General features: G+C 34.0%; 40 protein-coding genes. 14 read left to right on the top strand and 26 right to left on the bottom strand.

Annotated features, from left to right (window positions below):
- Nucleotides 1-948 (bottom strand): hypothetical protein (locus EIG86_RS07490; RefSeq protein WP_127845551.1); only part of this gene is annotated, 948 nt, incomplete at its 3' end.
- Nucleotides 949-1246: 298 nt separating this feature from the next.
- Here EIG86_RS07490 and EIG86_RS07485 point away from each other — a divergent pair.
- From EIG86_RS07485 to EIG86_RS07460, 6 genes are all read left to right on the top strand, one after another.
- Nucleotides 1247-2857, top strand: coding sequence for a T9SS type A sorting domain-containing protein (locus EIG86_RS07485; protein WP_127845550.1), 1611 nt, complete (start codon nt 1247-1249; stop codon nt 2855-2857).
- 85 nt (nt 2858-2942) lie between these two features.
- On the top strand, nt 2943-3920 hold the full coding sequence (locus tag EIG86_RS07480; protein WP_127845549.1) for a LuxE/PaaK family acyltransferase: 978 nt from the start codon (nt 2943-2945) through the stop codon (nt 3918-3920).
- A 137-nt stretch (nt 3921-4057) separates the two neighbouring features.
- Nucleotides 4058-5197 (top strand): Mrp/NBP35 family ATP-binding protein, encoded by a 1140-nt coding sequence (locus EIG86_RS07475; protein WP_127845548.1) that lies wholly within the window; start codon nt 4058-4060, stop codon nt 5195-5197.
- Nucleotide 5198: 1 nt separating this feature from the next.
- Nucleotides 5199-5459: a NifU family protein gene (locus EIG86_RS07470; protein WP_127845547.1), complete on the top strand. Its 261-nt coding sequence runs from the start codon at nt 5199-5201 to the stop codon at nt 5457-5459.
- Nucleotides 5460-5528: 69 nt separating this feature from the next.
- Nucleotides 5529-6590: an NAD(P)/FAD-dependent oxidoreductase gene (locus EIG86_RS07465; protein WP_127845546.1), complete on the top strand. Its 1062-nt coding sequence runs from the start codon at nt 5529-5531 to the stop codon at nt 6588-6590.
- 4 nt (nt 6591-6594) lie between these two features.
- Entirely contained in the window at nt 6595-6927 is a 333-nt protein-coding gene (locus tag EIG86_RS07460; protein ID WP_127845545.1) for a 2Fe-2S iron-sulfur cluster-binding protein, read from the top strand.
- Between the two features lie 29 nt (nt 6928-6956).
- Here EIG86_RS07460 and EIG86_RS07455 read toward each other — a convergent pair whose 3' ends face one another.
- From EIG86_RS07455 to EIG86_RS07445, 3 genes are all read right to left on the bottom strand, one after another.
- A complete protein-coding gene (locus EIG86_RS07455) occupies nt 6957-7943 on the bottom strand; it encodes a DUF3667 domain-containing protein (RefSeq protein ID WP_127845544.1) in 987 nt (328 codons plus the stop codon).
- Nucleotides 7944-8010: 67 nt separating this feature from the next.
- Nucleotides 8011-9282 carry a serine--tRNA ligase gene (gene serS, locus EIG86_RS07450; RefSeq protein ID WP_127845543.1) on the bottom strand — a complete coding sequence of 424 codons (1272 nt, stop codon included), beginning with the start codon at nt 9280-9282 and terminating at the stop codon, nt 8011-8013.
- Between the two features lie 319 nt (nt 9283-9601).
- Entirely contained in the window at nt 9602-10627 is a 1026-nt protein-coding gene (locus tag EIG86_RS07445; protein WP_127845542.1) for an OmpA family protein, read from the bottom strand.
- 186 nt (nt 10628-10813) lie between these two features.
- Here EIG86_RS07445 and EIG86_RS07440 point away from each other — a divergent pair, with 186 nt between their 5' ends.
- The 4 genes from EIG86_RS07440 to EIG86_RS07425 all read left to right on the top strand — a co-directional run bounded on the left by EIG86_RS07440 (nt 10814) and on the right by EIG86_RS07425 (nt 16076).
- Nucleotides 10814-13309, top strand: a complete 2496-nt coding sequence (locus tag EIG86_RS07440) for a hypothetical protein (RefSeq protein WP_127845541.1) — start codon at nt 10814-10816, stop codon at nt 13307-13309.
- Between the two features lie 21 nt (nt 13310-13330).
- Nucleotides 13331-13771 carry a lipocalin family protein gene (locus EIG86_RS07435; RefSeq protein ID WP_127845540.1) on the top strand — a complete coding sequence of 147 codons (441 nt, stop codon included), beginning with the start codon at nt 13331-13333 and terminating at the stop codon, nt 13769-13771.
- Nucleotides 13772-13959: 188 nt separating this feature from the next.
- On the top strand, nt 13960-14697 hold the full coding sequence (locus EIG86_RS07430; RefSeq protein WP_127845539.1) for a phenylalanine-4-hydroxylase: 738 nt from the start codon (nt 13960-13962) through the stop codon (nt 14695-14697).
- A 170-nt stretch (nt 14698-14867) separates the two neighbouring features.
- The gene (locus tag EIG86_RS07425; protein WP_127845538.1) at nt 14868-16076 is read left to right on the top strand and encodes a serine hydrolase domain-containing protein; all 1209 of its coding nucleotides are present in this window, start codon (nt 14868-14870) and stop codon (nt 16074-16076) included.
- Between the two features lie 91 nt (nt 16077-16167).
- Here the strand turns inward: EIG86_RS07425 and EIG86_RS07420 are convergent, their stop codons facing one another.
- The 11 genes from EIG86_RS07420 to EIG86_RS07370 form a co-directional block, all read right to left on the bottom strand.
- Nucleotides 16168-16890, bottom strand: a complete 723-nt coding sequence (locus EIG86_RS07420; protein ID WP_127845537.1) for a hypothetical protein — start codon at nt 16888-16890, stop codon at nt 16168-16170.
- A 51-nt stretch (nt 16891-16941) separates the two neighbouring features.
- Nucleotides 16942-17469 (bottom strand): hypothetical protein, encoded by a 528-nt coding sequence (locus EIG86_RS07415; RefSeq protein WP_127845536.1) that lies wholly within the window; start codon nt 17467-17469, stop codon nt 16942-16944.
- A gap of 414 nt (nt 17470-17883) precedes the next feature.
- Entirely contained in the window at nt 17884-19071 is a 1188-nt protein-coding gene (locus EIG86_RS07410) for a T9SS type B sorting domain-containing protein (RefSeq protein WP_192901719.1), read from the bottom strand.
- A gap of 165 nt (nt 19072-19236) precedes the next feature.
- Nucleotides 19237-20304 (bottom strand): PKD-like domain-containing protein, encoded by a 1068-nt coding sequence (locus EIG86_RS07405; RefSeq protein ID WP_127845534.1) that lies wholly within the window; start codon nt 20302-20304, stop codon nt 19237-19239.
- A 32-nt stretch (nt 20305-20336) separates the two neighbouring features.
- The gene (locus EIG86_RS07400; RefSeq protein ID WP_127845533.1) at nt 20337-21203 is read right to left on the bottom strand and encodes a hypothetical protein; all 867 of its coding nucleotides are present in this window, start codon (nt 21201-21203) and stop codon (nt 20337-20339) included.
- Nucleotides 21204-21521: 318 nt separating this feature from the next.
- A complete protein-coding gene (locus tag EIG86_RS07395) occupies nt 21522-24011 on the bottom strand; it encodes a zinc-dependent metalloprotease (protein WP_127845532.1) in 2490 nt (829 codons plus the stop codon).
- A 172-nt stretch (nt 24012-24183) separates the two neighbouring features.
- On the bottom strand, nt 24184-24807 hold the full coding sequence (locus tag EIG86_RS07390) for a response regulator (protein WP_127845531.1): 624 nt from the start codon (nt 24805-24807) through the stop codon (nt 24184-24186).
- Between the two features lies 1 nt (nt 24808).
- On the bottom strand, nt 24809-26665 hold the full coding sequence (locus EIG86_RS07385) for an ATP-binding protein (protein WP_127845530.1): 1857 nt from the start codon (nt 26663-26665) through the stop codon (nt 24809-24811).
- Nucleotides 26665-27351 (bottom strand): hypothetical protein, encoded by a 687-nt coding sequence (locus tag EIG86_RS07380; RefSeq protein WP_127845529.1) that lies wholly within the window; start codon nt 27349-27351, stop codon nt 26665-26667. The genes EIG86_RS07385 and EIG86_RS07380 overlap by 1 nt, the downstream gene beginning before the upstream one ends.
- Nucleotides 27352-27936: 585 nt before the next feature.
- Nucleotides 27937-28350 carry a DUF6691 family protein gene (locus tag EIG86_RS07375; protein WP_127845528.1) on the bottom strand — a complete coding sequence of 138 codons (414 nt, stop codon included), beginning with the start codon at nt 28348-28350 and terminating at the stop codon, nt 27937-27939.
- Nucleotides 28351-28353: 3 nt separating this feature from the next.
- Nucleotides 28354-28908: a YeeE/YedE family protein gene (locus tag EIG86_RS07370; RefSeq protein WP_127845527.1), complete on the bottom strand. Its 555-nt coding sequence runs from the start codon at nt 28906-28908 to the stop codon at nt 28354-28356.
- Between the two features lie 187 nt (nt 28909-29095).
- On the opposite strand from EIG86_RS07370, the gene EIG86_RS07365 reads away from it, so the two are divergent.
- Entirely contained in the window at nt 29096-29734 is a 639-nt protein-coding gene (locus tag EIG86_RS07365) for a porin family protein (RefSeq protein ID WP_127845526.1), read from the top strand.
- On the opposite strand, the gene bioA is transcribed toward EIG86_RS07365, so the two are convergent.
- From bioA to EIG86_RS07315, 10 genes are all read right to left on the bottom strand, one after another.
- The gene (gene bioA / locus EIG86_RS07360; RefSeq protein WP_127845525.1) at nt 29735-31042 is read right to left on the bottom strand and encodes an adenosylmethionine--8-amino-7-oxononanoate transaminase; all 1308 of its coding nucleotides are present in this window, start codon (nt 31040-31042) and stop codon (nt 29735-29737) included. It lies immediately after the preceding gene.
- A gap of 66 nt (nt 31043-31108) precedes the next feature.
- Nucleotides 31109-31735 (bottom strand): dethiobiotin synthase, encoded by a 627-nt coding sequence (gene bioD, locus EIG86_RS07355; protein WP_127845524.1) that lies wholly within the window; start codon nt 31733-31735, stop codon nt 31109-31111.
- Nucleotides 31736-31963: 228 nt separating this feature from the next.
- Nucleotides 31964-33136: an aminotransferase class I/II-fold pyridoxal phosphate-dependent enzyme gene (locus EIG86_RS07350; RefSeq protein WP_127845523.1), complete on the bottom strand. Its 1173-nt coding sequence runs from the start codon at nt 33134-33136 to the stop codon at nt 31964-31966.
- Nucleotides 33093-33485 (bottom strand): monovalent cation/H(+) antiporter subunit G, encoded by a 393-nt coding sequence (gene mnhG / locus EIG86_RS07345; RefSeq protein WP_127845522.1) that lies wholly within the window; start codon nt 33483-33485, stop codon nt 33093-33095. The genes EIG86_RS07350 and mnhG overlap by 44 nt, the downstream gene beginning before the upstream one ends.
- Nucleotides 33478-33753, bottom strand: coding sequence for a cation:proton antiporter (locus EIG86_RS07340; protein ID WP_127845521.1), 276 nt, complete (start codon nt 33751-33753; stop codon nt 33478-33480). The genes mnhG and EIG86_RS07340 overlap by 8 nt, the downstream gene beginning before the upstream one ends.
- A complete protein-coding gene (locus tag EIG86_RS07335; protein WP_127845520.1) occupies nt 33750-34232 on the bottom strand; it encodes a Na+/H+ antiporter subunit E in 483 nt (160 codons plus the stop codon). The genes EIG86_RS07340 and EIG86_RS07335 overlap by 4 nt, the downstream gene beginning before the upstream one ends.
- A gap of 6 nt (nt 34233-34238) precedes the next feature.
- A complete protein-coding gene (locus EIG86_RS07330; RefSeq protein ID WP_127845519.1) occupies nt 34239-35747 on the bottom strand; it encodes a proton-conducting transporter transmembrane domain-containing protein in 1509 nt (502 codons plus the stop codon).
- Nucleotides 35744-36097, bottom strand: a complete 354-nt coding sequence (locus tag EIG86_RS07325) for a Na+/H+ antiporter subunit C (protein ID WP_127845518.1) — start codon at nt 36095-36097, stop codon at nt 35744-35746. The genes EIG86_RS07330 and EIG86_RS07325 overlap by 4 nt, the downstream gene beginning before the upstream one ends.
- A complete protein-coding gene (locus tag EIG86_RS07320; RefSeq protein WP_127845517.1) occupies nt 36098-36511 on the bottom strand; it encodes a Na+/H+ antiporter subunit B in 414 nt (137 codons plus the stop codon).
- Nucleotides 36512-38818: a putative monovalent cation/H+ antiporter subunit A gene (locus tag EIG86_RS07315; RefSeq protein ID WP_127845516.1), complete on the bottom strand. Its 2307-nt coding sequence runs from the start codon at nt 38816-38818 to the stop codon at nt 36512-36514.
- 259 nt (nt 38819-39077) lie between these two features.
- Here EIG86_RS07315 and EIG86_RS07310 point away from each other — a divergent pair, with 259 nt between their 5' ends.
- From EIG86_RS07310 to EIG86_RS07300, 3 genes are read left to right on the top strand one after another with little or no spacing between them, the layout of a single operon-like run.
- Entirely contained in the window at nt 39078-39575 is a 498-nt protein-coding gene (locus EIG86_RS07310) for a DUF2975 domain-containing protein (protein ID WP_127845515.1), read from the top strand.
- 10 nt (nt 39576-39585) lie between these two features.
- On the top strand, nt 39586-40086 hold the full coding sequence (locus EIG86_RS07305; RefSeq protein WP_127845514.1) for a hypothetical protein: 501 nt from the start codon (nt 39586-39588) through the stop codon (nt 40084-40086).
- A gap of 1 nt (nt 40087) precedes the next feature.
- Entirely contained in the window at nt 40088-40294 is a 207-nt protein-coding gene (locus tag EIG86_RS07300) for a helix-turn-helix domain-containing protein (protein WP_127845513.1), read from the top strand.
- Here EIG86_RS07300 and thiL read toward each other — a convergent pair.
- A complete protein-coding gene (thiL, locus tag EIG86_RS07295) occupies nt 40291-41340 on the bottom strand; it encodes a thiamine-phosphate kinase (protein WP_127845512.1) in 1050 nt (349 codons plus the stop codon). The two genes, EIG86_RS07300 and thiL, sit on opposite strands and share 4 nt — an antisense overlap.
- Nucleotides 41341-41607: the final 267 nt, after the last annotated feature.

The raw sequence follows: 41607 nt of genomic DNA, 5'->3' as shown, positions 1-41607 counted from the left end.
ACTTGAACGGAATTGAGCAAATTCTCTGTTTCCAGAGTTTGACCCAGTTTCAGAATCATCTGAAAAAATAGTTACGTCTTGCAAAGTATACATACCAGTTGCTGAACCTTCTGGACCATCGATTTCCAAACCGTGATCTGAAACATTGTTCATCACAATTGCAACATTTGACACTGTACCACTATAAGCTTGGTCAATATCTACAGCGTCATCTCCAACTCCCCAAACTACAATATTTGAAGCATCAACAGTTCCACCAAAAAACTCAACACCATCATCAAGATTAGCAATAACTTCGATGTGATTGATTGTAGTACCATTTCCAACTCCACCAAGTGTCAAACCGTTGATTTCGTTTCCTTCACCAATGTTAGCTCCACCGTGACGGATCGAAATATATTCAATGTTACCTGAACTATCTGCAGGGTCATTTCCACCATACAATCCGTAACCAGAACCCGCAGGAATACCTTCTATCAATTCTTCTGTAGCATCACCTTCAAATGAACATGGCGCATTACCCAAGACAATAACACCACCCCAAAGCGCTCTATCATTAACACTTAAGTTTGGACTTGTCTTCTGACCAGGTTCAATATCATCTAATACTGAAGTGAAAATAATTGGCTCGCCAGCAGTTCCATTAGCATTTAAAGTTGCATCTCTGTCGATTACCAAAGCTGAAGCCTGAGTTTGCACACCTTCTTCACCTTTAATAACTGTTCCGGCTTCAATGGTTAACGTAGCTCCACCATCAACAACAACTTTACCATTTAAGATGTAAATGTTGTCTTTTGTCCAAGTCACGTCCTCTTCAATAGAACCTGAGACAACAATCTCTCCTGCTGGATCGTCGTTACCTCCTCCACCTACATTGTCATCGTCGTCCGAACAAGACACCAAAAACAACGTGGCTAAAATCGTTACTGATAAAAATAATTTTTTCATTTTAATTTGATTTAATTTGATTTTTTGTTTCGACAAATCTACTCGCTAAGCATGCCGATGATGTTACCCGATTGTTAACAAAGTATTTTATGCAGATTAAGAAGAAACCTATGACTTAATGTTAATTTAATTTGCGTGAAGCTATTTCTCTAAATAAAATTTCAAAATCACTTAAGCCCTAGCATTTTAAAAGGCTTCTCCATATTAACTAATGGTTAAATACGCTAATATTCAGATGGTAAAGCCTAAACTTTCTATATTTTGATTATTTTTGCAGTAAATCTTAAAACCTATACAAATGAAAAAAATTACAATGATGATGTTGATGGTCTTTGCTTCAACATTAATGTTTGGACAAGGACTTGAAACTTTCGACAATGTTGACTTGTCTGGTAGTGCTTATTCTGATGGAAGCTTTACTGGCCAAGACGGGTCTACTTGGACTTTTTTACAATCTCGAGGAGATATCGGTGTTGTAGATGGTGATCAAGCAATCATGCTAGGACGCAATAGAACACCCGATGCTGAAGTAGAATCAGGAACTATAGCTAATGGTATTGGAACATTAAACTTTGACTATTTACAGGCTTTCTCAACTGACGTTGAATTAGAAGTTTACGTAAATAATAGTTTAATCACAACCGTTACTTCTTCAGAAGAACAAGGAGTTGCCTTGAATTCTGGAGATATTAATGTCAATGTAGGCGGTGATATTGTTATCAGATTTTTCAATCCGAATGGAGGTCAAGTTGCTATCGATAATGTGAGTTGGACAAGCTTTACTGGAACTGGCACTCCAACAATTTCTATTGATTCTCCACAAAACCAAGCCGTCCTTTCTCCTACATTAAGTGAAGTCGATATTCAGTTTTCAACTCTAAATTTGCCAGACAACGCCACAATCGATATTACTGTAAATGGCACAACTTCAAATGATGTTAGTTCCCCTTTTACTCAATCAGTATCTATGGGAAGTTCTTACGATGTTACTGTAGATGTAATTTCTGGTGGAAATTCAGTTGCTTCAGATCAAGTTACTTTTGAAATAGCTTCTGCAACCGAAGTTGCTAATATTACTGCTTTAAGAGCCGATGTTGAAGTAAATGGAACTGGTGCTTACTATATCATTACAGGAGCATCAGTGATGACTCATGCTGATGGTTTTAACAACAGAAAATGGTTCCAAGACAACACACCTTCTGGAATCATGATTTATGATGAAGATGGCGTTATTGCAGATGATGCATATATGGTAGGCGACAATGTTGAAGGCTTAACTGGCTATACTGCTGAATTCAATGGTGTTTTACAATTCATCCCAACAGCAGATGCTGGTACAATCGCAGGAAATTCAACGGTTTTACCACAAAACGTTACTTTATCAGATTTCATCGCTAACTTCAATGATTACGAATCTGAATTAATCGGTTTTGAAAACGTCTCTATCGCTGAAGCTGATGGAACCGTAGTTTTTGAAACAGGCACAAACTATAGCCTTACTAATGGTTCAGAAACAATCACTACGAGAACAGATTTTTTCAGTGCAGATTATATTGGAGAAATCATTCCTACTGCAACTTCAAATATTGCTGGTGTTGCAAGCGAATTCGATGACGCTGGGCAACTTTTTATCAGAAACTCCGAAGACCTAAACGCCACTTTGAACAACAGAAATTTTGAAAATTCTGAATTTGCTTTGTATCCAAACCCAGTTAAAAACGGTTTGGTCAATATTGAAACAAAATCTGGCGAAAGCTTAAATGTTGAATTTTTCAACTTACTTGGCCAATCAGTTTTAAAAGCTGAAACCAATCAAGAAATCAATGTTACTAATTTGAAAACTGGTGTTTACTTGGTCAAAATTGAACAAAATAACAATACAGTTACTAAAAAACTGATTATCAAATAATTTTTATTTTACAAAGTTTTTTAAATTCTCTAAAGCGTCCCAAATCGGGACGCTTTTTTTATTTTTGACACAGAAGAAGACAACAATGGATTTCAACCAGATTTTCAAGATCAATTCAGATGAAAAATTTGAAGCCTTAGCTTTGGAAGTTTTCAAATTTCAATATGCTGAAAACAAAGTTTATCAAGAATTTTGCGATTTGATTCAAACTGATGTTGAAAACGTCAAAACACTACAAGACATTCCATTTTTGCCTGTAGAATTTTTCAAATCTCACAATGTTGTTTCCGGTGAATTCAATCCTGAAATCACTTTCCTAAGCAGTGGAACCACAGGTCAGCAACAAAGCAAACATCATGTGAAAAATTTAGAAATCTACAAAAAGAGTTTTCAAACAACTTTTGAAGATTTCTATGGTGATATTCAAGATTATATTATCATCGGATTATTACCTTCATATTTGGAAAGAAAAGGCTCCTCATTAATATATATGGTAGATGATTTCATCAAAACCAGTTTATTTTCAGAAAGTGGATTTTACCTTGACGAACTCGATTCTTTATCCGAAAAACTTATTGAAATAGACCAGAGAAATAAAAAAATACTTCTCATTGGCGTTTCATTTGCACTGTTAGATTTAGTTGAAACACACCAATTTCAATTAAAAAATACCATTGTAATGGAAACAGGTGGCATGAAAGGTCGACGAAAAGAAATGATCAGAAAAGAGCTGCATGAGCATCTTTCCAAAGGATTTGGTGTCGAGAATATTCACAGTGAATACGGTATGACAGAACTACTTTCACAGGCATATTCCAAAGGCAAAAGCTTATTTTCTTGTCCTAATCACATGAAAATTATGATTCGTGACCCAGAAGATCCATTTCATTATTTAGACAAACATAAAACTGGGGGCATCAATGTTATCGATTTAGCAAATATTCACTCTTGTTCTTTTATAGCTACTCAAGATTTAGGAAAAAAAGTAAATACTCAGGAATTTGAAATTTTAGGTCGCTTTGACCACAGCGACATTCGTGGTTGTAATCTTATGGTTCTTTAGAATGTAGTTCTAAAATTACAACTCACGTTAATTTATTTCTAACAAGCGCCTTAAATCACACAAAATCATAAAATAATACATTCTTAACTTGTATATTTGCATTTAGAATAAATCTTAATTAGAATTATTTATTGTATATGAAAATCAATAAAGATGATATCAAAAAAGCACTAGAAACTATTACCGTTGCTGGCGAAGGTCAAAATATGGTCGAAAGTGGTGCAGTTCAAAATATTGTCACATTTGGTGATGAAGTCATAGTTGATTTGAAACTTTCAACGCCAGCACTTCACATCAAAAAACGTGCGGAAGTAGATGTTATGAAAGCCATCCACAAACACGTTTACGAAAAAGCAAAAGTTGAAGTGAAAGTCGGCGTTGAAGCACCTGAAAAAAAACAAGTCAACGAAATTAAAGGAAAACCTATTCCTGGTATCCAAAACATCATCGCTGTAGCTTCTGGTAAAGGCGGTGTTGGAAAATCTACAGTTACGGCAAATTTAGCTGTAAGTTTATCAAAATTAGGCTTCAAAGTTGGCTTACTAGATGCAGATATTTACGGCCCGTCTGGCCCTATAATGTTTGATGTAGCCAACGAAAAACCACTTTCAGTAAAGGTGGACGGCAAATCCAAAATGAAACCTATAGAAAATCATGGCGTCAAAATGCTGTCTATTGGTTTTTTCACCAAACCAGACCAAGCCGTGATATGGCGAGGACCGATGGCTGCTAAAGCCTTGAATCAAATGATTTTTGATGCAGATTGGGGTGAACTAGACTTTCTATTAGTTGATCTTCCTCCAGGAACTGGTGATATTCACTTATCCATAATGCAATCTATGCCAATTACTGGTGCTGTTGTAGTCAGTACGCCGCAAAATGTAGCCTTAGCAGATGCTAAAAAAGCCGTTGCGATGTTCCAACAAGAAAGTATCAATGTACCAGTTTTAGGAATTGTTGAAAATATGGCTTACTTTACACCTGCTGAATTACCAGAGAATAAATATTATATTTTTGGTGAAAAAGGCGCCAGTTATCTTGCTCAAGATTTGGATGTTCCATTTCTAGGTGAGATTCCACTCGTGCAAAGCCTTAGAGAATCTGGTGATGTCGGACGCCCAGCAACTTTGCAGGACGGTACACCTTTAAGTGAAGCTTTCGGAGAAATTACTAGAAATACGGTACAGCAAGTTGTGAACAGAAATAAAAATTTGCCACCAACCGAAGCGATCAAAATTACCACGATGGCAGGTTGCAGTGCAGTAAATAAAAAATGATATGACAGGTCAAGAATTACGAGATAAAGTAGAACAAGCGCTTGAAGAAATCCGTCCTTTTTTAAAAAATGATGGCGGAGATATTGCGCTTTTAGGCATCGAGGATGATAAACGCGTGAGAGTGAAATTATTAGGCACTTGCGTTGACTGCTCTGTCAACCAAATGACACTGAAGTCTGGTGTGGAAATGACAATTAAAAAGCATGCACCACAAATCGAAGAAGTCATTAACGTAAAAGCTAGTTCTGCTTTTGCTCAATAACGCATAACTTGATTTTTATCATTAGTAATTTTCAAAATTTTAATGAATTTTGACCTTTAATTTTTGATTATGATTAAAACTGATATATTGATTATAGGTGCTGGTCCAACAGGATTATTTGCCGTTTTTGAGGCCGGACTTTTAAAATTGAAATGTCACTTAATTGACGCATTACCGCAACCAGGCGGTCAACTTTCAGAATTATATCCCAAAAAACCAATCTACGATATTCCTGGTTTTCCTGAAGTAAAAGCTGGTGAATTGGTAGATAATTTAATGGAGCAAATCAAATCTTTTCAACCTGGATTCACACTCGGTGAGAAAGCCCAAGATATCGAAAAGCAAGACGATGGCAGCTTTATAGTAACCACTGATAAAGGCACCAAACATCACGCGCCAATTATTGCAATTGCTGGTGGTTTAGGAAGTTTTGTGCCACGAAAACCACCTATAAAAAGTTTAGAAGATTTTGAAGATCGTGGTGTTCAGTACATGATTAAAGACCCAGAACAGTTCAGAAATAAGTCTGTCGTTATCGCTGGTGGCGGGGATTCGGCCTTGGACTGGAGTATCTATTTAGCCGATATTGCATCGGAAGTCATCTTGGTTCATCGTCGCAATGAATTCCGCGGTGCTTTAGAATCGGTTGATCGTGTGAAGGAGCTCAAAGACATGGGCAAAATAAAATTAATTACACCTGCCGAAGTCGTCGATGTCACAGGCGATGAACATTTAAAATCTGTTTCCATTAGAAAAAACAATAATCCTGAAGAAGATTTTGAAATCGAAACCGATTACTTCATTCCTCTTTTCGGATTGTCACCTAAATTAGGACCAATAGCAGATTGGGGGCTGGAAATTGAAAAGAATGCCATAAAAGTTGATAACACTTTAGATTATCAAACCAACATTCCAGGTATTTACGCCATTGGCGATGTAAATACTTATCCTGGCAAATTGAAATTAATTTTATGTGGCTTTCACGAAGCAACCTTAATGTGCCAAAGCGCTTTTCAAAAAATTCATCCAGACAAACGTTATGTGATGAAATACACCACAGTTGGCGGCGTGACTGGTTTCGATGGTTCTAAAAAAGAAGCGCCTAAATCTGTCGTAAAAGCAATCGATTAACTGCATGGAAGACATCAGAATTAAAATCACCGATCGTGATGGTAAAACACATGAAGTCGATGCACCAACCGATATGGCTATGAATCTTATGGAAGTTATTCGCTCCTACGAATTGGCTCCAGAAGGCACAATTGGAATCTGCGGTGGCATGGCGATGTGCGCTTCTTGCCAATGCTATGTAAAATCGAACACAGATTTACCAGATATGGAAATGGACGAAGAAGCCATGCTGGCAGAAGCTTTTTTCGTTAAAGACAATAGCCGACTCGCTTGCCAAATTCCAATCACAGAACAATTAGACGGTCTAGAAGTTGAACTCGCCCCAGAAGAGATTTAGAGTGTAGTTCAATATTTTATGGTTTCAACCTAAAAGAACACCAAACTCGCTACAATCATAGAGAAAATCACGATGGATGAACTCACAAAATAAATGAATGAGAGTAAACCTGTTTTTAAAATTGTTTTGAAACGACTTTGCTTGTAGAATCGCCGAAATGCTTTGTAGAGATAAAAAGCATAACCTAGAATTGCAAAGCTAACGATATCCAAGCCGAAGCTAAAATCAATAAGTAAAGACACAAATAAAACAATAAACATCACAGATTGCTGGTGGTAGTTGAAAATTAAATGATCCACATAATTCAACATTTTTTGAGAATACAATAACCAACTAAATAAAGTAAAAAGAGGAATAAAAAAGAAAAAGAAGAACGGCAATTTTGGAAGTATAAAGCTCAAGAATGCAGCAGGATTTTGAGTGAGTTTGTAACCTCCTAAAACAAAATTATAATACACTTTCATACCGAAAGTATCTTCAAATCCAAGTTCTTGTTTTGCGTTGGTATAGTTGTTTTTTGAGTTGTTACGCATAAAATCCAACAATCTGTCAGATTCCTTTCCAAAACTTATATTTGAATTACCAACATCTCTAGAGGCAAGATTTTTAGAAATTTCACTTTTATCATCCCCATTAATATTTAGCGGTTCAATTTCTGTAGATTCCATCCAATTGAAAACCAAAAAGAAAATAATAGAAACGCTAATAAAAAAACGAAACGGATTGACATATTTGGTTCGTTTCCCCGCAATAAATTCTTCTGTAATTTTACCTGGTGATAAGAAAATAGTCTTCAGGGAGCGTTGCAATCTGGAATCGTAAGAAAATACTGAAGCGAGTAACTCTTCAATTAAATCGCGTAGACTAATTTTTTTTGAAGAATTCACTTGGCTACATTCTGGACAAAAACGATCAGAAACATCCAACCTGTGACTACAGTTCAAGCAAAATTCTCCTCGATATTGTCTTCGCAATCTTTTGGATGCTAATTTAATATTAGAAAAACGAAAGCCCATTATGTTTTGAATAATGGGCTAAAATTATGAAAAAATTAGATAGCTTTAAATATTAAATTTTCCAAGCTTATTTGATCCACTCAAATCCAGTATAAGGCACCAAAACTTCAGGTATTCTTATCCCATCATCAGTTTGGTAATTTTCCAAAATACCAGCCAAAACGCGCGGTAAAGCCAGTGAACTTCCGTTCAATGTATGAACCAAATGTTTTTTCTTATCTGCATCTTTGTAGCGTATTTTCAAACGATTGGCTTGAAAAGTTTCAAAATTGGAGACTGAAGAAATTTCCAACCATCGATCTTGAGCTGTAGAAAAAACTTCAAAATCGAAAGTCAATGCAGACGTAAATCCTAAATCGCCACCGCAAAGTCTAAGGATGCGGTAAGGTAATTTCAACTCTTGCAAGAGTGTTTTGACGTGCGACACCATATCGTCTAAAACCTGATAAGAATCTTCCGGTTTTACAATATTAACCAATTCGACTTTATCAAATTGATGTAAGCGATTTAAACCACGAACATGCGCACCGTAACTTCCCGCTTCGCGTCTAAAACAAGGCGTAAAACCCGTCAACTGAATCGGCAAATCTTTTTCATTCAGCAAATCATCTCTATAAATATTGGTAATTGGCACTTCTGCGGTAGGAATCAAATACAAATCATCATTGCCAACATGGTACATCTGCCCTTCCTTATCTGGCAATTGCCCCGTTCCATAACCAGACGCTTCGTTGACCAAAAGTGGCACTTGCACTTCGCTGTAACCAGCCTCTGTGTTTTTATCTAGAAAATAAGCAATAAGCGCGCGCTGCAATTTTGCGCCTTTGCCTTTATATACTGGGAATCCAGCGCCTGTAATTTTATTACCAAGTTCAAAATCAATTAAATCATATTTTTTTGCCAATTCCCAATGCGGCAAAGCTTTTTCGGATAATTTTGGAATGTCGCCTTCAGCAAATATTTCCTCATTATCAGATTCATCTTGTCCCGCCAGAACAGACTCGTGCGGCACATTTGGCACTTGATAAAGCATGTTTTGTAAATCTACAGAAACCTGGTCCATACTTTCAGATAAAGCTTTAGAGTCGGACTTCAAATTAGCCGTTTTCGCTTTCATGGCATTGGCTTTTTCCACCTCACCACTTTTGAATAAAATTCCTATTTCTTTGGATAATTTGTTCGATTCTGCAAAAATCTCATCAAGCTGTTTTTGTGTAGACCTGCGTTTCTCATCAAGTTTCAAAATCTCTTCAAAAATGCTTTCTGCTTCAAAATTTCTTTTTTTTAAAGCTAAGATGTAATCTGCTTTATTTGCACTTATATTTCTGACTTCCAACATAATATCTTGTTTTAATTATTTGGGGGTTCCCTTGTTGCAAAAAGCAACAAGGGCGGGCTTTCGGCAGTCGCTTTTCAAGATTCTAAAAACCTTGAAAGAGCTCCAACAAAGCCTCAATCCCTAACCCAGTTTTCACCATCGGCAAAGTTAGCAAAACCAATGTTTCAGGCAATTTTTAAAAATGCTTATTTCTGGAAATTTTTATGAAAAGAAAATTAGATATAACGAGCAGTCATACTTTTTAAAAGTTTAAATTAAACTTTATTCAACCTCCTAAAATTCACAAAATCTTGAGAGGTTTTACTAAGTAATCACTGATTTACTTTCGATAAGAAATCTCCACACGTCTTGCGCTAGATGCTTCCAAACTAGGATCTGAGCCATGGTAATCGGACAAAATCCTGTCGGCTGAAATATCTTTAGATTTCAAATAAGATTTGACAGCTTCGGCGCGTAACATTGAAAGTTTCTTGTTGTATTCGGCGTCGCCAGTTTGACTCGCGTAGGCGTTTAGAACAACTTTTAGTTGAGCATCAGACTTCAAAAGTGCTGCAACTTTATCCAAATTACTTTTGTACTTAGAATCTAGTTGATGACTATCGTGATCAAAAAACACGCTATATGTCAGCCTTTCTAGGGTTTTTGTTTCAGAAGTATTCTGGCTCAATCGCTTCTCCATCAAGCTTTGGCGTTGAATCAAAGAATCGATTAGCTTATTTTGCAAGTCTAATTTTTCAAGAATTTTATCATCTTTTATTTTAGAATCTGCGTTATCTGAAGTTTGATTTTCAACAAGTTTATTTTGCCTAACTTCTCTAGGTTTCAAAATAGAATCTATACGCTTTAGCAAAACTTCTTGCGTATTTGATATTGAATCAGGATTTGTTTTAGAAGTTGGTGCTTTCTCTTTTTGAGAAGTTTGACTTCCTTTGGTTTCTATCGTATTATTAATAATTGTAGAATTTTGCTTTTGATCTGATTCTGTAAAACTCTGTTGTGGAGCTGGTTTATTCAATAATTCTTTAAGTTTGGCCTTAATTTCTCTTATCTCAGAGTACAAGCGTTCTTGTTCAGATGTATTCACCTGAATTTCTTTATTGTTTTTATTTTGCACTTGAACAATTCTTTTCGGCTCAAAGTCAGGTGAAGCCGATTTTTGTTCTGTATTTTTATCTTGATGAGCCTTTAGAATTTTCACCAATGAAACTAAGTCAGCTTCAGACACAATAACTTTACTTGGTTTTTGATTTTGAGCGTTGGAAATACCAAAAAGCATGAGTCCGACAATTAAGCTTAGATATAATTTATTGACTTTCATCTGTTTATTAGGTTTTAATATTTTCATAAAGCTAAAAGTATTTACGAACTTCAATGAGAGGTTTTCAAACTTAAATATAAATTTAACATAATTAAACTTTTGTAGTTATATTTTCATATTTTCGGCATTATATAAAAATATTTGTCTAATTATCTGTACGATTTATTTTTTTTAACTAAAAAAATTTATAATAAAAATTAATTTCAAACAAACATGGAACACATTTACTTAAAACGCAGTTTATTCATTTTTAGTTTTATCCTATTTTTTGGGTTTTCCAGTAGAGCACAAGTGAACGATATTAGTTTCACCTTCGCTCCAAATGCAGAATATACTTGGTGGGATGACAAAGCAGGTTTGGAAGATAACTATTTAGTCGGAGGAACATTAGGCTTTGGATTTGGCAAATATCTCGAAGTTAGGGCACTATATCAACAAAGTATAGATCTAAAAAGAGATTTTTCAAATTTCGGTTTACCCTCAAATTATGAAACTGTTTTAAATCAAAATAATGATATAGATTTAACACGTTGGGGAGGTGAATTGAAAGCTAACATCGGTACTGGACGTTTGAATCCCTTCATAACTTTAGGTAGTGGTGTTCAAAAAATTGAAACTGATTTTGGCACTGAAACCGAAAACATTTACGCCTCTGCTGGTTTGGGTATCAAATTCAATATTTCCCAACGAACTACATTAACTTTAGAAGGCAAAAACACAGTTTTTAACGCCAATAATGGATTGGCACTTCTGTCAGACGGTGAGCGTGATGAAATGGGATTAGCCGATAGCTTTTTTGAGTCAAACAGACTTTACAATTGGAGTGCCTTGGCTTCTCTTCAATTTTATTTAGGTGGAAGATCTCCTGAAGAATTATCTGACTTAGACAAAGCTTATTTGAATAAATTTAAAGGTGGTTTCAAAGGTTTTCAATTTGTTTTTGAACCAGCTGCCGCTTATGTTGACTTCGACAATGATTCTTTTTATAGAGATTCTTGGTTCATGGGAGGTTATTTAGGTTTCGATTTCAATGAATATATTGGTTTAAGAGGATTTTATTTTCAAGCCACAGAAAACGAAGAATTATCTTCAGATTTTGATGATTTGGCTATGTATGGTATGGAATTGCGTGCCAATCTAAACGATGGAAATGGCGTTATTCCTTATATTATCCTTGGTGGTGGTTACCTAAATGTTTACGAAAGCTCTTACGTTGGACAAAATAATACTTCAGCAGAATCTACTGAATTCGCTAAAGGTGGTTTGGGACTTGAAATTCCATTAGGACGAAATGTTTCTATAAATGGTAGTGCTAGCGGACTTTTGACTAGCGGTCAAAATATAGAAGACGTTAGTAATACAGACAATTTGCAAACCAATATAAAATACAGTCTTGGGCTAAGCATACAATTGGGTAAAAAATCCGAGAATCCAGAAGACATTTACGAAGAAAATGTAAATCGTGCGGTAGATGAAAAAGAGCGTGAGTTGACAGATGCATACGAAAAGAAATTGGCAGCTCAACAAAAAGCTAATGAAGAAAAACTAAATGAACTGAAATCGAAATACACTAAGCAAATAGATTCTTTGGATCAAGCTTTAGAGCGTGCCTACGAAAGAGATGATGTAGAGGAAGCAATTTTGATTTTAGAAGAATCTCAACAAGCAAAAGAAGATTTACAAAAAGTAGAAGAATTACAAAGACGTAACAAACGTCAAGGTCGCGGACAGCTTCCAGAATCTGAGACTAAAATAGAAGAGAAAAAAGCAGAACCTTCAAAAACTGAAGACAGACAATATAGTATGTCACCACTAGAATTTGAATATTTAATTACTCGAATTTTAGATAAAATGGAGGATGACGATGAAAAAACAAAACAAGAAGATTCTGATGCGACTAAATCTAAATTGGAAGCACGCATAAAAGCATTGGAAAGACAAATTTCTAACGATACTTTGGTTATCAAAACTGACAGTATTCAAGGTAAATCTGAAATGAAAGATAAGTCTGAATTAGAAGATTCTGAAACTGATAAAATTCTTCGAAAACTAGAAGAATTGGAGTCTAAAATTGAAGAGAACAATCGTAAGATTCAGAATTCAAGTTCTTCAAGAACTTCTAGAGACAAATCTAAAACTACAATTGTAAATGAAGTGACCACAGAAGGAAATCAGCCTGTTGAAGAAGACACTGATTCTAGTGAAAGTGAAGTTCGTGAGGTCACTGATGAATCTGGTATTACTAAAACCATTTATAAAAGAGAGTTTTTCAACGACACAACTTATATTGATAACGAGCGTGAATCGAAAATAACTCCCGTTCTTATTTACAAAGGTCTTTCAGCCTTTACAGGTGTAAATTTTGGAGGCCAGACAACTTGGAATTTCGGTGCAAGAGCGCATTATGGTTTTGAAAACAGCAATTTCGAAATTCTACCAGAACTGAGTTTTGCACCATCGAACCCGATTTCATTTGGTGCAGCTATTAATGCCATTCACCCATTCAAAATATCTAGTCAATTAGATATCCGACCGTATGCTGGTTTAGGTGGCGGCTACCTTTATAATGATGAAGATTCTGTATTGACAGGAAACATAATAATCGGCGCGTACACCAATGCCTTAGGCGGTAGACTTTATGTAGATTATACCAACAGAAATCTATTTAATTACAACCAATTTGCTTTAGGATATCGATTTAATTTTTAAATTACACAAAAAACAATAACAATGAAAAATTTTAAACAATTGAAATTAACAAGCCTAGTATTACTCGTTGCCATATTCACAATAAGTTGTTCTAGTGATGATGATGGCGGCCCATCAGGACCGACTGTTAGTAATGATTTATATGGTACTTGGAGTTTAAATTATTATCAAGAGGACGGAACACTTGTAAACCAAATTGAATGTGAAGAAGACATTGAATATAGGTTCGTTTCCGATCAGACTTATAGTAAAACAACATTTTCTGAAAATGAGAATTCAAATTGTGAAACTGCTTTAATAATAAATGGAGATTGGGAAATTATAGATGAAGAAAATATTTTACTAATGCCAAGTAGTTCAACTCAACCTGAAGAAAATATCAATTTCAATTTAATAAACGAAGGTGAGGAATTAGAAATTTTCAGAAGTGGAAACCGACTAGAAGTTTATAACAAGCAATAAACAAATTTAACAAAAGTTGAATTTGTCTAATTCAAATAAAAAATTAGATTTGTATTTATGCAATTTACGATTCACACATATTACTATTATTCAATTCTGCACCCAGAATCGGTAGTTAGTATGTGATTTTTAAATAAATATTTAACTCTATCCCGATTCAATTGAATCGGGATTTTTTTTGTTCAAAAATGAAAGATAAACAACAAATGACGAGCTACACCCAAGATGATTTATGGGTTTGGAAAACTTTATTCCAGAGACAAAGGAAGAACATTCCACAGAAAGCATCTTCCGCTTATATCCAAGCTTTGGAGCGAATGAAACCAGTTTTAAATGCTGATGAAATTCCTGATTTTGAAAAAATCAATGATTGGTTTTCAAAACACAACGGCTGGGAACTTCAAGTTGTGCCTGGCTTAATTCCAGTAGAGGATTTTTTTCAACTTTTAGCTGAAAAAAAGTTCTGTTCATCAACTTGGTTGCGCGCCAAAAATAGCTTAGATTATTTGGAAGAACCAGACATGTTTCATGATGTGTTCGGACACGTTCCGCTTTTGAGTAATCCAGTATTTTCAGATTTTGTCTATGAATTTGGCAAGCTAGGCTGTCAATTCATCGGTGAACCAGAAAGACTTTTGCAATTGCAGCGTTTGTATTGGTTCACCATAGAATTTGGAGTGATTTCTGAACAAAATAAAATTAAGTCTTACGGTGCTGGGATTTTGTCTTCATATGGTGAAACCAATCAAATCGATTTGATGAAAGCTAATTTTCTAAATTACGACATTGAGCAAATTATTCAAAAAGGATTCAGAACTGATGTTATGCAAGAGGATTATTTTGTAGTTGATAATTTTGATGTTTTGTTTAGTTCGTTACAAAAACTAGCATCACATTGGCAAAAAACCCCTATTTTAAAAGTTTAGCAGTGAAGATGGAGCGTTAAAGTTATACTTTCCTTTCATTATAATTAAAAATCAAGTTATAATTGCAAACATTTTTGTGAAATAGAACCTAATAGGTTATATTATATAAAAACAAAATTTCACATCTGCGAGTCAGCGGTGAAATTTAAAACAAATAGAGTTTTTGGAATATGAAATTGAATAAAAAGAAGTTTTTTAAGTTTATCGGCATAATCGGCATTACTGCTTTTCTTACATACTCAACAATAGAAAGTCTTGCATTTGGAAATTCTGAAGACAAATCTAAGTCTCAAAAAGAATTAGTCGATCTGAAACCAATTGTTAAATCTCCAAATTACGCAAAAGTCTTTAAGAAAGAAACTGTAATCTTGGACAGTTTGGTCAGTCGCAAGGCTAAAGTTTATGACATCAACGGCAGCGTTTTAGTCGCTTATAAAGACCAAATTATTTATCAAAAAGATTTTGGCTATAAAAATCCTATCAAAAAAGAGCCGCTTACACCTGGAATGTCATTTCAATTGGCTTCCGTAAGTAAACAATTTACCGCAGCTTCTATATTGAAACTTCATGAAGAAGGCAATATAGATATCAACAAGCCTGTCAAAAACTACTTACCAGATTTTCGTTTTGAAGATATTACAGTAAAAAATTTACTCAAACACCGTTCTGGCCTTTGGAACTATATGTATCTCACCGAGCGATACTGGGATTCTGAAATTGCACCAGATAATTTGGAAGTTATTGACCTCATCAATAGTTTTGAAAATCGGTTGAATTTTTCACCGGGTAAGCATTTCAGTTATAGCAATACTGGCTATGTGGTTTTAGGCGCCATTGTTGAAAAAGTTTCAGGAAAGACTTTGAAAGATTATTTGAAAGATACTTTCTTCTTACCGCATTGCCTGGACGAAACTTTTATCAATTTAAATGAAAAAAACCAAACAGAGGTGCTAAATGGTTATCAACCATACGGCCGATCTTACGTTAAATTACCTGCTGGTTTTCATAACAATGCTTTTGGAGATAAGGGAGTTTATGCTTCTTCGAATGATTTGTTTATGTGGTTTACAAAACTGAAAAACGGTGAAATCCTAAAACCAGAAACCGTGGATTTAATGTTTGGTAATGACCTAAAAAATGAAGACCCAGATTATGGCATGGGATTCCGCTTAAAAAACGAGGACAATGAACGCATAATTTATCACAATGGTTTATGGGACGGTTTCAGGAATGGTTTGGAGTATCATCCAAATGAAGATTTAGTGTTTATCGTTTTAACGCACACGCAAAATAAACGTAAAAGATACTTCCAAGATTATTTAATTGAAATGACAAAAAATTTAATTTCATTAGACAAAGAGAAAATTGCAAAATTGTAATATAGCTTGAAATCATAAGCCAAAAAAGTTGCCTAAATTTCACTTCAGACAACTTTTGGATTATTGAAAGTCGGAAGAGGTAACTGTTAACTCAATCTACAGGTTGAAATCCAGCTAAATCTCGCAAATTGGCTCTTATAAAATAGTGGTGAGATTTGCCATAGACCAAGGCGATTTTTTGATCTGAAGATTCTGAAACATATTCTGCAATATAATCTTCGCGAATGGTATTTAAAGCATAAAATGAATCTACTTCTCCAGCTTCTGTGCATTCGTATTTTTCCCCAAAATCCGTGTTCAAATCACATTCATTTAACTCCATTTCACCATATTTTGCTTCGTATTTTTCTATGATTTCTTGGGCAGTTAAATCTACCAATTTATCAGACTCCAAATCTAAACCAATGTTTTCAACGGACTGCATCACATATTTGGAATTACCAAAATGTTTGGGCAAAGAAAGATTGGTGGAGTCTTTATAATCGGTGGTTAAGTCATGACCTAAAAGTTTTCGCACTTTTCTTTTTTGCCTGTCTTTGGTTAAACTATCTTGTGTAGGCTCAAATTCTACACTTTCAAAGTAAACCACATAACCTTCTTGACGTAAACTTTCGATTTTTTCTGAAACTGATCGATAAAATTTGGGTTTAGCGAGATGAGCCATTTCGAAAATCACAACTTCACGACCTTCGTCATTGACTAGTTTTTCTGTTTTTACAGTCGCTGGCACATTGAGTTTATAAATCAAAGCTTTGCAAGATAACATCAAAAAACAAAGCATTAATACTGGTAAAACTATTTTAAATTTTATCATGGTATTTAAAATAATATTCCCTCTTTTGAATTATCAAAAAGAGGGAAAACCTTAAGCTGCTAAACCAAGAGTTAATATTTTTACTCCTGTATCTACCCAACAGTTTGCCTTACAGCCTCCTCTACCTCTAATCTTATTACCATTAGCATCAGTGTATTTGTCTTTACAACTTTCTATACATCTTGCGTGTGGCGTCATACCATCATTTGGATTAGGATCCCCATATGTTTCGTATTGACTCTCAATATCAGAAATATTCAAACCTGTTTTAACAAAATAATTTTCTCCTATAGAAACTTTTATCAACATCTCTGTAGTTGTGTTATATTCCGTTGTGAATTCAGATTCATAAGTTCGACCATCAACAATGTATTCAAATGTTTCAGTGAATATAACTTTTTCATGCTTACTTTCATCAAAGTCACCATAAAATGAAAGGTCAAGATCAACTTGATTTAATCCTGATTTCATTAAGTTTTCATCAATTTGATTTTTATTCTCTTCTTCACACCCAATAAAAACTGTAGCGCAAAAAAATAACATGAACACTTGTAATATATTTAATTTTAAACTTTTCATAGTTTTGTAATTTATAAATTTTTAAAAATAGTTTTTAATTTTTCTATGGATGAATCATGAAAAGCTAGGTGAAGCCAAACACCCACAACAATAGCCTAAGCCAATTATTGTGTGTGTGTGTGTGTGTGTAATGAATGTGATTATAAACACTATTTATTATAAATAAGTTATGGCGACAAACATAGAGCAACTTTTTCATTACAAATTACGGTTCGACCGTAAAAAAGTTACGGTTTTCCCGTAAATATTTTCATAATTATTGCTTAAAAACGTCTTTTTAGCAATAATAATGAATTTTAAGATGGTTTTTGTTAAAATCAAGATTCTAGTTACTAAAAAAAATCTAACAAAAAAGCTGTCTAAATTTTACTTTAAACAGCTTTTGGTTTTAGTTGAAACAGTAAACTGTTTTTCTTATCGTTTTAAAGTGAAATTAGAGCGAAAACTTCGTTGAGAGCCATCATTTCTGTCTGTATATTCCACCAAAAACCAATAATCGTTAGACGGCATTTTCTTGCCGTGATACGTGCCATCCCAGCCTTTTGCAGCTGGCGAAATGGTTTTTAATAATTTCCCATATCTATCGAAAATATAAACTTCAGCAGTGGGATCATTTCTTAAACTGTGGATATTCCACGTGTCGTTATAACTGTCATTATTGGGCGTAAAAAACTTTGGATAATTGATGACAATAACTTCAATCTTCATAAAAAAACAGCCATCTTTTTCTTTAATAGAAATATGATGTTTGCCTTCAGTTGTGATGTTATAAAAAATATTACTTTCCTGAAACGGAGCATCCCCTAATTTGAAAAGATAAGCTTCTGGGTTATCAATACTGACTTCTATTCTTTGATTATTTTCAAAATCTGAATAAACAGTAGCAGAAACTGCTGGTTTTTGAAGTTCTACGACTTGTGTTGAAATTACATCCGAAACACATCCCGTTTCTTGATTTGTCACTATAAGTTTGAATTCGCCTACTTCCGAAATAAAAATATGACTGCTTGAATTTGTAATAAGTTGTTCGTTATGATACCATTGAAAATCATAATCCTGATGTGACAGACCAGAATTCAGAATAATCGTTTCATCAGCTTCTAAATCCAAACAAATTTCACCACCTTGAAGGCTAGGTTGTGGTTTTGGATGCACTTGAATCAATTTTGAAACTGAAAACTCACAGCCGTTATTATTGTAACTGAAATTTACAATCGCTTGGCCACTATGCAAAGCTTCAAAATTCCCATTTTGTGAAATCTGACCAATGTTTTCATCTTCTAAAGCCCACTCGCCTTCTGTTTGAAATGTATGTGCTAAAGCAATTGTTTCACCTTCGCAAACATAATTTGGTCCTAAAATATTTTCAGGAGACAAATCTCTTAATATGATCGACATTTGTTTGGGTTCAGGTTCACAAGAAACTTCACTATTGATTTCTTGTACTAAAACCGTGTATTCACCTTCAGGAGTATTCTCCCATTCTATAATAATTTGATTGTCAGAAGAAGTTTGTGGAACAATTTCACCTTCAAATTCATCTTCAAAAACAAACCATTGGTATGTAGAATTTGTTGAGCCATTGCCGTTATTTTCATCCATATCAACACCAAAAAAATTGAATTCAGAATCACAGATAATTTGGTCTTGTGCCGAACTGAAATAAAAACAAAAAAGCATAGCTAAACAGGAATAAAAAGTGATTTTACCTTTTATTCCTGATTTACAGTAGCTATGCTTTTGAAGACAAATCAACTCAGTTTTAGCTTAGTTAAACTGAATCGGAGATGTTGTTGGAATTTCTGGTGCTTCTTCAATGGTTGCATCCACAACTTCTGAAGTACAAGTACTGCCTGTATTTCTCACCTGAATTTGATGCGTACCAGCTTCTAGTACAAATTCTAAATCGGTTTGCCAAGTAGTCCCACCATCTGCACTATATTCTAATTCTGCGCCTAAAGGAGCCGTAATGGTAAGTGTTCCTTCATCTTCTCCACAATCTGGATCAACTATGGTGAATTCAGGATTCTCTGGCACAACAGGAGCAGGATCTATAGTAACTGTAACGGTCTCAGAATCACAATCTCCATTGGTTGCTATAACATTATATTGACCTGGTTCTAAATCTGCAAAAGTCAAATCTGAACTGAAAGTAGTTCCGCCATCTATACTATATTCTAAACCTGTTCCTGTTGGAGAAGTAATCTCTAATCCGCCAGTAGTTTCGCCACATTCTGGATGCGTAACCTCAACAACTGGAGTTTCTGGTATAACAAGTGGTTCGTTAATTTCAAATTCTGTTGGTTCAGATAAACAACCTGATCCGTTTTGAGCAATTACATTGTAAACATCTGGGTCTAAATCTTCAAAATTGACTGAATCTTGGAAATTTGAACCGCCGTCTATGCTATATTGTAAATCTGCACCCAAAGGAGAAGTGATTTCCATACTTCCGGTTAATTCACCACAACCTGGTTGCGTAAGTGTGACTACCGGTGCATCTGGTAGCGGATTGACATTAATTGTTGCTGTAACTGGGGCGCCTGGACAACCTTCACTATTGGTTTCAATAACTGTTAAAGTATACGCACCTGCAGGCGTATTTTGCCAGTCTATTTCAATTTCGTTTCCTGAAGCCGTATTTTCATTAATTATACCAGCAAAAGCAGATTCTTCAATTTCCCAAGAAAAAGAAGAATCTGAATTTTCGTTTACTGAGTAGGTTTTAACATCGCCAATACAGATTTCTTGCGTTCCAGATTCTTGCGCGCCAGCAGTTATGCCTGCAAAGCATAAAAACGCAATCATGTAAAATTTTAAGTTTAGTTGTGCCATAGTTTTTAAGTTTAGTATTTGAATTTTTGGATTTAATTATTATATATTATGGGTTCTGTTTCGGGCAAAGCGATGACGTTAATTTCCGCTTGTTCTGATTCTTCATTGCAACCATCCACGGTAACAATGCATCGGTAAATATTTTGATTGAATGCTAATGGAATATTTTCAATAATGAGAGTACTGTCGTTTACGTTGCTGTAGTTTTGATTATTCGTTAAATCTTGCCAGTTGCCATCTATTAAAATTTGCCATTGATAACTGATGTTTTCTTCTGAAAAAGTATCCACAAATAACTCAACTTGATCGCCGTTGCAGATATTTGAGTTGTGTGGTTGAATTTGAATCAATTCTTCGTCACAAATTGGTTTTACTTCACCAAAAAGTTGAAAATTATCTATAATATGGCTTACATTGCCCATGCCGCCAATTTGATACTCTACATTAATTTCCCCAGTTTGATTAAGCAATGTCGGTTCAAAATCACCCTCTTGGAAGCTTAAATTTTGATTGGTGCCTCCGTTTGCATAGTCAACATCGTTTAAAAGAAAAACCCAGCTATGGCTTCCTTGTTTTCTTTCTTTCTTAGACCAAAAACTGTAGCCAGTTAAATCAAGTTGATATCCTTCTTCAATTTGAATGGTGAAAAACATGGACTTGTTACCATTTCCGCTTATACCTATGGCATTAGAGCCTTCTACACCAGTATGCTCTTCAAAATTCCCAGCATTATTAGTCCACACTGAAAATGAAATATGCTCTGAGATCTGTGGATCACCAACGTATTCTGCTACATTCAGGTTGCCAGATTCAAAATCATTGAAATAAATGCTCTCCTGCGCAAATAAACTGCTGCAAAAGCAAAGCAAAATCAGAAATAATGTATTTTGATATTTCATAAAAACCTTAAAGTAGAACTCTATTTTTAAGACTTTAAAAGTATGAAATAGATTTTATTTTTAGCAATAAAAGTAAAATGAAAGCAATTAATATGAATCTATTTGTTTTATTTTTACTGAAAATCAATAAATTGAAGGTAATAGAAAACTATATAAGCTTAGAAGTATTTTCATCTGTGTTTTAAAAAAGATAATCTAAAAGAATTAGATCCAGCTTAAGATCATTTCAGAAATGGAGTTTTTGTATGCATAAATCAAAAAAAAGCTGCCTAAATTTTACTTTAGACAGCTTTTGGGTTTACTTAAAATTATGTTGTTTTAAGATTTTGGATTTAAAATATCCTCGATGCGTTCTACGCTATCTTCCAAGTGATATTTTGTCATTTTATCTCGTGTTCTGTTGATTGCTCGACGCAAATCTCGTTGTAAAGTTTTAAGCTCTGCTCTTACCAACGCACGAATATCGCTGTTTTCAACATCAATATTACTTCTACTAATGTAACTTCTGTAACGTGAAGGAATACTGCTTTGTTCTTCAGTCATCAAATGGTGCATTCTAGAAATATAGGCACGTTGCAAGTTTCTTCTTATTCTAGATATTTCCTGTCCACGATTCAATTCACTGAATAAACCTTTACGCAAATCTTCCATCATTTCGTCAATGGCATAGGCTTCATCATTCAATTCTTCATTTTCCATCATTCTGGCAAATCTGCCAAAATCGAGTAAATTATTCAAGGAACGCTCTTGGTAACTTCTTATTTTTTCTAAATAACCATCGAATTGGATTTTATTAAAAATGTCGTCGTCAATAAGCCATTCTGGTGTGGTGAACAATTCATTTTGAAGAAATTCCATCGCACGCGTTTGCTTATCTTTTGGAGTATGAATATACACAGGACCCTCTTGATTATAAGTTTTATAATATTCGTAAACACCGCCAATATTAGCAGTCACGTGTCCCATATATCGATTGTATTGTGCATAAACTTGACCATACAAATCGTCCAAATCCTCGTAGTTTTTACCATCTTCAGCAGTCCATTCTATTAGGTTTGGTACAATTCGCTTTAAGTTAGCAATTCCATATTCGCTAGCTTCCATAGAATCGTCACCCAAATCTTCAGTTTGAGAACTCGGGTCAATCACCCCACCGATTTGTTGTTCTCCAAATCTATAAATAGGATCGCCTGCCTTCTCTAAAATCCATTGGTCTAGAATGTCTTTTTCTTCTTCAGGAGTTTTATCTAAAATTGGGCGGTATCCCCAAGCAATAGAATATTTGTCATAAGGACCAACATTCGGCATTAAAGAAACATCGCCATCGCCAGGTTGTGCGATATAATTGAAACGTGCGTAATCCATAATCGAAGGCGCTGTTCCAAATTCTTTTGTAAATTCTGGGTCGCGTAAATCTTCAACATCATAAGCCACGCTACTTCCCATATTGTGTGGCAATCCAAGTGTGTGTCCTACTTCGTGGGAAGATACAAAACGAATCAAGCGTCCCATAATTTCATCTTTAAATTCAACACCACGTGCTTCAGGATTGATAGCGGCAGTTTGAACAAAATACCAGTTTCTCAGTAATGTCATCACATTGTGATACCAATTAATATCTGATTCTAAAATTTCACCTGAACGCGGGTCACTTACGTGAGGTCCATTGGCATTTGGAATTGGAGAAGCTAGATATCTAACTACAGAATAGCGCACATCTTCTGGACTCCAATCTGGATCTTCTTCTTTAGTCGGTGGATCTTTGGCGATAATAGCATTTTTGAATCCAGCTGCTTCAAAAGCAACTTGCCAATCTTCTATTCCTTGTTTAATATATTTTCTCCATTTCTCTGGTGTTGCTCGATCTATATAATAAACGATTGGTTCTTTAGGCTCAACCAACTCTCCATTTTTGAATTTTTCAATATCTTCATCTTTCACTTCAAGACGGTAACGATCTATAAATTGAACCGTTTCTGATTTTTGATTATCCAATCCATAATCGGTCTGTTGGCTGGTAAACCATCCTACACGTTGGTCAAAGTAACGCTTTCGCATAGGTTCTTTATCCAACAGAATCATAGAATTACTGAATTTTAAAGAAATGGAACCTGTGCTTGAATTTGAAGGTGGATCTCCTGCGTTAAAGGTTTTGACGTGTCTTATTTCAATATTTTCAGGATAGCTTCTTATGGTATCAATATAAGATCTATCAGAATCCATTCTTGAAATTTTATAAGGCTTTCTTCTACGATCCTGAAGCCCTAAAGCTTTGATATCTTTTTTGAATAAATCTGTAGCGTTGATAACCGTATTATCATTGATAGAGTCTTTTTTGTATGCTTTGACGTCGAAAGAATACAAAATTGGCTCAAAATTTGAATTGACTACAGCTTCATGAACTGGTAAGGAGTCTGCGGCATAAATTTGGTGAGAAACCACACGCAAAAGAACTTTGTCTCCCTTTTTTTGCCAGCGCAAAACCTGTTCGTTTTGCTTTCCGCCACCGAAACCAAGCCCTCTAGCAGTTTGGGCTATTCTTGTAACCATTAACATTTCTCGATTGAACAGAGAATCGGGGATTTCAAAAAAATAATCATCATCTAGCTGATGAACTGTAAATAATCCGCTGTCAGATTTTGCTTTATCAGTAATTACCTTATTGTAAGGTTTAATACCGTTTTTGCTTTTTGGGGAACTCGATGTTGCCTGTCCTTTTTTACTTTTCTGTGATTGAAACACAGAACAAGAACTAAAAGAAAACATCATCCCTGCCACAAATGTGAAGTAAAGGATTTTTCTTAGCATAGAAATTAATTTTAAAAGATTAAAAAAATGAAAATACAAGCTTTTTTGAAAATAGCTAGTAAAATTCAAATTAAGACAGTTTTTTTTATTAAAAGTTTAATCTACCTAAGAAGTCAATGGTTTTTATCTAAAACTTGGGTGTAAAAATATGATTTTCATAATTTTACTTACATTAAACATCGAAATTATATTTTTTATCTAATGCATAGCGTAACAACTCATTGGCGCCCTTCAATTTCAACTTGCCAATCATATTTTTGCGGTGCCTTTCAACTGTGGAAATTGCTGTAGATCGAATATCAGCAATTTCGCGACTGGTTTTGCCTAAGCTTATGAGTTTTAAAATTTCGAATTCGCTGTTTGTCAAAATTTGTTTTCCATGAGATTCAGTTTCTAAATCATCAATACATATTGTTGGATCGAAGAATTGGCCACCACTGGCAACGGTTTCTAATGCATTGAGGACAAGTTTTAAAGATGAATTTTTCAGTAAATAGCCGTCACAACCAGCATCTAGCATTTGTTTAACCGCATCATCTTGATCAAACATTGTAAGTGCGATTACTTTGACTTGGGGATGACTTTTTTTGATTAGTCTGCAAGCTGCAATGCCGTCTATCTTTGGCATTTTTATATCTGTCAAAACTACATTGACTGATTTTTTTTCTAAAATATCTAGTAAATCCTCTCCATTATTGGCGCTACCAACAACTGTAATATTTTCTTCATTATCAAGTAATAAACGTAATCCATCTACAAATGATTGGTGATCTTCAGCTATAACTAATCTGATCATTTTAAATTTTTATTTCAATAATTATTGTAGTGCCTTTTCCTATTTTGCTATCAATTTCAAAAGTGCCCTCAAGGTGCTCTATACGCTTTTCGATGTTGTACAAACCTAGACTATTCTCAGAGTCGACTTCTGCTAGGTCAAATCCTTCACCATTATCTTCAATTATAATATTCAAATTTTCTTTTAATTGTGTTAGCGAAATATCCGCTTTAGTAGCATTTGCATGTTTAATAACATTTGTGATCAACTCCTGAATAATTCTAAACAGACTTATTTCCAAAGTATTTTCAAGTCGGGTATTTAGTCCAAAATCGTTGACTTGAATTTGCAATCCATTTTTAACAGATGCATTTTTAGCTAGTTTTTTTACCGCTGGCAAAAGTCCTTCTTTAGCGATTACACCACTATTTTTGAGATGTGCCATAGACCGTACTTCTTGATATGCATCATTGAGTAAGGTTTTTGTCTTTTCTAAGATTTCCTTAGAATTTGCTGTCGATGAATTAGAAGTTAAATAATCGAAATGCAATTTTGCAGCTGATAAAGTAGCTCCAATATTGTCATGCAAATCTGATGCAATACGCTGGCGCTCTTTTTCCTGACCACTAATCATGGCATCTATGGTGTTGAGTTCTTGTTCGTTTAAAATATTCTCGATACGTTGATTTTCTATTTCTTTTTCTTGTATGGCTATGAATTGTTTTCGTTTTGTATTTTTAAAAACCAAGAAGCCGATTATAATTGAAACTGAGAGCAAAAAAGCAGAACCGTAAATCACATTTGTCTTTTGTTGTTGTTTCTTTTCAACTTCTGTTTGAAGCAGTATATTTTGCTTTTCTTTTCGTTCAGCTTGATATTTAGTTAGACTTACATTTTGCTTATCGATATTGAGACTATCTCTATATGCAATGTGTTTTTTCATATAAAATAAAGCTGAATCTAGCTGTCCCAATTCGGCAAAATCATTAGCTAAAAGTTCGTATAAAAGCTTGTAGTTGCTTTTTTGATAAGCATTCATTTTGGCTACTTCAGCCAGTTTTAGGTATTCAATCGCTTTGTCAATATTGCCTTCATATCTGTGAACTGAAGCCATATTTACGTATGCGTAAAACAAATATTCCTTGTTTTTGTTATCTGAAATATCATCAATAATTTTATTGTAAAAATATTTAGCTGTGTCGGTTTCTTGCAATATTTCAGCATAATACACACCTTGATAAATATCGATTTCATTTTCAATAAGTGGGTTGAATTGCTTGCTATTGTAATTTCTAGCTTTATCTAAATAATATTCAACAGAATCTCGAAATTGGGGCGCAAAATTCAAAACTGCTTTTTCCAAATTCAAATCAACGAGTTGGTCATTCCATTGGTTATTTTCCGCCTGTTTCTCAAATATTTCTAAGAACTCATCAACATCGTAATCAAAATTCTCTTGTGCTACTAAAATGCTATAGATGCTGTAGTTGATTTCATTTTCCTTCTTATAAAACCCGGTTTTTTGAAAATATTTCTTGGCAGTTTCATAATGTTTAAAAGCAAAATCAATTTCATCGTCCAACTTATAAGATTCTGCCAGTAAGAAGTAATAATCGCCTTTATTTTTTTCGCTCAATGATGTACTATCAATACTGAGTAAGTGATAGTAGGTTGAATCCAAGACTTTTTTAGCATTATAAAATTTAGCGAATTTAAGATTTACAATTTGTGAAGTCGAATCGCAAAAGGCGGTGTTTATATGAGTTCTAGCAGCTTTAAATTCATTATTATAAAGCAAAGTGTCTAGTTTGGTTTGTTGGGCAAAACCAAACTGGATACCAAATACAAAAAAGAAACCGATGCTTACTAAGAGTTTCATTAAAATTTAGGAACTAATACGCCATTACCGATTCTTCTTGGCATTAAAAACTCATCCGTATTCTTATCTCTAAGTCTTAAAATATCATCAACCCTATCTTGACTAAAGATACAATCTTCTGGCTTGTCAAGGCATTTTGAAGCTGTTTCAAGTAAATATTCATAAAAATCTTCTATATCTGATTCTTCATAATCTAGAAAATCCTCATCGTGAAGCGAGACCACAAAAACAGTTTTTTCTTCGGCTGGATCAAAATCATTGAATAATGAATTCAAATTTCCACTATAAGTGGTGTCTTCCTTTTTTTCATTGCACAAATCATCGGTATTGTCTTTTCCATGCTGAAACCACTCAAAAACTACAAAAACACTATCATTTTCTATACCATGAACTTTTTTTCTGGTAGGTTTTAGCAATTCATCTTTGCCGTTAATTGTCATTCTTTTATAAGGAATGGCTATGGTTTTTTCATATTCACCGTATTTATTGTAAGCTCCTTCAGTTTCAAAACAATCTAACATTATTTGCATTTGAATTTCACTTTTTTTGGCTTTTTCGATTTTCATTTCTGTTGGCTTTTCAGTTTTATTAGTTTCCTTGTCTTCAACTTTCTTTTTATCCCCTTTACAAGCGATAATCGTCATCAATAATATAAGCATGACAATGTTTGAAATTTTTGTTTTCATTTGTTGAATTTATAAATAAGTTAGCTTCAATATTATTGAAATATAAAACAATAATCTATACCTATAACTGGGTATTTTTCAGCTAACTAATTTATAAAAAAAAGCGATTGATTAACAATTTTTAAGAAAAAAATACCCTGTACTGGGTATTGAAATTAATTTTTAAAATCCCGTATTTCGAATAGTAGAATTTTAATAATGGAAATATGTATAGTTTAAAATTAAAACACATTGATTGTATTATAAAAATAATCTTTGTTGCTTTTCTAATGTTTTATGCTGTCTTCATAAAGGTTTTTGAAATATAAATCATAGTTATGTTTTACTGAATTCGAAAACATAAAACGATTCTTTTCATGTGTTTGTTTAGTCAATTTTGGAAAATCCTTCTGCACTATTTCAGGAGGATTTTTTTTTGAAATTTTAAAATAATTTCAAATGCACATTAAAAAAGTTTAAAAAAAATACCCACGATTGGGTATTTCAATGAGCTAAAATATAAGTGATATTTACATCATTAATAAAGTTCTCATGTTTTAATTGTGTTTCTTAATCCTCTAAAGCCTCATTTCTTTAGGGGATTTTTTAATGTGGTAATTTATTTTTCAGTAGACCATAAACAAAAGTTCCTAAAAGTGCACCAAAAATAACTATTAGAATTGATGCATAACCTGCGCCAGCTAATACATACATCGGTCCTGGACATGCTCCAGCCAACGCCCAGCCCAAACCAAATAAAATACCACCAATTATATATCTCGATACGCTCATCGCTTTGGGTTTCAATGCCATTTCCTGACCACCTAAAGCTTTTACCTTATTTCTCTTAATAATTTGAACACCAACAACTCCGATGACTAAAGCAGAACCAATAATTCCATACATATGAAATGCGCCAAACTCGAACATTTCATAAATTCTGAACCAAGAAGCCGCTTCAGATTTATACATTACAATGCCAAAAAATATTCCTATAATTAAATATATAAGTGTTTTCATTGTTTAAAAAATTAAGGGATAAATAAAATTGATCATTACCAAACCACCGATAAAAAATCCTATTACAGCAATTAAAGATGGCAACTGAAGATTACTCAAACCTGAAATGGCATGGCCAGAAGTACAGCCGCCAGCGTATCTTGCGCCAAAACCGACTAAAAAGCCACCTACAATGAGAATCAAAATAATTTTGGGGTCAGACAGACTTTCATTTGAAAATATTTCAGTTGGTAAATAAGCTTCACCACTACTTTTGATGCCGTAAGTTTCTAATTTTTCAGAGATTTCTGGATTGATTTCAACTGTGTTGTCCGACATAAAATTTGATGCTAAAAATCCTCCAATTGCCGCACCTAGAACAACAATTAAATTCCAGCGTTCTTTTTTCCAGTCGAATTTAAAAAAATCTGAAACTTGACCAGCACCACCAATTGAACAAGCTGTTCTGAGGTTTGAAGACATGCCAAATTGTTTACCAACAAAAAGTAAAACAAACATGACTAAAGCAATTAATGGCCCAGAGACGTACCAAGGCCAGGGATTTTGAATCCATTCCATATATTTTATTTTTATGCAAAATAAGGCAAATCAGAACAAAACTTGTGTAACAATAGTTACGGCTCATCATTCAATATAAATTCAAATAAGATTTTGTAAACTATTTAAATGGCAATAAATGTGTAAAAAATAAAATCATTTGCTTTTAATCTGAATAAAATAATTAGTTTTATCAAAAATCTCAAACATGAAAAAATTATTCATATTTACCATTGCTTTAGGCTTATTTGCTACAAACGAAATGAAAGCTCAAGAATATTTTGAATTCGGTTTCAAAGGTGGCGTCAACCTTTCAAATTTAACTGGCGATAATACTGATGATTTAGACCCTAGAACTACTATGAATATCGGTGTTTTTGGAATTTATAAAGTTACAGACAAAATCGGTGTTCAAGCAGAAATCCTTTATTCTGAACAAGGTACAGAAAGAGAATCAGTATTCTTTGACGGATTTTCTGAAATTGAAGAAGACTATGTTCTAAAAACACAATATATCAACTTGCCTCTTATGGCTAGTTATAATGTTATCGAAAATCTTTGGGTGGAAGCCGGACCACAAATCGGTTATTTGGTAAAAGCTGAAGTAGACCTTGAAACGACCACAGAAGACAATTTGGGCTCAGTAGAAAGCAGCACAGAAACACAAGATGTTACCGATAGTTATGAAAGTATTGATATGGCATTAAATGTCGGTTTACGCTACAAATTAGCACGTAATTTCTTGGTACAAGCCAGATATTCTAAAGGAATAACTGATATCACTGAAGCAATCGAAGGCAATCAAAACAACCAAATTTATAGTTTTTCTGTCGGCTATGTGTTTTAATCAAATTGTTTCTAAATACTCTTCGATTGTTGCGTAAATTTTAGAAAGTTGTTTTTCTGTTATTACGTAAGGTGGTAAAATATAAATCGTATTTCCCAAGGGACGTAAAAACACACCGCGATCCATAAAAAATTTAAAAATCTGATCTCTAGTATTTCCATAGCGTTCAGTTTTCAAATCTAGATCCAAAGCCAAAATCACTCCGATTTGACGGATATTTTGAATCTTTGGATGTTTTTGCATTTTATTCCCAAACATCTGATTCAAACTCATAATGTTTTTAATCGAATTTTGGATTTCTTCACTTGTCAGCAGTTCTATTCCTGCAATTGCCGCTGCACAAGCCAGCGGATTTCCTGTATAAGTATGGCCGTGAAACAAACCTTTGGAAATATCGTCGGAATAAAAAGCTTTATAAACTTTTTGGGTACAACTCGTGATACCCATTCCTAGCATTCCTGCAGTAAGCGCTTTGCTTAAGCAAATGACATCTGGTTTTTGTTTCAAATAATCCGAAGCAAAATGTCTACCAGTTTTTCCAAAACCCGTCATGACTTCGTCTGCAACGCAAATAATGTTGTTTTGCTTGCAAATTTTCAACATTTCATCCAAACCAGTAAGATCATAAGTTTGCATTGCTGCCGCGCCTTGAACCAAAGGTTCGTATATAAATCCTGCAATTTTGTGTTCGCCTATTATTGCTTTCAATTGCTGAATAATATCCGAATTATTTCTGCCATCTGGTTTCGGAATTCTAATCACTTCAATAAAATGACCCTCAAAAGCGCCGTTATACACTGAAAGTGAAGATACCGACATCGCCCCAAAAGTATCGCCATGAAAGCCATCTTCGAGAGCCAACATCACTCTACGATCATGTCCCTGATTGTGGTGGTATTGCAAAGCCATTTTGATACCAATTTCTGTAGCTGTAGAACCATTATCATTGAAAAATAGTTTAGCTTGATTTTTTGGTAAGATTTCCATCAATTTTTCGGACAATTCTACAGCGGGTTCGTGAGTGAAACCGCTAAAAACAACCTGATCTAAAGTTTGCATTTGCGACTGAACCTTATCTATGATTTTTGGATGGCAATGACCGTACATACTCGTGTACCAAGATGCAATAGCATCAATATAAGTGTTTCCGTCTTCGTCTTTCAAAATCGCAGCTTTAGCAGATTTTATCGCTAATAATTCCGGATTCAATTTATGTTGTGTCAACGGATGCCAAATATATTTCTGGTCTCTTTGGGAAATTGATTTTTTAGAAAATGGGAATTTTATTTTTTTACCAAATAATTTCATGTCAAAGCATTTAATGCAAAGTTAGGCAACTCTAACAGCTTAGTTTGAATTTATTGAAATTTATATTCAGGTTAAAAACGCCTCTAAATTCGACTTGAACATTTCAGCATATTTCTGAATTATTGCTGAATTGATCTTTGGTTCTTCATCTATATTTCCGATGAATTTCAAATCGGTTTTTTCTAAAATAATTTTTTCAGTACTTGGTGTAGATTTCCCACTAAATATAATTCCGATATTCTTAAAACCACGATTTTGAAGTGCTTCCACAGATAAAAGTGTATGGTTGATGCTTCCTAAATAATGTCTGGAAACTAAAATAATAGCATCATCATTTTGAATTAAATCGATGATGCAATCTTTAGAATTCAACGGAACTAACAGTCCTCCGGCACCTTCAATCACAAGATTGTTTTCTGTTTTAGGCCGTTTGATTTTTTTTAAATCAATTTGAATTTCATCAATTTCAGCTGAGGCGTGCGGACTCATCGGTGTGTTGAGTGCGTAGGCATTTTCATGAAATTTCGATTTTGAATTGCTTACCAAACGCTGAACTTTATGCGTGTCGGAATAGTCCAAATCTCCAGCCTGAATTGGCTTAAAATAATCGGCTTGAAGTGCTTCAGTAACAATTGCGGAAACCAAAGTTTTACCGACTTCTGTGCCAATTCCTGTAATAAAAAAATGTGTCATTCTAATCTATAATTTAAAGGCAACATTTCTCCAATTTTTGCTTTACTCATTTCTCCAATAAAAGAAATATTGTGAATTTCGGTATAATTGCCTTGATGATCTACAAAAAAAGTATCTGTAGTGAATATTATTTCTGATTGTTTGTTTCGTTTATTTCGATATAAAACTGAAATCTGTTTTCTGAATTTGTTTTTATTATTCGAAGCAAAAATTTGAAATTTATTTAGTTTATAATAGCAATTTAGATAAATTTTCTAAAACTGAATAGATTTCATTTTTAGTATTGAAACTATGGAGACAAAACCGCAGTCTCTCTTCGCCATTGGGCACGGTTGGTGATAAAATAGGTCTAACATCAAACCCCTTCATTTCAAGTTGTTTTGAAATATTTTTCACCTGGTTGTTTCCTCCGATCACACAAGATTGAATGGCGGAATAACTTTCAATAAAACAGTTTTCCAGATTGAATTTTGATGAAATTTCTTTGAAATAAGCAATATTGAATTGAAGTTGTTCAAATTCATCGATACTGTCTTTCAGTAATAAATGGGCCGCCCAATTGTGAGCAATATTTCGGCTGGATGGTGCTGTTGTATAGATGAAGCTTTTGGCAAAATTTATCAAATAATCTTTCAGTTCTGAAGATCCAAAAATTACTGCACCGTGAGCGCCGAAGCTTTTTCCAAAAGTAAGCACGCGAGCAAAAATATTGTAGTTTGAATTTTCAACATTTGTTTGAGAAATTGTCCCAACAGCGTGGGCTTCATCCAAAATAAGATAGGCTCCAAAATCATTACAAATTTCTGTAATTTCCTTCACATCCGTCTGGTCACCGTCCATGGAAAATACTTGCTCTGTAATGACATAAATCGTTTTGAATTCAGATTGAAATTTAGCGAGTTTAGCCTTCAAATTTTCAAAATCCTTATGCGGAAATTTGAAAGATTTTGCTTTAGATAAACCGATTCCATCTCTGATAGAAGCGTGACAAAGTGCGTCATACAAAATCAGGTCTTGGCGTTGACCAATTGCTGAAATTAGTCCTAAATTGGCATCATAACCAGAATTGAGAGTTGTTGCAGATTCAACTTGATAAAAATCAGCAAGATAATTCTCAAAATCTTCAATTAAAGGAAAATTTCCACTTAAAAGTCTGGAACCAGTAGCGCCAAATTTCAAGTCTTTGTAGTCATTTATTTTTGAAGTGGCAAGTTTTTCAATATTTTCATTTGAGGCAAATCCTAGGTAATCATTGGAAGAAAAATCAACTAAATCAGCATTTTTGATCGTCAATTCCCGAAAACTACCATTTGATAATCGCTCATCTAACTTTAATTTTAAAGTCGACGGAAAAATCTTATTCTTCAGTATTTGATTTGTCTTCTTTGGAATCTTTGTCATCGCCTTTCAGTTCGTGTGTAGATTTGTTGTATTTGCCTTTTAAATCGTCAATCACAGATTTGTCCCAAAGCTTATTTCCCAAAAAATAAGAGGTTCTGCCAATTAAGTGTGCTCCAACTGGAGCTGTAATCAAAATAAAAATAATGACGGCAATCACTCGAGTTGTGACAGAAACATCTAGAAAAAAAATAGCGGCAGCAGCCAAAAGCAAACCTACACCTAGCGTAGCGGCTTTGGTATTTACAGAAATTCGCAGATATTGATCTGGCATTCTCAAAATACCTATAGCAGCCAAAAGCACAAAAATGGCACCTAAAGATGAGGTTATATAAATTAGAATATCAATCATTTTTGTTTCGTTTTTCTAAATAATATGCAAAAGCAACAGTTCCTAAGAAAGCAATTAGCGCCAAAACCAATGAAATGTCTAAAAACGTAGGTTTATCGTTAATAATGCTATATACAGCGATAATGCCAATACTTATAGTGATGAGCAAATCGAGCGCTACAACTCTATCGACAATACTTGGGCCTTTGATGAATCTTACAAACACCAAAAGTGATGAAATGGACAAAATCGGTAAAATTATATAATATAAAAAATCGTGTATATTCATCGTAAAATTTCTAGCAATCGTTTCTCAAAACCATTTTTAATATCATTTATAAAGTCTTCTCTATCAAAAACGTACATCGAATGTATGTAAAGCACGCTCCGGTCTGTAGAGACATCTAGGCTCAGAGTTCCAGGCGTTAATGTAATCAAATTTGCCAATAATGTAATTTCCAAATCCGTTTTGGCATCTAAAGGCAAACTTACTATTCCGGGTTTCATATTATGTGGTGGCGTGATAACTTCATAAGCCACTTGTATATTGGCTTTTATCATTTCCCATAAAAAGAAAAGTACAAAACTGATGAGTTTCGGGATAATTTTAAAATATTTTTTTTCAGAATTATTATCGTTATTGCTAAGAATCCATAGAATGATGAAACTCAAAACAAAACCGAATAAGAAATTATTGAACTCATATCCGCCGGTGAGGAACACCCAGATTAAAGTCAATAATATATTTGATAGAAATTTTGTTTTCATTTCATTTTAGTTTTTAAAAACAGCATCTATATAAAGTTGATTATTCATAAGTTCTGAAGCAATACGCTGAGATAATTGCTGAATATGTTCCGCACCAAATCCTATGTATAAAGTTACAAAAGTTAGAAAGGTTATAGGAAATACGAACAAAAATTTATCTTTTAGCTTCATCTGGTCAAAAAATAAAAATTTCTTAGGAAATTCTATTTTCGGTTGGTCTTTCCAAAATACTTCTGACCAAAGTTTAGCAATGACCACCAAAGTAATTAAACTACCGAAAATAAGTGCTCCAAAAAACCAATATTGCTGTGCATCGAAGCTTGCCAGAATTAAAGAGATTTTAGGCCAGTATCCTGATAATGGTGGAATTCCAATAAGTGAAAACAATGGTATTGCCATCAGCAAACTGAGTTTTGGATAGTTGGCGTACAAACCACCGATTTTCTTCATATTGAAGTTAGATTTGATTCTGTAAATCAAACCACTCATCAAAAATAAATTTGTTTTGATGATGATATCGTGAACAAGATAAAAAATAACTCCAGCAATAGCTACTTCTGTAAATAAGCCCAAACCTCCTATCATAAACCCGATATGGCAAATGATGAAATACATAAAAACTTTTTTGATATTGGTTTGGATTAAAGCGCCAATTCCACCACTAAAAATGGTCATTATTGCTAGCGCAATTAACAAGTTATCCAAAAACACATCGTCCAAGAAAATAAGTGTAAATACACGAATCAAAGCGTAAACACCGACCTTAGTTAGCAGTCCTGCAAAAATAGCTGAAACTGCTGATGGCGGTGTATGGTATGACGCTGGTAGCCAAAAATAAAGTGGAAAAATTGCGGATTTTATACCAAAACCCACAAGAAATAATACCGCGCAAATTTCAACCAGAGTTCGGTTCTCGACTTCAGCAATTTTCATAGAAATATCAGCCATATTCAATGTGCCAACCAATCCATAAAGCACGCCTAAAGCTGTGAGGAAAATCATAGAGGCGAAAAAATTCAATGCGAAATATTTGACCGCCCCTTCCAACTGATTTTTTTCTCCGCCGATACTGATGAGTACAAAAGAACTGATAATTATAATTTCAAACCAAACATAAAGATTGAAAATATCTCCTGTCAAAAATGCACCATTTAAACCAAGTAAAAGAAAGTGAAATACACTAAAATAACCAAATCTAAGTCGAGCATTAATAACTGATACTGTTGAAAATATAGACACAGCCAATCCACTTATTGCCGTAAGCAAAACCAGCGTAGCCGCAAGCATATCACCGACAAAAGTTATTCCGAACGGTGCGTCCCAATTGCCTGACTGAACGGTTTGTGTTCCATTATTATAGACGAACATAAACACATAAACAGCAACACCAAGGGCGATAACATTGGCGCAAACACTGAATGTTTTTTGGAAATTCACTTTGTTCCAAAAAAACATTAATACAATGCTAAAAAACAGATGTACCACTAAAGGCAATAATATAATATCGTTTATCATGAATCTTCGTCTGTAGTATTCAACTGGTCTAAATCGTCGGTTTTTAAAACTTTATAAGCACGTTTTACAAGTATAATTGCAAATGATTGCAAACCAAAACTTATTACAATTGCTGTTAAAATAAGCGCTTGTGGAATAGGGTCTGCGTAAATACCTTCTAAAACTTTCTGGCTGTCGTCAATTATTGGTGGCTCACCTTTTGTAATTCTTCCTAAAACAAAAATGAGCAAATTCACGCCATTTCCTAAAAGGACAATTCCTAGAATCAACTTCACTAAACTTCGACGCATGATCATATAAATGCCTGATGCGTAAAGTATTCCTGTCATTATGGCTAGTAATATTTCCATTTATGCTGATTCTGAAATTGTAAATATTATGGTTAATGAAGCGCCAATTACGACCAAATATACACCTATATCAAAAAAGAGTGGTGTTCCAATGGCGCCGATAACCGGAATTGGATGTCCTGCCCAAAGACCTGTCATTATTGGCATATCTGCTATAATCATAGGCGATATACCACTTAAAAAAGCAACAAGTAAACCCAAAGGCATTAAAAATCCAGGATGAATTTTGATCAGTATTTTTGTTTTTTTTAAACCATTTGCAAAGGCATCCAACACAAAAGCAATAGCAGCCACTAATCCACCAACAAAACCACCTCCAGGCAAATAATGTCCTCTCAGTAATATAAACACTGAAAAGATTAATAAAACTGGAAGCAAATAGCTTGATGCAGACCTTAATATAAGTGTTTTCATTTATTTTTTGTCTTTAGATTTCAATCTCAATTTCAACAACCCGAAAACACCAAGTGCCGCAACAATTAACACAGAAATTTCTATCATTGTATCAATTCCCCTAAAATCGACTAGAATAACATTGACAATATTTTTACCGTGTGCCAAAGTGTAAGCATTTTCAGCATAATATTCACTGATTTCCGTATTTTTAGGTTCACTCAAAACCCGTAAAATCAACAAGGTAATCATACTTCCAAAAACCAATGAAAGGATACCATGTTTTATTCTGACCTTGTTGTCTGAAAGATTCAGATATTTCGGTAATTTATATAATACCAATACAAACAAAATTACTGTAAGCGTATCTACAGAGAATTGTGTCATTGCCAAATCTGGTGCACTATAAAATAAAAACAGCAAACTGAAAGACAAACCAACCACACCCATAGATGCTACAGCTGCCAACCTTGATTTTGTAAAAACCGTATATAAAACAGAACACAACAACATGGTTAATATTGAAATTTCATAAATCGTTACCCTTGAAAGCGAACGTAAATCGATATTTAAAGAAAAGTCTTTGAATAATAAAAATCCGACGGCAATTATCAAAAAGGCAACAATTAAAGACAAATAATGCCTCAAATATCCATTTTGAAAAACAGATGTCCATAAACTTGAAAAATCAACGAAGCCATTAGATAGCTTAAAAAGTAAATTTTTGGGTGCTATCCTATCTAATTTTGAAATGGCCTGCTCTAATTTGTGCTTTGGCTTTATTGTGAAATATAGAATGGTTCCAAGCACCAGAGTCGTTGCACTTAGTGCTAAAATAGTATTGAAACCATGCCAAAGTTTCAAATGAAAATCTTCTGTATCAGTGACTAAGGCGTTTACAATTGGCTTAGCAAAAGTAGTTTCAATTAAACCTGGAAAAATTCCAAAAATTAAACCACCAACGGTCATGAGTAAAGGCGGAATCCACATTAATGGACTCGGCATGTGCACTTTTTCAAACTTGTCAGGCAGCTTTCCGAAGAAAGGTTTGACACCCGCCACAAAACCAGCATAAAATAACAATATATTGGTTGCGATGGCAATTACAGTGAGCAGAATTGCATTATTTTCAAAATGCAATGTCGCTTCATAAATCAAATCTTTTCCAACAAAACCTAAACTCGGTGGGACACCACCGCTTATCAAAGCTGCGATAAATCCAGCGATAGCTACCGGCATCAAAACTTTTTTAAGCCCTGATAATTGGGTAATATCTCGCGTTCCCGTTTCATGATCTATAATTCCAGTAATCAAGAAAAGTGATGCTTTATAAAGCGCATGAACAATTATAAAAACTGATGCTGCTATGAGTGCAGCTTGTGTACCAATTCCTATCAAAAACACTAAAATACCAAGTGCAGAAATTGTAGAATACGCTAAAATTCCTTTTAAATCTGTTCTAAAAATAATATGAATTGCAGAGTAAAGCATAGTTATTGCACCAAAGATGATGAGGGTGTGGTGCCAAAAATCACTTCCTCCTAAAACAGGAGACATTCTAAACAATAAATAAACACCAGCTTTGACCATAGTTGCTGAGTGTAAGTATGTAGAAACAGGTGTAGGTGCTTTCATCGCCCCTGGCAACCAAAAATGAAATGGAAACTGCGCAGATTTGGTAAAAGCAGCCGCAAAAATTAAAATAACAATTAATATGTATTCTGGACTTTTCAATATAGAATCCGACATGCCAAGCATTTCAGAAATACGATAAGTTCCAGCGACATCACCTAGTAAAACAGCACCACCTAGAAAGAGTAATCCACCAATTCCAGTAATTCCAAGCGCTGTTAATGCTGATTTTCGAGAGTCTGCTTTATCGTTATTGAAACCAATTAGGTAAAATGACGAAATACTTGTCAGTTCCCAAAAAATAAACATCGACATCAAATTGTCCGAAAGTACCAAACCGAGCATAGCGGACATGAATAAGCTTAAATAACCATAGAAGCGATCGAGGTATTTATGGTTTTTCAAATATGCTGCTGTGTAGAGAAATACCAAACTTCCAACACCTGTAATCATCAATGCAAATAGTAATGATAGGCCGTCGAGTGTAAAACTTAAATTCACACCAAAACTAGGAATCCATTCTACAGATTCAAGAATAACCTTGCCTTGCGCAACTTCATTGATAAAACTGGCAAAATAAACAAATAAGCTTATCGGAATCAAAGCCGATAGAACTGCCAATTTTCCTCTAAAATACCGACCTGCAAAGACCAAAAAAATAGAAAATAAAAATCCTAAAAGTACAGCTTCAAGCATAGTTGAGTTTCATTAAAAGACAAATATAAATTTTTATTAGCAAGGCAAGCAATTAAAAGGGTCGAGTAAAAAACGTTTAAAGTAAGTTTAACAATCCAGGCAAGCTAAAATGAGTTTATGTGTTTTTCTAGTTGAAAAATCTGACAATGAATTCAAAATTAAAAGATATTCAAAGTAGAGTAAAAAGAGAAAATATTTCTTTTAAAAATTATCGTAAAACAATAATTAATTCTACATTTGTTATCGTAAAACGATAATTATGAATTTTATATTAGATGTTTTCTATTTCATTGTTCAAGCGCTAAGATTGGTTTTGTCGGCACTGATCGTTGTTTATGTGTTCTTCTTTTTTCAAAGTCTACCCGAAACCATTAATGGCAGTTATAGTTCAGATCATGAGTTTTGGCTATACACTTTACCTCTTTTTGTATTTTGGGTGTTAGCTTTTATCGCTTTGAATAGGATTGTTCCTGTTATTAAAAATTTTAAAAATGAAAATTATTTTGAATTAGAAAACATTAAAGCCACTAAATTTTTAGGCGTAATTTTACTGATTTACGGCATTTCAAAACCAATTTTGGAGTTCGTTTTCAAAATTTTAGATAAAGGCAGATTTGAGTTAGGACTTGCTTTTGAAATTGAAAGCGGGTTAGACGTCATTGTAAGTCACACGGCTTTAGGTATGATTTTGTTTTTAATTTCTGAAGTTTTAAAACGAGGAAATTCTCTTAACGAAGAACAGAAACTAACTATTTAATTAAAGATTTATGTTTAAAAAAGCTACCTTTAAACTTGTATTTGATATTTTATTTTTCTTAGTAGTTATGAATGCTTTAGCTACTATTTTCATTATACCAATGGAAGGTTTTGACGTCTCATTATCTAATTCACGTTATCAGCCCCAAAACACATTTTCAAATTATCTTTATATAGGTGCAATAAATGAAATTATTTTTTCAGTTACTTTTGTAATTGTTGTACACCATTTACGCAAAGCAGCGAAAATTTTTATAATCAGCAAAGAATTCAGGTCTTTCAATATTGTAAATCACATAAAGCGCAGCGGTCAATTTTTAATAATTTTGGGATTGAGTTTAATAGTAAAAAAAATGTTTTTTATTTACTATTTCGAAACTACACGTCATTTTTTTCAAGCTAATTCAGTGATTTATCTTCTAGTAATTGTCTTGGGACTAAGCTTTATTCGAGTTAGCAAAATGCTTAAAATTTCAATCCAAGCTAAGCAAGATCAGGACTTAACAATTTGACATGGGTATCAAAATTCAACTAGACAAACTCCTTAAAGAGAAAAACATGAAGTCCAACGAATTGGCAGAGATTATTGACATCACACCCGTCAATTTATCAATTCTGAAAACCGGAAAAGCAAAAGCTATACGATTTTCAACATTAGAAGTTATTTGCAAAGCTTTAGACTGTCAACCTGGCGATATTATAATTTATGAACAAGACTAATCTTCTTCAGACATCCCATTCCAACCTCTAGCTTTCATCGGAATTTTAGTATTCATTCTTGAGATCAGATGAATTCCTTCTTTAGCTTCAGTCATGTGTCCGATTACAGTAAGATGTGGATTAGCTTTGATTTTGTCATAATCATTTTGATCGATTGTGAACAGTAATTCGTAATCTTCACCTCCATTTAATACAACTGTGGTGCTATCAAGTTCGAACTCTTCACAGGTTGAAATTACACTTGGATCCATCGGTAATTTATCTTCAAACATATTGGCTCCAACCTTAGAGTTTTTACACAAATGCATTAATTCTGAAGACAATCCATCGCTAATATCAATCATCGCAGTAGGTTTCACGTCGAGCGCTTTAAGTAAGTCAACAATATCTTTTCTAGCTTCAGGTTTCAATTGTCGCTCAACAATGTAAGTATATGGTGTCAAATCTGGTTGTGAATTAGGATTTACTTTGAACACCTCCTTTTCTCGTTCTAAAACCTTTAAGCCTAAAAATGCACCGCCTAAATCACCAGAAACGACTAGTAAATCGTTAGGTTTTGCGCCACTTCTGTAAACAATGTTTTCTCTTTTGGTTTGACCCAAAGCAGTTATACTTATTGTCAAACCTTTCACCGCAGAAGTTGTATCGCCGCCGATAACATCTACACCATAAACTTCAGCAGCTTTAGTTATACCAGCATAAAGTTCTTCTAAAGCTTCAACTGTAAAACGACTTGAACAAGCTATAGAAACAGTAATTTGTTCAGCATCAGCATTCATAGCATAGATGTCTGACAAATTCACCATCACAGCCTTATATCCTAAATGCTTTAATGGCATGTACGACAAGTCGAAATGAATTCCTTCCACTAACATATCTGTCGTGATAATACTTTGTTCGCTGTGATTGAACACAGCAGCATCATCTCCAATACTTTTTATTGTTGATTCATGCTGAATTTTGAAGTGCGACGTCAAATGCTCGATCAATCCAAATTCACCCAGTTCAGATAATTTTGTTTTGCTGTCTTTTGTATTCTGAAACATATATCTATAAGGTTTTATTGCAAAGTTAATCAAAGTAATGACAAAGCAAGTGCTTGATTAAATTCTACTGAAATTTAGTTACCATCGAATACTAAGTGTTGTATAATTCTGAATTTACTATTTTGAAAGCAAATAATCAGAAAATAAGAAACCCCCATTAAATTGAGGGTTTCGTTTAATAAATGTAACTTATGCACTCTATCGTTTCAAAGTAAAATTCGCTTTATATTCTCTAGGGCTTCCATCTTCAGGATTGGTGTATTCCAC

The organism is Psychroflexus aestuariivivens (assembly GCF_004010055.1).
GTDB classification, from domain to species: domain Bacteria; phylum Bacteroidota; class Bacteroidia; order Flavobacteriales; family Flavobacteriaceae; genus Psychroflexus; species Psychroflexus aestuariivivens.
This window is presented reverse-complemented; position numbering and strand designations above follow the sequence as displayed.

Excerpts from the sequence above, each read along its gene's own strand:
- EIG86_RS07485 (WP_127845550.1), top strand. The coding sequence starts at position 1,247 with ATGAAAAAAATTACAATGATGATGTTGATGGTCTTTGCTTCAACATTA.
- EIG86_RS07480 (WP_127845549.1), top strand. The coding sequence starts at position 2,943 with ATGGATTTCAACCAGATTTTCAAGATCAATTCAGATGAAAAATTTGAA.
- EIG86_RS07475 (WP_127845548.1), top strand. The coding sequence starts at position 4,058 with ATGAAAATCAATAAAGATGATATCAAAAAAGCACTAGAAACTATTACC.
- EIG86_RS07470 (WP_127845547.1), top strand. The coding sequence starts at position 5,199 with ATGACAGGTCAAGAATTACGAGATAAAGTAGAACAAGCGCTTGAAGAA.
- EIG86_RS07465 (WP_127845546.1), top strand. The coding sequence starts at position 5,529 with ATGATTAAAACTGATATATTGATTATAGGTGCTGGTCCAACAGGATTA.
- EIG86_RS07460 (WP_127845545.1), top strand. The coding sequence starts at position 6,595 with ATGGAAGACATCAGAATTAAAATCACCGATCGTGATGGTAAAACACAT.
- EIG86_RS07455 (WP_127845544.1), bottom strand. The coding sequence starts at position 7,943 with ATGGGCTTTCGTTTTTCTAATATTAAATTAGCATCCAAAAGATTGCGA.
- serS (WP_127845543.1), bottom strand. The coding sequence starts at position 9,282 with ATGTTGGAAGTCAGAAATATAAGTGCAAATAAAGCAGATTACATCTTA.
- EIG86_RS07445 (WP_127845542.1), bottom strand. The coding sequence starts at position 10,627 with ATGAAAATATTAAAACCTAATAAACAGATGAAAGTCAATAAATTATAT.
- EIG86_RS07440 (WP_127845541.1), top strand. The coding sequence starts at position 10,814 with ATGGAACACATTTACTTAAAACGCAGTTTATTCATTTTTAGTTTTATC.
- EIG86_RS07435 (WP_127845540.1), top strand. The coding sequence starts at position 13,331 with ATGAAAAATTTTAAACAATTGAAATTAACAAGCCTAGTATTACTCGTT.
- EIG86_RS07430 (WP_127845539.1), top strand. The coding sequence starts at position 13,960 with ATGAAAGATAAACAACAAATGACGAGCTACACCCAAGATGATTTATGG.
- EIG86_RS07425 (WP_127845538.1), top strand. The coding sequence starts at position 14,868 with ATGAAATTGAATAAAAAGAAGTTTTTTAAGTTTATCGGCATAATCGGC.
- EIG86_RS07420 (WP_127845537.1), bottom strand. The coding sequence starts at position 16,890 with ATGATAAAATTTAAAATAGTTTTACCAGTATTAATGCTTTGTTTTTTG.
- EIG86_RS07415 (WP_127845536.1), bottom strand. The coding sequence starts at position 17,469 with ATGAAAAGTTTAAAATTAAATATATTACAAGTGTTCATGTTATTTTTT.
- EIG86_RS07410 (WP_192901719.1), bottom strand. The coding sequence starts at position 19,071 with ATGGATGAAAATAACGGCAATGGCTCAACAAATTCTACATACCAATGG.
- EIG86_RS07405 (WP_127845534.1), bottom strand. The coding sequence starts at position 20,304 with ATGGCACAACTAAACTTAAAATTTTACATGATTGCGTTTTTATGCTTT.
- EIG86_RS07400 (WP_127845533.1), bottom strand. The coding sequence starts at position 21,203 with ATGAAATATCAAAATACATTATTTCTGATTTTGCTTTGCTTTTGCAGC.
- EIG86_RS07395 (WP_127845532.1), bottom strand. The coding sequence starts at position 24,011 with ATGCTAAGAAAAATCCTTTACTTCACATTTGTGGCAGGGATGATGTTT.
- EIG86_RS07390 (WP_127845531.1), bottom strand. The coding sequence starts at position 24,807 with ATGATCAGATTAGTTATAGCTGAAGATCACCAATCATTTGTAGATGGA.
- EIG86_RS07385 (WP_127845530.1), bottom strand. The coding sequence starts at position 26,665 with ATGAAACTCTTAGTAAGCATCGGTTTCTTTTTTGTATTTGGTATCCAG.
- EIG86_RS07380 (WP_127845529.1), bottom strand. The coding sequence starts at position 27,351 with ATGAAAACAAAAATTTCAAACATTGTCATGCTTATATTATTGATGACG.
- EIG86_RS07375 (WP_127845528.1), bottom strand. The coding sequence starts at position 28,350 with ATGAAAACACTTATATATTTAATTATAGGAATATTTTTTGGCATTGTA.
- EIG86_RS07370 (WP_127845527.1), bottom strand. The coding sequence starts at position 28,908 with ATGGAATGGATTCAAAATCCCTGGCCTTGGTACGTCTCTGGGCCATTA.
- EIG86_RS07365 (WP_127845526.1), top strand. The coding sequence starts at position 29,096 with ATGAAAAAATTATTCATATTTACCATTGCTTTAGGCTTATTTGCTACA.
- bioA (WP_127845525.1), bottom strand. The coding sequence starts at position 31,042 with ATGAAATTATTTGGTAAAAAAATAAAATTCCCATTTTCTAAAAAATCA.
- bioD (WP_127845524.1), bottom strand. The coding sequence starts at position 31,735 with ATGACACATTTTTTTATTACAGGAATTGGCACAGAAGTCGGTAAAACT.
- EIG86_RS07350 (WP_127845523.1), bottom strand. The coding sequence starts at position 33,136 with ATGACAAAGATTCCAAAGAAGACAAATCAAATACTGAAGAATAAGATT.
- mnhG (WP_127845522.1), bottom strand. The coding sequence starts at position 33,485 with ATGATTGATATTCTAATTTATATAACCTCATCTTTAGGTGCCATTTTT.
- EIG86_RS07340 (WP_127845521.1), bottom strand. The coding sequence starts at position 33,753 with ATGAATATACACGATTTTTTATATTATATAATTTTACCGATTTTGTCC.
- EIG86_RS07335 (WP_127845520.1), bottom strand. The coding sequence starts at position 34,232 with ATGAAAACAAAATTTCTATCAAATATATTATTGACTTTAATCTGGGTG.
- EIG86_RS07330 (WP_127845519.1), bottom strand. The coding sequence starts at position 35,747 with ATGATAAACGATATTATATTATTGCCTTTAGTGGTACATCTGTTTTTT.
- EIG86_RS07325 (WP_127845518.1), bottom strand. The coding sequence starts at position 36,097 with ATGGAAATATTACTAGCCATAATGACAGGAATACTTTACGCATCAGGC.
- EIG86_RS07320 (WP_127845517.1), bottom strand. The coding sequence starts at position 36,511 with ATGAAAACACTTATATTAAGGTCTGCATCAAGCTATTTGCTTCCAGTT.
- EIG86_RS07315 (WP_127845516.1), bottom strand. The coding sequence starts at position 38,818 with ATGCTTGAAGCTGTACTTTTAGGATTTTTATTTTCTATTTTTTTGGTC.
- EIG86_RS07310 (WP_127845515.1), top strand. The coding sequence starts at position 39,078 with ATGAATTTTATATTAGATGTTTTCTATTTCATTGTTCAAGCGCTAAGA.
- EIG86_RS07305 (WP_127845514.1), top strand. The coding sequence starts at position 39,586 with ATGTTTAAAAAAGCTACCTTTAAACTTGTATTTGATATTTTATTTTTC.
- EIG86_RS07300 (WP_127845513.1), top strand. The coding sequence starts at position 40,088 with ATGGGTATCAAAATTCAACTAGACAAACTCCTTAAAGAGAAAAACATG.
- thiL (WP_127845512.1), bottom strand. The coding sequence starts at position 41,340 with ATGTTTCAGAATACAAAAGACAGCAAAACAAAATTATCTGAACTGGGT.